This window comes from Sphingomonas sp. Leaf33 (assembly GCF_001421785.1).
Lineage (GTDB): Bacteria > Pseudomonadota > Alphaproteobacteria > Sphingomonadales > Sphingomonadaceae > Sphingomonas.
The window spans coordinates 40,593-96,375 of the sequence record NZ_LMLB01000017.1; the positions used below are offsets into that span (position 1 = coordinate 40,593).

The 55,783-nt window shown below is 65.7% G+C and carries 51 protein-coding genes, 1 tRNA gene and 1 pseudogene (1 of these 53 running past the window's edge); 22 read left to right on the forward strand and 31 right to left on the reverse strand.

Annotated elements, in window-relative coordinates; genetic code table 11:
• Window positions 1-6: 6 nt before the first annotated feature.
• A complete protein-coding gene (gene gspG / locus ASE86_RS13465) occupies window positions 7-507 on the reverse strand; it encodes a type II secretion system major pseudopilin GspG (RefSeq protein ID WP_056428976.1) in 501 nt (166 codons plus the stop codon).
• Window positions 508-517: 10 nt separating this feature from the next.
• Here gspG and gspL point away from each other — a divergent pair, with 10 nt between their 5' ends.
• The 4 genes from gspL to ASE86_RS13485 all read left to right on the forward strand — a co-directional run bounded on the left by gspL (window position 518) and on the right by ASE86_RS13485 (window position 4,980).
• Window positions 518-1,645 (forward strand): type II secretion system protein GspL, encoded by a 1,128-nt coding sequence (gene gspL, locus ASE86_RS13470; RefSeq protein WP_082441930.1) that lies wholly within the window; start codon window positions 518-520, stop codon window positions 1,643-1,645.
• A complete protein-coding gene (gene gspM / locus ASE86_RS13475; RefSeq protein ID WP_056427961.1) occupies window positions 1,642-2,136 on the forward strand; it encodes a type II secretion system protein GspM in 495 nt (164 codons plus the stop codon). Before gspL ends, gspM begins: the two co-directional genes overlap by 4 nt.
• Window positions 2,133-3,611, forward strand: a complete 1,479-nt coding sequence (locus tag ASE86_RS13480; protein ID WP_056427964.1) for a GspE/PulE family protein — start codon at window positions 2,133-2,135, stop codon at window positions 3,609-3,611. The genes gspM and ASE86_RS13480 overlap by 4 nt, the downstream gene beginning before the upstream one ends.
• A gap of 145 nt (window positions 3,612-3,756) precedes the next feature.
• Complete coding sequence (locus ASE86_RS13485) at window positions 3,757-4,980, forward strand: type II secretion system F family protein (RefSeq protein WP_056427967.1); 1,224 nt, start codon at window positions 3,757-3,759, stop codon at window positions 4,978-4,980.
• A 139-nt stretch (window positions 4,981-5,119) separates the two neighbouring features.
• On the opposite strand, the gene ASE86_RS13490 is transcribed toward ASE86_RS13485, so the two are convergent.
• The gene (locus ASE86_RS13490) at window positions 5,120-5,749 is read right to left on the reverse strand and encodes a hypothetical protein (RefSeq protein WP_056427970.1); all 630 of its coding nucleotides are present in this window, start codon (window positions 5,747-5,749) and stop codon (window positions 5,120-5,122) included.
• 86 nt (window positions 5,750-5,835) lie between these two features.
• Between ASE86_RS13490 and ASE86_RS13495 the strand changes: the two genes are divergently transcribed.
• From ASE86_RS13495 to ASE86_RS13515, 5 genes are all read left to right on the forward strand, one after another.
• Complete coding sequence (locus ASE86_RS13495) at window positions 5,836-6,873, forward strand: penicillin-binding protein activator (RefSeq protein ID WP_056428981.1); 1,038 nt, start codon at window positions 5,836-5,838, stop codon at window positions 6,871-6,873.
• Between the two features lie 40 nt (window positions 6,874-6,913).
• Window positions 6,914-7,501: a type II secretion system protein GspJ gene (locus ASE86_RS13500; protein ID WP_082441968.1), complete on the forward strand. Its 588-nt coding sequence runs from the start codon at window positions 6,914-6,916 to the stop codon at window positions 7,499-7,501.
• Window positions 7,501-8,388 (forward strand): general secretion pathway protein GspK, encoded by an 888-nt coding sequence (locus ASE86_RS13505; protein ID WP_056427976.1) that lies wholly within the window; start codon window positions 7,501-7,503, stop codon window positions 8,386-8,388. The genes ASE86_RS13500 and ASE86_RS13505 overlap by 1 nt, the downstream gene beginning before the upstream one ends.
• Window positions 8,389-8,539: 151 nt before the next feature.
• Complete coding sequence (locus ASE86_RS13510) at window positions 8,540-9,922, forward strand: L-serine ammonia-lyase (RefSeq protein ID WP_056427979.1); 1,383 nt, start codon at window positions 8,540-8,542, stop codon at window positions 9,920-9,922.
• 50 nt (window positions 9,923-9,972) lie between these two features.
• Window positions 9,973-10,338 (forward strand): phasin family protein, encoded by a 366-nt coding sequence (locus ASE86_RS13515; RefSeq protein WP_082441931.1) that lies wholly within the window; start codon window positions 9,973-9,975, stop codon window positions 10,336-10,338.
• Window positions 10,339-10,476: 138 nt separating this feature from the next.
• On the opposite strand, the gene ASE86_RS16325 is transcribed toward ASE86_RS13515, so the two are convergent.
• Complete coding sequence (locus ASE86_RS16325; RefSeq protein ID WP_200911554.1) at window positions 10,477-10,614, reverse strand: hypothetical protein; 138 nt, start codon at window positions 10,612-10,614, stop codon at window positions 10,477-10,479.
• Window positions 10,595-11,308 (reverse strand): 2,3-diphosphoglycerate-dependent phosphoglycerate mutase, encoded by a 714-nt coding sequence (gpmA, locus tag ASE86_RS13520; RefSeq protein WP_056427982.1) that lies wholly within the window; start codon window positions 11,306-11,308, stop codon window positions 10,595-10,597. The genes ASE86_RS16325 and gpmA overlap by 20 nt, the downstream gene beginning before the upstream one ends.
• A gap of 128 nt (window positions 11,309-11,436) precedes the next feature.
• Here gpmA and ASE86_RS13525 point away from each other — a divergent pair, with 128 nt between their 5' ends.
• Window positions 11,437-12,156, forward strand: a complete 720-nt coding sequence (locus tag ASE86_RS13525; protein WP_056428989.1) for a dienelactone hydrolase family protein — start codon at window positions 11,437-11,439, stop codon at window positions 12,154-12,156.
• Between the two features lie 45 nt (window positions 12,157-12,201).
• On the opposite strand, the gene ASE86_RS13530 is transcribed toward ASE86_RS13525, so the two are convergent.
• Genes ASE86_RS13530 through ASE86_RS13540 form a run of 3 tightly spaced genes read right to left on the reverse strand, consistent with a single transcriptional unit; the run spans window position 12,202 to window position 14,485 of the window.
• The gene (locus ASE86_RS13530) at window positions 12,202-13,323 is read right to left on the reverse strand and encodes a M14-type cytosolic carboxypeptidase (protein WP_056427985.1); all 1,122 of its coding nucleotides are present in this window, start codon (window positions 13,321-13,323) and stop codon (window positions 12,202-12,204) included.
• Window positions 13,320-13,925: a DUF4136 domain-containing protein gene (locus tag ASE86_RS13535; protein ID WP_056427987.1), complete on the reverse strand. Its 606-nt coding sequence runs from the start codon at window positions 13,923-13,925 to the stop codon at window positions 13,320-13,322. Before ASE86_RS13535 ends, ASE86_RS13530 begins: the two co-directional genes overlap by 4 nt.
• The gene (locus ASE86_RS13540) at window positions 13,922-14,485 is read right to left on the reverse strand and encodes a hypothetical protein (RefSeq protein WP_056427990.1); all 564 of its coding nucleotides are present in this window, start codon (window positions 14,483-14,485) and stop codon (window positions 13,922-13,924) included. Before ASE86_RS13540 ends, ASE86_RS13535 begins: the two co-directional genes overlap by 4 nt.
• Window positions 14,486-14,638: 153 nt before the next feature.
• Here ASE86_RS13540 and ykgO point away from each other — a divergent pair, with 153 nt between their 5' ends.
• Complete coding sequence (ykgO, locus tag ASE86_RS13545) at window positions 14,639-14,764, forward strand: type B 50S ribosomal protein L36 (protein ID WP_055755695.1); 126 nt, start codon at window positions 14,639-14,641, stop codon at window positions 14,762-14,764.
• Between the two features lie 123 nt (window positions 14,765-14,887).
• A complete protein-coding gene (locus ASE86_RS13550; protein WP_056428992.1) occupies window positions 14,888-15,505 on the forward strand; it encodes an HAD family hydrolase in 618 nt (205 codons plus the stop codon).
• Window positions 15,506-15,644: 139 nt separating this feature from the next.
• Here ASE86_RS13550 and ASE86_RS13555 read toward each other — a convergent pair whose 3' ends face one another.
• A complete protein-coding gene (locus ASE86_RS13555) occupies window positions 15,645-16,175 on the reverse strand; it encodes a GNAT family N-acetyltransferase (RefSeq protein ID WP_056427993.1) in 531 nt (176 codons plus the stop codon).
• A 68-nt stretch (window positions 16,176-16,243) separates the two neighbouring features.
• Here ASE86_RS13555 and dxs point away from each other — a divergent pair, with 68 nt between their 5' ends.
• Window positions 16,244-18,166, forward strand: a complete 1,923-nt coding sequence (gene dxs / locus ASE86_RS13560; protein ID WP_056427995.1) for a 1-deoxy-D-xylulose-5-phosphate synthase — start codon at window positions 16,244-16,246, stop codon at window positions 18,164-18,166.
• Here the strand turns inward: dxs and ASE86_RS13565 are convergent.
• From ASE86_RS13565 to ASE86_RS13580, 4 genes and pseudogenes are all read right to left on the reverse strand, one after another.
• A complete protein-coding gene (locus ASE86_RS13565; RefSeq protein ID WP_056427998.1) occupies window positions 18,163-18,447 on the reverse strand; it encodes a type II toxin-antitoxin system RelE family toxin in 285 nt (94 codons plus the stop codon). The genes dxs and ASE86_RS13565 overlap by 4 nt on opposite strands.
• On the reverse strand, window positions 18,437-18,685 hold the full coding sequence (locus ASE86_RS13570; protein ID WP_056428000.1) for a type II toxin-antitoxin system Phd/YefM family antitoxin: 249 nt from the start codon (window positions 18,683-18,685) through the stop codon (window positions 18,437-18,439). Before ASE86_RS13570 ends, ASE86_RS13565 begins: the two co-directional genes overlap by 11 nt.
• A gap of 44 nt (window positions 18,686-18,729) precedes the next feature.
• Window positions 18,730-19,698: an alpha/beta hydrolase gene (locus tag ASE86_RS13575; RefSeq protein ID WP_056428004.1), complete on the reverse strand. Its 969-nt coding sequence runs from the start codon at window positions 19,696-19,698 to the stop codon at window positions 18,730-18,732.
• 21 nt (window positions 19,699-19,719) lie between these two features.
• A pseudogene (locus ASE86_RS13580) lies at window positions 19,720-20,367 on the reverse strand (RBBP9/YdeN family alpha/beta hydrolase).
• Window positions 20,368-20,609: 242 nt separating this feature from the next.
• On the opposite strand from ASE86_RS13580, the gene recN reads away from it, so the two are divergent.
• Window positions 20,610-22,268, forward strand: a complete 1,659-nt coding sequence (recN, locus tag ASE86_RS13585) for a DNA repair protein RecN (RefSeq protein WP_056428006.1) — start codon at window positions 20,610-20,612, stop codon at window positions 22,266-22,268.
• 7 nt (window positions 22,269-22,275) lie between these two features.
• On the opposite strand, the gene ASE86_RS13590 is transcribed toward recN, so the two are convergent.
• Window positions 22,276-22,719: a DUF2059 domain-containing protein gene (locus tag ASE86_RS13590; protein ID WP_056428008.1), complete on the reverse strand. Its 444-nt coding sequence runs from the start codon at window positions 22,717-22,719 to the stop codon at window positions 22,276-22,278.
• Window positions 22,716-24,791, reverse strand: coding sequence for a S9 family peptidase (locus ASE86_RS13595; protein WP_056428010.1), 2,076 nt, complete (start codon window positions 24,789-24,791; stop codon window positions 22,716-22,718). Before ASE86_RS13595 ends, ASE86_RS13590 begins: the two co-directional genes overlap by 4 nt.
• A 216-nt stretch (window positions 24,792-25,007) precedes the next feature.
• Here ASE86_RS13595 and ASE86_RS13600 point away from each other — a divergent pair, with 216 nt between their 5' ends.
• The gene (locus tag ASE86_RS13600; RefSeq protein ID WP_056428011.1) at window positions 25,008-26,822 is read left to right on the forward strand and encodes an aminopeptidase P family protein; all 1,815 of its coding nucleotides are present in this window, start codon (window positions 25,008-25,010) and stop codon (window positions 26,820-26,822) included.
• A gap of 85 nt (window positions 26,823-26,907) precedes the next feature.
• Here ASE86_RS13600 and ASE86_RS13605 read toward each other — a convergent pair whose 3' ends face one another.
• Window positions 26,908-27,087, reverse strand: a complete 180-nt coding sequence (locus tag ASE86_RS13605) for a hypothetical protein (protein ID WP_056428013.1) — start codon at window positions 27,085-27,087, stop codon at window positions 26,908-26,910.
• A 70-nt stretch (window positions 27,088-27,157) separates the two neighbouring features.
• Here ASE86_RS13605 and ASE86_RS13610 point away from each other — a divergent pair.
• Window positions 27,158-27,232, forward strand: a tRNA-Thr gene (locus ASE86_RS13610).
• A 227-nt stretch (window positions 27,233-27,459) separates the two neighbouring features.
• Here ASE86_RS13610 and ASE86_RS13615 read toward each other — a convergent pair.
• From ASE86_RS13615 to ASE86_RS15785, 3 genes are read right to left on the reverse strand one after another with little or no spacing between them, the layout of a single operon-like run.
• Window positions 27,460-29,133: a recombinase family protein gene (locus tag ASE86_RS13615; protein ID WP_235524116.1), complete on the reverse strand. Its 1,674-nt coding sequence runs from the start codon at window positions 29,131-29,133 to the stop codon at window positions 27,460-27,462.
• Complete coding sequence (locus ASE86_RS13620; RefSeq protein WP_056428016.1) at window positions 29,126-29,575, reverse strand: DUF2924 domain-containing protein; 450 nt, start codon at window positions 29,573-29,575, stop codon at window positions 29,126-29,128. The genes ASE86_RS13615 and ASE86_RS13620 overlap by 8 nt, the downstream gene beginning before the upstream one ends.
• 2 nt (window positions 29,576-29,577) lie before the next feature.
• Window positions 29,578-30,093, reverse strand: coding sequence for a DUF3489 domain-containing protein (locus tag ASE86_RS15785; protein ID WP_082441932.1), 516 nt, complete (start codon window positions 30,091-30,093; stop codon window positions 29,578-29,580).
• Between the two features lie 488 nt (window positions 30,094-30,581).
• Here ASE86_RS15785 and ASE86_RS13630 point away from each other — a divergent pair, with 488 nt between their 5' ends.
• The 3 genes from ASE86_RS13630 (at window position 30,582) to ASE86_RS13640 (ending at window position 34,462) form a co-directional block, all read left to right on the forward strand.
• The gene (locus tag ASE86_RS13630; protein WP_056428021.1) at window positions 30,582-30,842 is read left to right on the forward strand and encodes a hypothetical protein; all 261 of its coding nucleotides are present in this window, start codon (window positions 30,582-30,584) and stop codon (window positions 30,840-30,842) included.
• A 285-nt stretch (window positions 30,843-31,127) separates the two neighbouring features.
• Window positions 31,128-32,243, forward strand: a complete 1,116-nt coding sequence (locus tag ASE86_RS13635; RefSeq protein ID WP_056428024.1) for an AAA family ATPase — start codon at window positions 31,128-31,130, stop codon at window positions 32,241-32,243.
• On the forward strand, window positions 32,240-34,462 hold the full coding sequence (locus ASE86_RS13640) for a S8 family peptidase (RefSeq protein WP_200911555.1): 2,223 nt from the start codon (window positions 32,240-32,242) through the stop codon (window positions 34,460-34,462). The genes ASE86_RS13635 and ASE86_RS13640 overlap by 4 nt, the downstream gene beginning before the upstream one ends.
• Before the next feature lie 181 nt (window positions 34,463-34,643).
• Here ASE86_RS13640 and ASE86_RS13645 read toward each other — a convergent pair whose 3' ends face one another.
• The 4 genes from ASE86_RS13645 to ASE86_RS16085 form a co-directional block, all read right to left on the reverse strand.
• Window positions 34,644-36,110: a hypothetical protein gene (locus tag ASE86_RS13645; protein WP_156347183.1), complete on the reverse strand. Its 1,467-nt coding sequence runs from the start codon at window positions 36,108-36,110 to the stop codon at window positions 34,644-34,646.
• A gap of 17 nt (window positions 36,111-36,127) precedes the next feature.
• Complete coding sequence (locus ASE86_RS13650; protein ID WP_056428030.1) at window positions 36,128-37,294, reverse strand: UvrD-helicase domain-containing protein; 1,167 nt, start codon at window positions 37,292-37,294, stop codon at window positions 36,128-36,130.
• 2 nt (window positions 37,295-37,296) lie between these two features.
• Window positions 37,297-38,628 (reverse strand): protein kinase domain-containing protein, encoded by a 1,332-nt coding sequence (locus tag ASE86_RS13655; RefSeq protein ID WP_056428037.1) that lies wholly within the window; start codon window positions 38,626-38,628, stop codon window positions 37,297-37,299.
• 229 nt (window positions 38,629-38,857) lie between these two features.
• Window positions 38,858-39,394 (reverse strand): hypothetical protein, encoded by a 537-nt coding sequence (locus ASE86_RS16085; RefSeq protein ID WP_156347184.1) that lies wholly within the window; start codon window positions 39,392-39,394, stop codon window positions 38,858-38,860.
• Between the two features lie 445 nt (window positions 39,395-39,839).
• On the opposite strand from ASE86_RS16085, the gene ASE86_RS16090 reads away from it, so the two are divergent.
• Window positions 39,840-40,520 carry a hypothetical protein gene (locus tag ASE86_RS16090; RefSeq protein WP_156347185.1) on the forward strand — a complete coding sequence of 227 codons (681 nt, stop codon included), beginning with the start codon at window positions 39,840-39,842 and terminating at the stop codon, window positions 40,518-40,520.
• 228 nt (window positions 40,521-40,748) lie between these two features.
• Here ASE86_RS16090 and ASE86_RS13665 read toward each other — a convergent pair whose 3' ends face one another.
• Together ASE86_RS13665 and ASE86_RS13670 are read right to left on the reverse strand one after the other, a co-directional pair.
• Window positions 40,749-43,700: a VIT domain-containing protein gene (locus ASE86_RS13665; RefSeq protein ID WP_056428043.1), complete on the reverse strand. Its 2,952-nt coding sequence runs from the start codon at window positions 43,698-43,700 to the stop codon at window positions 40,749-40,751.
• A gap of 270 nt (window positions 43,701-43,970) precedes the next feature.
• Window positions 43,971-44,483, reverse strand: coding sequence for a M10 family metallopeptidase C-terminal domain-containing protein (locus ASE86_RS13670; protein ID WP_162233342.1), 513 nt, complete (start codon window positions 44,481-44,483; stop codon window positions 43,971-43,973).
• Window positions 44,484-44,958: 475 nt separating this feature from the next.
• Here ASE86_RS13670 and ASE86_RS13675 point away from each other — a divergent pair, with 475 nt between their 5' ends.
• A complete protein-coding gene (locus tag ASE86_RS13675) occupies window positions 44,959-46,242 on the forward strand; it encodes a cytochrome P450 (protein WP_156347186.1) in 1,284 nt (427 codons plus the stop codon).
• A 455-nt stretch (window positions 46,243-46,697) separates the two neighbouring features.
• Here the strand turns inward: ASE86_RS13675 and ASE86_RS13680 are convergent, their stop codons facing one another.
• The 5 genes from ASE86_RS13680 to ASE86_RS13700 form a co-directional block, all read right to left on the reverse strand.
• Window positions 46,698-47,747, reverse strand: a complete 1,050-nt coding sequence (locus ASE86_RS13680; protein ID WP_156347187.1) for a hypothetical protein — start codon at window positions 47,745-47,747, stop codon at window positions 46,698-46,700.
• 335 nt (window positions 47,748-48,082) lie between these two features.
• The gene (locus ASE86_RS13685) at window positions 48,083-49,771 is read right to left on the reverse strand and encodes a hypothetical protein (protein WP_156347188.1); all 1,689 of its coding nucleotides are present in this window, start codon (window positions 49,769-49,771) and stop codon (window positions 48,083-48,085) included.
• A gap of 536 nt (window positions 49,772-50,307) precedes the next feature.
• On the reverse strand, window positions 50,308-51,099 hold the full coding sequence (locus ASE86_RS13690) for an SDR family NAD(P)-dependent oxidoreductase (protein ID WP_056428062.1): 792 nt from the start codon (window positions 51,097-51,099) through the stop codon (window positions 50,308-50,310).
• Window positions 51,100-51,146: 47 nt separating this feature from the next.
• Complete coding sequence (locus ASE86_RS13695; protein WP_056428065.1) at window positions 51,147-52,001, reverse strand: SDR family oxidoreductase; 855 nt, start codon at window positions 51,999-52,001, stop codon at window positions 51,147-51,149.
• 30 nt (window positions 52,002-52,031) lie between these two features.
• Window positions 52,032-52,832, reverse strand: coding sequence for a DODA-type extradiol aromatic ring-opening family dioxygenase (locus tag ASE86_RS13700; protein ID WP_200911556.1), 801 nt, complete (start codon window positions 52,830-52,832; stop codon window positions 52,032-52,034).
• 147 nt (window positions 52,833-52,979) lie between these two features.
• On the opposite strand from ASE86_RS13700, the gene ASE86_RS13705 reads away from it, so the two are divergent.
• Window positions 52,980-53,867 carry a LysR family transcriptional regulator gene (locus tag ASE86_RS13705; RefSeq protein ID WP_235524117.1) on the forward strand — a complete coding sequence of 296 codons (888 nt, stop codon included), beginning with the start codon at window positions 52,980-52,982 and terminating at the stop codon, window positions 53,865-53,867.
• Window positions 53,868-54,138: 271 nt separating this feature from the next.
• On the opposite strand, the gene ASE86_RS15790 is transcribed toward ASE86_RS13705, so the two are convergent.
• Window positions 54,139-54,573, reverse strand: coding sequence for a lasso peptide biosynthesis B2 protein (locus ASE86_RS15790; protein WP_082441935.1), 435 nt, complete (start codon window positions 54,571-54,573; stop codon window positions 54,139-54,141).
• Between the two features lie 76 nt (window positions 54,574-54,649).
• Window positions 54,650-55,783: the 3' portion of a ShlB/FhaC/HecB family hemolysin secretion/activation protein gene (locus ASE86_RS13710; protein ID WP_056428070.1), read on the reverse strand. Its footprint extends 549 nt past the window's final position; 1,134 of the gene's 1,683 nt are visible here — the last part of the coding sequence; the start codon falls outside the window, past its right edge; the stop codon is at window positions 54,650-54,652.

Below are 55,783 nucleotides of genomic sequence, written 5' to 3' on the forward strand. Positions count from 1 at the left end.
CTCCGCTCACCGACCCGCCACAATATCCGCGTCGAGGCCTTCGCCGCCTTCGGCTCCATCCTTGCCGAGCGATTTCAGCGAAAAGCCGCCCGGTGCCGGTGCCACATAAATGTAGTCGCGACCCCAGGCGTCCTTGGGCGCTTCGCCGACATAGCCCTCGGGGTTCCAGTTGCTCGGGACCGGCGGAGTCGTCGGTTTCTCCGCCAGTGCCTTCAGTCCCTGTGCGGTCGTCGGATAGTCGCCGTTGTCGAGCCGGTACATCTTCAGCGCTGCGCCGATCGTGCGCATATCGGTCGTCGTCGTCGTGACGCGCGCCTGGTCTGGGCGGCTCAGGATGCCGGTGCTGACGATCATCCCGGCGATGACGGCGATGATGACCAGCACGACGATCATCTCGACCAGCGTCACGCCCGCTTCGCCGGCAGGCACGGATACGTCGTTCGCCGGCTTGCGGGCACGGCTCCACGCTGCCACGGTGTCACGAAACTGTCGGAAAAGAATGCGCATTCGCTCGCCCATGATAACCACGCGTGACACCCATGTTACAGTCGAACCGGCCCGGCACGCCAGCCTCGACGCGTCGGGACCCGCTGGCGTCTGGACGCTGACCGGGGAGGCGCTGGTCGCGGCGGACGGCGATGGGCCCGCTACCGTACTCGTGCCGGGCGAGGCGGTGCGGCTGCTCGGCGTCGACCTGCCGCTGCCGACGCGCGCGAAGCGGCTGGCGGCGCTGCCGTTCGCGGTCGAGGATCTGATCGCGGAGCCGATCGACAGCGTGCACCTGGCGCTGGGCATCGAGCTGAGCCCGAGGCGCTTTCTGGTCGGCGTCGTCCGTCACGACCGGATGGCCGAATGGATCGCGCGCATCGAAGCGGAAGGGCTGGGCCATGCCGCGCTGGTTCCGAACGCGCTTGCGCTGCCGCCGCCCGCGACAGGCGAATGGGCGGTCGAACTGGGCGAGACGCGGGCGCTGGTCCGCGCCGGCGACGGCACCGGCTTCGCCATCCCCGCACCGTTGCTGCGCACCGCGTGGGAGGCGGCGGGGAAGCCGCGGACCATCGCGTACGGCACCGCGCTTCCGGCCGACATGGCGGACAGCGCCGATGTGCTGGCACTCGACCCCCTTGCGCGGCGGCTGCTCGCGCCCGCGCTCGATCTGCGGCAGGGCCTTTATGCGGTGCGGCGGACAGGGACGGGATTCTGGCGCAGGATGGCGACGGTCGCCGTTCTCGGCCTGCTCGCGCATGTCGTGATCGCCGCGCTCGACACGGTGGCGCTGCGCGGGATCGCGGATGCGCGGGCGGCGGAAACGCGCGACCTGATCGCGGCGAAAGCGCCGGGCACCACGTTGCCCGAGGATGGGCTGGCCAGTGCGGTCGCCGACCTGTTGCCGCGCCCCGGTGCCGGGGGCGGGGCCAACCCGTTCCTGGGTGCCGCCGCGCGGCTGTCGGGCGCGCTCGCGCCGCTCGGGGCCGACCTGTCGGTGCGGACGATGCGGACCGAGGGCATGTCGCTGATCGTCGATCTCGACAGCACCGACCCCGGCTTTGCCGGCCGCGTCCGCACTGCTCTGTCGAGCGGCGGGATCGACGCTGCGGTCGCGCCGATCGATGGCGGCGTGCGCATCACGAGTCCGCTGGCATGAGGCTGATCCGCATCGTCGAACACCCGACCGTCGAGCGTATGCGCGTATGGTGGATCGGCCTGACCCCGCGCGAACGCGTGCTGGTCGGCGCGCTCGGCGTGTTGCTGACCATCGCGATCCTGGTCTTCGGCGTCGTGAAGCCGATCCAGGCGAGCCGCGCCGAGTCGTTCGCTGATATCCGCACGTACGAGACGCTGATGGCGCGCGTGCACGCCGCGCCTGCGCTTGGTCCCCAGGCGACCGGCCCGCAACAGCGCACCGGCACCGCGGCGGAGATCGTCACCCAGTCCGCCGCCGCCTTCGGTCTGCAGGTGCAGGTGGAGGCGACCCCGACCGGCGTCCGGGCGACCGTTGCGGATGCGCCGTACGATGCGGTGGTCAACTGGATGGCGGACATCGCGCGCACCTCGACGCTCGCCGCTACCCGCGTAGACATTCAGAAGCGGCCGACTCCGGCGCGCGTCTTTGCGCAGATCGAGTATCGCGGATGACCGACACGCTGATCGTTGATACGATCGCCCCGCCTGCGCTGTTGCCCTACGGCTTCGCGCGCAAGGGCGGGGTGCTGCTGCGCGGGGGCGAATGCCTCCACCGCGCGGACGCCGCGCTCGATGCGTTGCTGGAGGTGCAGCGATTGCACCCGGCGGTCGCGTTTGCCGCGGTCAGCGACGAGGTCTTCGACGCCGCCCTGTCGGCCACCTATGGGCAGGGTGCGGCGCAGGCCGCCGAGTTCGAGATGGACGCGACCGATCTCGCCGCGCTTGCCGATTCGGTCGGTCCGATCGACGATCTGCTCGATTCGAACGATGATTCGCCGGTCATTCGCCTCATCAACGCGATCCTGCTGGAGGCGGTGAAGGAAGGCGCGTCGGACGTCCATGTCGAGACGACCGAGAAACGCCTGGTCGTCCGTTTCCGCATCGACGGCGTGTTGCGCAACGTGGTCGAACCGCAACGCGCGCTGGCGCCGCTCCTCGTCAGCCGCATCAAGGTGATGGCGAAGCTGGACATCGCCGAGAAGCGCGTGCCGCAGGACGGCCGCGTGACCCTCAGGATCGGCGGACACGATGTCGATGCGCGCGTGTCGACGATCCCGACCCAGCATGGCGAGCGCGTGGTGATGCGCCTGCTGGAAAAGGGCTCGCTGCGTCTCGATCTCGCCGGCCTGGGCATGAGCGCGCGCGACGTCGACACCGTCCGCCGTTTGCTCGATCGGCCGCACGGGATGCTGCTGGTGACGGGGCCGACGGGCTCGGGCAAGACGACGACGCTCTACGCCGCGCTCAGCCGCCTCAACGACCGCAAGCGCAACGTCATGACGGTCGAGGACCCGATCGAGTATGAACTCGCCGGCGTAGCGCAGACGCAGGTCAACCCGCGCACCGACATGACGTTCGCGCGGGGGCTGCGCGCCATCCTGCGCCAGGACCCCGATGTCATCATGGTCGGCGAGATCCGCGATCACGAGACGGCGGAGGTCGCGGTACGGTCGGCGATGACCGGGCATTTCGTGCTGTCGACGCTCCACACCAACAGCGCGGTCGGATCGATCACGCGGCTGCTTGACATGGGCGTCGAGCGGTATCTGCTGGCCCCCATGCTGGTCGGGCTGGCGGCACAGCGGCTGGTGCGGCGGCTGTGCCCGGATTGCCGCCAGCAGGACGTCGCGACCGACGCCGATGCCGCGATGCTGGGCGGTGGATTGCAGGCGGGTGATCCGGTGTGGCGCGCGGTCGGGTGCGAGGCGTGCCACGGCGATGGCTATCGCGGGCGCGACGGCCTGTACGAAGTGATCGCGGTCGATGCCGAGTTGCAGGGACTGATCCACGACGGCGCCAGCGAAGCGGCACTGGAAAAGGCGGCACGGGCGAAGAATCCGTCGCTGCTCGACGACGGCGTCGTCAAGGTGAAGGCGGGCATGACCACGGTCGAGGAAGTCGCCCGCGTGACGCGGGACGAAGGGTGATGGGGGGCGCACAGATCCTCCCCGGCACGGGGAGGGGGACCATGCGCAGCATGGTGGAGGGGGTCCTCCGCGAGGGATGTCGCCTGTGGCGCGCTCCCTCCACCGCCTTCGCTGGTCCCCCTCCCCGTGCCGGGGAGGATTTTTAGTGCCCGCCTATGCCTATCGCGCAGCCGATCGCTCCGGCGCGACCCGCAAGGGTGTCATCGAAGCCTCCTCAGCGCCCGCCGCCCGCGCGATGTTGCGCGATCAGGCGTTGCTGCCGCTCGCGGTCGAGCCCGCCGGGGTCAGGCCGGCGGCGACGGGCAGCATCAGCCTGCCAAGCTTCCGCCGCGGGGTCAGTTCGAGGCAACTCGCGACGCTCACCCGCCAGCTGGCGACGCTCATCGGTTCCGAAATCCCGGTCGAGGAAGCGCTGCGGCTGGTCGCGCAGCAATCCGAGGCGAAACAGGTCAGCGCGCTGCTGCTCGACGTGCGCGGCAGCATCCTCGACGGGCGCAGCTTTGCCGCGGCGCTGGGCAACCACCCGAAGGCATTCCCCGAATTCTATCGCGCCTCGGTCGCGGCGGGCGAGAATAGCGGGCGGTTGACGCATGTCCTCAGCCACCTCGCCCAATTCGTCGAAACGCGCCAGGCGAACGGACAGAAGCTGCAACTGGCGTTGATCTATCCCGCGCTGCTCGCGACCGTGTCCGTCGGCATCATCGTGCTGCTGATGATCTACATCGTTCCCGACATCGTCCGTGTGTTCGTGTCGCGCGGGGCGGAGTTGCCGTTCCTCACCCGCGCGCTGATCGCGGTGTCGGCGTTCCTGCAGAACTGGGGCCTCGTCCTGCTGCTCGCGCTGGTCGGGGCGGGGCTGGTCGCCGGTCGGTGGCTGCGCGTACCGGCCAACCGCCTGAAGCTCGACCGGACGTTCGCCGAGCGCCGTCCGTTCAAGCGTTTCAGCCGCCAGCACAATGCCGCGCGGTTCGCCGGCAGCCTCGCGACGCTGGTCGAAAGCGCGGTGCCGCTGGTCGAGGCGCTTCAGGCCGCCGCCGCGGTCACGCCCAACCGCTACATCCGTGAGCGTGCACTGACCGTCGCCGCGCGGGTGCGCGAAGGCCTGTCGCTGCGCGCCGCTATGGCGGAAGCCGCGGTCTTCCCGTCGATGCTGACCGCGCTGGTCGCGAGCGGCGAAAGCTCGGGCAAACTCGCCCCCGCGCTCGGCCGCGCGTCGAGCGAACTCGATCGCGAACTGGATGCGCTGGCGGCAACGCTGGTCGCGCTGGTCGAGCCGATGGTGCTGCTGCTGATGGGCGGGATGGTGCTGATGATGGTGCTGGCGATCCTGCTGCCGATCATCAACCTGAACAATCTGGTGTCGCTTTAGAAAATCCTCCCCGGCACGGGGAGGGGGACCAGCCGCAGGCTGGTGGAGGGGGTGGGCCGCAGCCGATTCGCTCGCGGAGGGTCCCCTCCACCACGCCGCTGCGCGTCGCGGTCCCCCTCCCCGCGAGCGGGGAGGACCTTTAGATTTTCCCTTTCAAACTCCCGCCCGGCGGCAGCCCCACGAACGGCAACACCGCCGCGCCTTCGGGCGTCAGCTGGACCTCGACCGTGCCATCCCCGCCGAGCACCATCGTCAGTAACGTCCGCCGCCGCTGCGTCGCGGGCGCAAGTCGAAGCGTCGATCGATTGCCGACATGGTCTGCGGTCAGCACCAGTGCGGGCACCGGCGTGGCGACGCCGCCCGCCTTTGGCCGGCAACTGCCCGGATCGGTCAGCATCTGCCCCGCGATCATCTGCCCATCGCCGCCCAGCTTGGCCCTCGGAAAATCGAGCTGCAGCGTCATATCGCAGACGAACGGCAGGTCGGGCTGGATCGCCTGGAGGAGCGTCCCGTCGCCCGACCCGGTCATCGCATCGACAGTGGTCGCGGCCGGGCCGATCAGCGCGCGACCGCCGAGATTGGTCGCCGCGCCCTTCGCGCTCCAGTCGACGGCGAACGCCAGGCTGACGAGGCTGCGCAAGGGCGCCCAGTTCCACGCCAGCACGCTGCCACCGGCAAGGCCCACCTCGCCGTTCCATACCGTACCCCCGATGCCGGTTCGCCACGCACCGCGATCGACGATCGCACCCGCCGGGATCGTCGCGACCATGGCGACCGCGTAAGCGGCTATCCCGAGCGCGGTGAAGCGGATAAGACGGCGGCGCGCGGCAAGGCGCGGGATATCGGAGGGTATTGGTGAACCGTCGGGACGCTCTGAAGCTTCTGCGATCCGGCCTCGTCGTATCAGCGGCGTCATCGGTAACCCCTTCGTGGGCCGCGAAGAAACTCGACAAGCGGCCCGTCGCGCTGTTGCTGCCGTTGACCGGCGAGCGCAGCGCGCTGGGGCTTAGCATGAGCCGTGCGGCGATGCTTGCCGAAACCGATGCGAAACTGATGTTCGCGCTCGACACTGCGGGCACCGCAGGCGGCGCCAGCGCGGCGGCGGCGCAGGCATTGAAGCGCGGCGCGGCAATGATCCTGGGGCCGCTGACGTCGTGGGAAGCGACCGCCGCCGCGACCGCGGTGGCCGGCCGGGTGCCGGTCATCGCCTTTACCAACAATGCCGCGGCGCAAGCGTCGGGGGCCTATGTCTTCGGCCTTACGCCCACCCAGACGACGACTGCGGTGCTGCGCTACGCCCGTTCGCGCGGGGTGCGGCGGGTGACCGTCGTCGGCGATGGCAGCCAGTGGAGCAACGCCGCGTCCGAAGCCGCTGTGAAGGCGCAGGGCGACCTCGGCCTCGACATCCGCGCCATCGCGGTGACCGCGGGCCAGCCGCTGCCGGCCGCAGGCGAGGCGCCCGATGCGGTGCTGATCCCCGGCAGTGGCGATGCGGTGCTGGCGGCGGCGCGCGGGTTGAAGGACACGGGCGTGCAACTGCTCGGTACCGTGCAGGCGCTCGACAACCGGCCCTCGGCTTTGGCCGCGCTGGAGGGCGCGTGGATCGCCGCGCCCGATCCCGCGGCGTTCGGCAGCTTCTCCGCCGAATATGAGGCGCGTATCGGCGGCTCCGCCGGCGCGATCACGGCGCTGGCGTATGACGCAGCCAAGATCGCGAAGACCTTGCGGAACGCCAACACGCTCAGCCGCGAGGGGCTGCTAGCGGGTGACGGCTTCCCCTGCGTGACCGGCACCGTCCGCTTCCGCGCCGACGGCAGTTGCTCGCGTGATCTTGCGATTCTGCTTGCCGGCACCGACGGATACCGGAGCGTCGCGACCAGCCGGGGGGCGTGAGGTGATTTGCCCCCCGTCATTTCCGCGCAGGCGGGAATCCATCTCCCGCTCGCGCGCGGCGAACGGTCCGGGAGATGGGGCCGCCTCTGCGCGGGGACGACAGGACGCGGGCAACGACGCCGGCTTCACCTTGATCGAGCTGTTGATCTCGCTGCTGTTGTTCGCACTGATCGCGGTGGCGGGCGTCGCGCTGGTCGATAGCGTGCTGGGCGTACAGGGCCGCACGTCGGCCCGGCTCGATCGCTTGAGCGCGCTGCAACGTGCGGTGCTGGTCGTCACCGGCGACCTCGAACAGGTCGCCGGTGGGAATGTCGCAGGCGGCGGCCCTGCGATCAGCTTCCGCCGCGCCGCCCCCGGCGTCGGCGGGGTGCCGATTACGGTCCGCTATGCGCTCGATCGCGGCGTCCTGGTGCGCGATGCGGGCAATGGCGCGCAAGCGTTGCTCGGCGGCGTGTCGGGGGTGCGCTGGCGCTTTGCCGAGCGGGGCAATTGGCTGGAACGCTGGCCGGCGAGCGACCCCAAGGCGTGGCCCGGTGCGATCGAGCTGGAAGTCACGCTGGCCGGCACCCCGTCGGGCACTATCCGCCGCGTCGTCGCACTGCCGGCGCGTGCCAAGGACGTGACGTGATGGCGCGCGACGGCGACTCCGGCATGATTCTGGTCAACGTGCTGATGTTCGTCGCCATCGCGGCGGGCCTCGTCCTCCTGATGATCGAGCGCGAGGAACTGGCGCTCGACCGGTCGCTGCGCGTCCGCGAGGCGGCGCGGGCGGCGGCGGTCGTGAAGGGCGGCGAGCTGTCGGCGATCGCCGCGCTGCGTCGCGACGCGATCGTCGCGCCCGACGTCGACAATGCGGGCGAGCCCTGGGCGACGCTGGCGGAAAATGGCGCCAAGATCGACGGCGGCACGTTCGATCTGGCGATCGCCGATGCGGAGGGGCGGTTCAACGTCAACGCGCTGCGCTCGGGCAGCGCGTCGGCAGTCATCCTGTTCGAACAGATCGCTGCTGCCGCCGGGGTCGACCGCGACACGACGCTGAAGGCGGTCGAGGCGGTCCGGCTGAACGGGCCCTTCACCGACCTGCGGCCCTTGCGCTTCGCCGGCCTGCCGCCCGAATCGCTCTCCAGGCTGGAGGGGCTGGTGACCGCGCTGCCCGGCGACACCGCGATCAACTTGAACGCCGCGACCCCGGAGGTGCTGGCGCTGCTGTTCCGCGACCCCGCCGTCGCCGACCGGCTGTTCCGCACGCGGGCGCGCAAGGGCTACCTCACGCTCGACGACCTCTCGGCGGAGAATGTATCGCTGCCGCCCGGCGCCTCGTTCCGATCGAACACCTTCTGGGTCCGCACCCGCGCGCGGATCGGCGACACGACGCAGCAGGGGGTGACGCTGATCCAGCGGTCGCTGGACGCGGCGGGCGTGCGCCGCACGGTGGCGGTCGAACGCTGGTCGGGCGCGGCGATCCCGCCCGATGCGCCGGCGTTCGGTGAAGCGGACAATCGCGCGGCGGGATAGTAACTTTCGAGACTATTGCTTAGGTTTGCACCCTCATCCGATCGGGCTGAGCCTGTCGAAGCCCTGTCCTTCTTTTGCGCCACAAGCGCTCGCGGCACGAAGAAGGGCAGCCCTTCGACAAGCTCAGGGCGAACGGCGTTAGGTATATCCCATGACCGAACCCAGCCTGTCCGTCCGCGCCAATGTCGACCGCCCGATCAGCGTAGTCGAGCTGTTCACCATCGGCATCGGCCCGTCGAGCTCGCACACCGTGGGGCCGATGCGTGCGGCCAAGGCCTTTGCCGAAAGCGTGGTCGATCGCGCGCCGGTTGGGGTAACCGCGACGCTGCACGGCAGTCTCGCGCTGACCGGCCTTGGTCACGCCAGCGACACCGCGGTGCTGGTCGGCCTGTCGGGCTGGGCGCCCGAGGCGATCGATCCGGACGCGATCGCACCGATGGTGGCCGCCATCCGCGAAGGGCGGGTGCTGAGGCTCGCGTGCAGCCTCGACGTGCCGTTCGACCCGCGGACCGATCTGGTCTTCGATCCCGAGTTCCTGCCCGCGCACCCCAACGGCATGACCTTCGTCGCGCGCTTCGCGGACGGCAGCGCGGAGGTGCGGCGCTACTACTCGATCGGCGGCGGCGCGATCATCGCGGAAGGGGAGGAGGTGTCACGCGCCAACGTGTCGCTGCCCCACCCCTTCTCGTCGGGCGCACAGATGCTGGCGCTGGCGGCGGCGGAGGGCTGTTCGATCGCCGAGCTGGAGCGCGAGAACGAGGCGGCGTGGCGATCGGAATGCGAGACCGACGCCTTCCTCGATCGCGTGCGCGACGCGATGCTGGCCAGCATCCGCCGCGGGATCGCGACCGACGGCATCCTGCCCGGCGGCCTGAAAGTGCCGCGTCGCGCGAAGGCGATCCACGACAAGCTCGCCGATCGCGGACCGCGGAGTGATCCCAGCGCGGTGTTCGACTGGGTCAGCCTGTGGGCGCTGGCCGTGAACGAGGAGAATGCCGGCGGGGGCAGGGTCGTCACCGCGCCGACCAATGGCGCGGCGGGCGTCATCCCGGCGGTGCTCAAATATTACGAGACCTTCGTCCACGGCGCGACACGACGCGGCAGCCGCGACCTGCTGTTGACGGCTAGCGCGATCGGCAGCCTGTACAAGAAGCGCGCGTCGATCTCGGCGGCCGAGATGGGGTGCCAGGGCGAAGTCGGTGTCGCCTGTTCGATGGCCGCCGCGGGGTTGGCCGCGGCATTGGGCGGAACGCCGGCGCAGGTCGAGAATGCCGCGGAGATCGGCATGGAGCATAACCTCGGCCTGACCTGCGACCCGATCGGCGGCCTCGTCCAGATCCCCTGCATCGAACGCAACACTATGGGCGCGATCAAGGCGATCAACGCCGCCTATCTGGCGCTCCACGGCGACGGCAGCCACGTCGTCAGCCTGGATGCGGTGATCGAAACGATGCGCCAGACCGGCGAAGACATGCGGTCGAAGTATAAGGAAACCAGCCAGGGCGGATTGGCGGTGAACGTCGTCGAATGTTGAGCGTTATGGAGAGGCGGCGTCGGGCCGCCAATTTCCATGGGAGCAGTTCAATGAGCGACGATCGTTCGGCCGCGCGCGCGGCCACGGACAAGATGCAGCAGGCCGCGGGTGCCGCGACCGAGAAGATGCAGGCGGCGGGCGAAGCGATGAAGGCGACCGGCGAGCGGATGGCCGACAACGGCGCCAGCGTCGGCACCAAGATGCTCGACCAGGCCGAGGAGAACGTCCGCGAGGCGTTTGCCGCGATGCGTGCCGCGACGCAGGCAAAGGACCTTTCGGAAGTGATGAAGATCCAGGGCGATTACCTGCGCGACCAGAGCAGTCGCGCGATGACCCAGGCGCGCGAGATCGGCGAGCTGATCGTGCAGTTCGGCAAGGACACCGGCGAAACGATGCGCGGCGGTTTCAAGGGCTGATCTAAATCCTCCCCGGTACGGGGAGGGGGACCGGCGAAGCCGGTGGAGGGGGCGGGCCGCGAGCGAGTCGCTTGCGGAAGCCCCCCTCAACCACCGCGTTCCGCGGCGGTCCCCCTCCCCGCCATGCGGGGAGGACCGCTAGTGACTCTTGCCGCCCTTCTTCCCCAGCTCCGCCTGCGCGGCGCTGGATTTGCGCGGGTTGCTCTTGCCCTCCTTGGCCGCCTTCGCGTTCGCGCGCTGCGCCGTCTCGCTGCCGTTACCCTTCTTGTCCGCCATGTGCCGTGCTCCTCTCGGAGAGGTAATAGCGATCGGTGGGCTTCAGTTCCGCATTGAGTTCGTAGACGATCGGCTGGCCGGTCGGAATCTCCAGCCCGGTGATGTCGTCATCCGAGATGTTCGACAAATGCTTTTCCAGCGCGCGCAATGAATTGCCGTGCGCGGCGATCAGCACGCGCTTGCCCGCGGCCAGTTCTGGCGCGATCCGCTCGTTCCAATAGGGCAGGACGCGGGCGATGGTATCCTTCAGGCTCTCGGTCTGCGGGATCGGGATTCCGCGATACCGCTCTTCCTTCGACAGGTCGTAGGCCGACCCTTCCGCCGGCAGCGGCGGGGGCACGTCGAAGCTGCGACGCCAGATCTTGACCTGTTCGTCCCCGTGCAGCGCCGCGGTCTCCGCCTTGTCCAGCCCGGTCAGCCCGCCATAGTGGCGCTCGTTGAGCTTCCACGACTTCTCGGTCGGCAGCCACAACCGGCCCATCGCCTCCAGCGCCAGGTTGAGCGTCTTGATCGCGCGGGTTTGGAAGCTGGTGAAGGTCAGGTCGAAGTCGAGCCCCGCCGCCTTCATCGCCTCGCCCGCCGCCCAGGCCTCGCGCTCGCCCTGCTCGGTCAGCTGGACATCCCACCAGCCGGTGAAGCGGTTTTCCAGGTTCCACGACGACTGGCCGTGACGGATGAGGACGAGCGTGGGCATGTGGAACTTCCTATCTTTCCGTTCGGGCTGAGCCTGTCGAAGCCCTGCCTTTCTTCGTGTGCGCCTGCTGATAGGAAGAAGGACAGCCCTTCGACAAGCTCGGGGCGAACGGAATTTTGGAGGTGCCGGTGACGATCCAGACGAAATCGCATGTCTACGACGGTCCCGGCGGTCCGTTTGCGGGCACGATCGCGTGGGACGATGCCGTCACCGGCCCGCGAGCGGGCGTGATGGTCGTGCCGAACGTGCTCGGGCAAAAGGCGCTGGACGATGACAAGGCGGCCGAACTTGCGGCGCTCGGCTACGTTGGCTTCGTCTGCGATCTCTACGGGGAGGGTAAGCGGACGACGCGCGAATCGCCCGATCCGGCGGTCTACATGAACGCACTGAACGCCGACCGCGCCCTGTTGCGCGATCGACTACACGCGAGTTTGGCGGCGATGCGGGCGCTGCCCCAGGTCGACGCGGCGCGATGCGCGGCGATCGGCTATTGCTTCGGTGGCAAGGCGGTCCTCGACCTGGCGCGCTCGGGCGCCGCGGTGCGCGGCGTGGTGAGCTTCCACGGCATCTTCGACGCGCCCGACTATGCCTGTCCGACGCCGATCGCAGCGCGGGTGCTGGTGTGTCACGGCTGGGACGACCCGCTGGCGCCCCCGGCCAGCGTCGTCGCACTGGGCGAGGAACTGACCGCCGCCGGGGCGCGGTGGGAATTGCAGGCCTATTCGGGAACCGGCCACGCGTTCACCGACCCGACCGCGCCGGATAAACCGGGGTTCGGATACCGGGCGGAGGCCGATCGCCGCAGCTGGGCGGCAGCGGTTGGGTTGCTGAGCGAGGTGCTGACGTAAATTCCACCCCCCTCCCCGAGACAAGCTCGGGGAGGAATTGATGTGTCAGATTTCGTCGATCATGTCGGCGAGCGTTTCGAGGCACGCGACCGCCAGCATCTTCGACCGTTCGCCGTCCCACGCATGGACCGCATCCGGATTCGGATCGTGATCCTTGAACGGCATCTCCAGCGTCATCGCCACCGCGCCAAACCGTTCGGCCAGCTGGTTGGTCGACATGCTGAGGTTAGCCTGGCCCGGCGCCGCCTTGTCATAGCCCTTGGCCGTCTGGAAATCGGGCGTCCGCGCCTCTAGCCGGCGGCCGAAATCGGTGAACTTCGCGCCCAGCGCATCGGTCCACGACGGGATGCCTTCGAAGCCGGCCAGGAAATTCGCCGGGATCGCCTCGTCGCCATGGACATCCATCGCAAAATCGACGCCGCTTTCGTCCATCGCGCCCAAAACGCACAGCACTTCCGGGCTCTTATCGCGGCTGGGCGCGTGCCATTCGCGGTTGAGGTTCACGCCCGCCGCATTGGTTCGCAGGTGGCCACGGAACGACCCATCGGGATTCATGTTCGGCACGAGGTGGATCGTCGCCTTCTCGCGCAGCACCTGTGCGACAGCGTTGTCACTGTCGGTCAGCATCTCGACCGCGCCTTCCATCCACCACTCGGCCATCGGTTCGCCGGGATGCTGGCGTGCGTAGAGCCACACCTGCTTGGCGCCGGTGCCTAGCGTCAGGCAATCGATCGCACGCCCGTCCAGGCTCTGGCCGAGCTCGCGGTGGGTGACGCCCGGGGCCAGCGCGGCCTCCGCCACCAGCGCGTCGTGGCGGTCGAGCGTGTAGGGCTGGAAATAGGCGAACCAGGCGAGTTCGGTGTCGAAATGATGCGTCCACGTCAGCACGCCGTCGTCATATGCCGTGTCGTCCGCGACGACCCAGTCGAGCCGGTCGGTCGATACCCGCGTCTTGTAGCCCGGCCAGCCGAACGGATAGGCCGAGCCCGCGCAATTCTCGATGCGAAAGGTAACCGTCCGCCCCCGCGCGCCAGAGACGCGGAAGTGGAACCACTGATAGAAATCGGAGAGGTGATCGTTGGGGATTTCGAGGCGGACGACGTCCTCCTCCACCCCGACGACACGGATGGCGCCGCTGTCGAAAGCGGCCGAAACGGTGATGGTCATTTCACCGTCGTAGTAATTCCAGACTCGCCGGGGAACCCCTGAAACAACGCGTTGGCCATCCGTCCGGCGACCAGCGTGGGCTGTTCGTCGGGTCCGGACAGGCTCGGCCGCTGCGCGCGGCCTTCCCACACGATCGTGCCGTCGCTGCGTCGCTTGATCTGTACCGCCAGTTCGGTCGAATAGGCTTGCAGCGTCTTGCCGCCGATGCCGGTACTGACCCCGCCGCCCAGACCGACGCCACCACCGCGCCCACCGCCGAAGCTGCCGCCGCCGATGCCGATCGAGAAGCGCGGCGGCGTGCGGACTTCGCCACGCGACGCGCGGTTGAACCCGACGGTCGCGAAATACTGCGACGGCGTTCCGGCAGGTGCCGGCGTGAAACCCAGTCGCGACAGTTCGGCCGCCACGGCATCGGCGTACAGCTGATATTCCGGGCTGATCTGCGCCGCACCGTTGAACGGTTCGACCGCGACCGTTCCCGGTGCGATCGGCTGATTCAGGTGATAGCGCACGACATCCGTCGGGCCGCTGCGGGGACCGGTCGTCGCGCAAGCGGATATCGCGAGGACGACGGGGGCGAGAAGGGCGATGTGCTTTTTCATGGTACGCTGACCAACACGCCCGAAGGGGCCGCAAAGTTCCGTGTGAGTGCGGCGGCGAGCTTTCGCGCGACGGTTGCGGGATCGTCGCCGCTCGTGCCGGTGACGCCATAGGTCACCGCGCGGCCCTCCCACGCGGGCCCCGATTCGCCGCGGCGGGTGATGGTCAGCGCCATCTGCGTCTCGACCATCGTGCCGACGTTCATCTTGCCGCCGCCCAGCGCGATCGACACGCCGGCGCCCATGCCGTTGACGCCACCGGGCATCCCGATGGCGGGCGAGCGGGCGCCCTTGGCCAGCGCCGAGCCCTTCGCCACGCGGGTCAGCGTGTACCGGGCGACATGCCGCGCGTTGCGCGCGGACGGTATGACGGTGAAGCCGGCATCGACCAGCGCGCTCTCGATCGCTTCCGCGGTCGCGCCATCGGCGGCCGCAGCGCCGCGGTCGCGCGGCGGGGCGGGGCGCTCGACGCCGATCGTCCCGCCGGGAGTGAAGGGGGCATCGGCGGCAGCCACGGGCTGCAGGGCGACGATGGCAGTGAATACGGCGCAGATGAAGGGCATGACGGGTCAGGTTCCTTGATAATAGTCGTTGCGCGACGTGACCCACGGGCCGCGGTCACGCCCCGCTTCGTCCTTGACTTCGCCGACCCCCGCTTATAGGCGGGCGCCTCATTTTTCCGAAACCATCAAATCAAAGAAGCGGCACCCGCAGCCATGAAGATCGTCAACTCGCTCAAGTCCCTCAAGGACCGTCACCGGGACAACCGCGTGATCCGTCGCCGTGGCCGCATCTACGTCATCAACAAGACGAATCGCCGCTTCAAGGCGCGTCAGGGCTGAGGCCGCTGGACTAGCGCAGCTAGTCCGCGAAAGCCGAAGCCCGGCCGGCGGCGCCACAGGCGCCGACCGACGACACGGAATTAACTCCCGTGTCGGGCCCCGGCCCCGGGGAGGGTGATCCGAGTGACCGTCACCCCACACGCCGTCATCTTCGACGTCGGCAAGGTCCTCTACGACTGGAGCCCCCGGTTCCTGTACGAGCGCCTCATCCCCCAGGGTGAGGCGCTCGACGCGTTCCTGCGCGATGTCGTGACCGAGGACTGGCATTTCCAGCACGACGCCGGTCGCCCGTTCGCGCAGACGGCGGTTGAGCTCGCGGCGAAATTTCCCGAGCACGCCGCGCTGATCCATCAGTGGGGCCCGCGCTTCCTCGAATCGATCGGGGCGCCGATCGCGGGAATGCACGACCTGGTCGCCGATCTCGATGCGGCGGGGGTGCCACTCTTTGCGATCACCAATTTTTCCGGTGAGTTCTTCCCCGAATTGCGCGCCCGCGACGCGCACCTGTTCGACCGCTTCCGCGACATCGTCGTGTCGGGCGACGAGAAACTGGTGAAGCCGGACCCGGCCATCTACCGCCTGGCGCTCGACCGCTTCGGGCTGAAGGCGGCAGAGGCCGTATTCGTCGACGACAATCCGGTGAATGTGGCGAGCGCAAGCGCGATCGGCATACACGCGATCCTGTTCGAGGATGCGCCCAAGCTGCGGGCGAAACTGCGCGGGCTTGGGTTCGCGGTATGACGCTCTCATCCGTCGTCCCTGCCGATTCCTTCGTCATCCCCGCCAAGGCGGGGATCAATAGTCGCTGAACATCCTGAGACTCACGTCCACTAGCGACTATTTATTCCCGCCTTCGCGGGAATGACGATCGAGAGGCGCGTTACCTCAAACCCTTCCCCATCCGTACCATCGGCACCGGTTCGATCCCGTCCGCCGCCGCCATGACCGCCTCGATCGGCACATAGCCGCACGCCCGGTACAGCGGTTCGCCCGACAGCGTGGCCATCAGTTCGACCCGCGTGAACCCCGCCGCCCGCGCCGCATCCTCGCAGACGGCGAGCATCCGCCGGCCGATCCCGCGTCGGGCACGATCGGGGTCGGTGTACATCGCCCGCACCCGGGCCGGATCGCGCGTGGGATCGAGTAGCCGCGTTTCGCGCGCGACCGCGCTCGCGTCGCCGCCGAACAGCGTCGCGCGACGGCTCCACCCGCCGCAGCCGACGATCCGCCCTGCGTCCTCGATCACGAAATAGGTGCCGTCGGCGATCAGTTGGGTGTCGAGGCCCATGAAATGTCGGCTTGCCGCCACTTGCGCCGGGGTCAGGAACGGTCGCTGCAACGCGTCCGATGCGCGCGCCATCAGGTCGGTGATTGCGGGAATATCGGCGCGGATGGCGACGCGATGCTGCATGGGGCCGTGGCGTACCATCGTCGACGGTAACATTCGACACCGATCATCGGCTGGGATAAGCAGGCCGGATGTCCGATACGCCTGACACGCCGTTGCTCGATACGGTGAACACCCCCGCCGATCTGCGAAAGCTGGCCCCGAAGCAGTTGCGTCAGCTGGCCGACGAACTGCGCACCGAGACGATCTCCGCGGTCGGCCATACCGGCGGGCATCTGGGCTCCGGTCTCGGCGTCGTCGAGCTGACCGTCGCGATCCATTACGTGTTCAACACGCCGGACGACCGCCTGATCTGGGACGTCGGGCACCAATGCTATCCGCACAAAATCCTGACCGGCCGCCGCGACCGCATCCGCACATTGCGGCAGGGCGGGGGCTTGAGCGGCTTCACCAAGCGCAGCGAAAGCGAATACGACCCGTTCGGCGCGGCGCATTCGTCGACCTCGATCTCGGCGGCACTGGGCTTCGCCATCGCCAACAAGCTTACCGATTCGCCCGGCAAGGCGATCGCGGTGATCGGTGACGGGTCGATGTCGGCCGGCATGGCGTACGAAGCGATGAACAATGCCGAGGCGGCGGGCAACCGCCTGGTCGTAATCCTGAACGACAACGACATGTCGATCGCGCCGCCGGTGGGCGGCCTGTCCGCCTACCTCGCGCGGATGGTGTCGAGCAGCGAATATATGGGCCTGCGCAGCCTGGCGTCCAAACTGACCTCGAAGCTGTCGAAGCGCGTGCACAAGACCGCGGCAAAGGTCGAGGAATATGCCCGCGGCATGGCGACCGGCGGGACGTTGTTCGAGGAACTCGGCTTCTACTACGTCGGGCCGATCGATGGCCACAATCTCGAACACCTGATCCCGGTGCTGGAGAATGTCCGCGACGCCAAGGAAGGCCCGGTCCTGATCCACGTCGTGACGAAGAAGGGCAAGGGGTATGCACCGGCCGAGGATTCGGCGGACAAATATCACGGGGTCCAGAAGTTCGACGTCATCACCGGCGCGCAGGCAAAGGCGCCGCCGGGGCCGCCGAGCTACCAGAATGTCTTCGGCGATGCGCTGGTGCGCGAAGCCGCCAGCGACGACCGCATCGTCGCGATCACCGCCGCTATGCCGTCGGGCACCGGCGTCGACCGTTTCGCCAAGGCCTATCCGACCCGCGCGTTCGACGTGGGTATCGCGGAGCAGCACGCGGTGACCTTTGCCGCGGGTCTCGCCGCGCAAGGGATGCGGCCGTTCTGCGCGATCTATTCGACGTTCCTCCAGCGCGCCTACGACCAGGTCGTCCACGACGTGGCGATCCAGAACCTGCCCGTCCGCTTCGCGATCGACCGCGCCGGGCTGGTGGGCGCGGACGGTGCGACGCACGCCGGCAGTTTCGACGTGACGTACCTCGCGACGCTGCCCAATTTCGTCGTGATGTCGCCGGCCGACGAAGCCGAACTGGTCCACATGACCCATACCGCGGTGCTGCACGACAGCGGCCCGATCGCGCTGCGCTACCCGCGCGGCAACGGCACCGGCGTCGCGTTGCCGGAGGTTCCGCAGAGGCTGGAGATCGGCAAGGGCCGCGTGGTGCGCGACGGCAAGACCGTCGCCATCCTGTCGCTCGGCACCCGCCTCAGCGAAGCGCTGAAGGCCGCCGACGCGCTGGAGGCCAAGGGGCTGTCGACCACGGTCGCCGACCTGCGCTTCGCCAAGCCGCTCGACGAGGACCTGATCCGCCGCCTGCTGACGACCCACGAAGTCGCGGTCACGATCGAGGAAGCCGCGATCGGCGGGCTGGGCGCGCACGTCCTGACCTATGCCAGCGACGCCGGGCTGATCGACGCAGGCCTGAAACTGCGCACCATGCGCCTGCCCGACGTGTTCCAGGACCAGGACAAGCCCGAAGTCCAGTATGACGAGGCGAAGCTGAATGCCGCGCACATCGTCGACACGGTGCTGAAGGCGTTGCGCCACAACAGCGAGGGCGTGGCGGAGGCGCGGGCTTAGAGTCGCTTGGCAGCGCTCTTGTAGACGGCGTTGCGGTCGCGTTTGCCGACCGCAACGACGACCACGGTGATCGTGCCGTCATCGACACGGTAGACGAGGCGATATCCCGCTGCGCGCAGCTTGATCTTGTAACAATCAGCCATCCCGGACAACCGAGCCGCCGGAACGTGTGGTGCCTCAAGCCGCTCTGCTAGCTTGTTCTTGAACTGGCTACGGACGTTGGCGCCCAGCTTCTGCCATTCCTTCAGCGCGCTCGGCAGGAATGCGAGCTCATAGGGCATCGAACTTGACCGCCACCGGCGTCTCGTCCGCGCGGTCCCGGACGATCTGTGCAAGCTCGGCATCTTCCAGTCGTTCAACCATCTCAGCCCATGCCTCTACCGGCACCAGATAGGCCGAGGCCTTGTTTCGGTTGAGGATCGCGACCGGAAAGCCGCCCGCTGCGGCGATCGCCGCAGAAGGGTTCTTCTTGAAGTCGCTGATACTGATGCTCGCGCCAGCAAGGATCGGATCTATCATGAAATGAGCCTTTCGATGACCTGTAAATAGGTCATGTCAGCTCGTCAGGCAAGCAACCGCCCCTTCGTCCAAGCCAGGAACAGCTCTGGCCAGAGATGCGCCGGCAGGCCCGCCGTCCGCCGACCCCAGCCGAAGCCGTGGCCGCCCTTTTCGAACAGATGCATCTCCACCGGCACGCCCGCAGCCCGCGCGGCGGCGTGGAGGGCCAGGCTGTTGGCGACCTTGACCGTCGCATCGTCCTCGGCATGGACGATGAAGAGGGGCGGCGTGTCCCTCGTCACTTGGCGGTCGGGCGAATGTTCCAGCACCATCGTGTCGGTCGCGTCCGCGCCGATCAGCTTGGCGCGGGAGCCGGCGTGGGCCAGGTCGGGCTCCATCGACACGACCGGATAGATCGGCGCGGCGATCGTCGGGCGGGCGCTCAGCGCATCTGCGCCGTCGACCGGCGCATAGACGGATCGCCCGAAGCGGGTCGCCAGGTCGGCGCACAGATGGCCGCCGGCAGAAAAGCCCATCGCGCCGACCAGCGCCGGATCGACACCGAACCGTGCCGCCTGCGCCCGGATCAGCCGCATCGCGCGCTGTGCGTCGGCGAGCGGCGCGTTGGCGGGATCGCGCCAGCCCTCTGCCGGCAGGCGATAGGTCAGCACGAAGGCGGTGATGCCCCGCGCGCGCAGCCATTCGGCGAGTTCGCGGCCTTCCTTGTCGACCGCCAGCCGGGTGTAGCCGCCGCCCGGCATCACCAGCATCGCCGCGCCGTTCGGCGTTGCCGGCCGATAGGCCTCGATCCGCGGCTGGCGCACGCCCGAGACCGCGCGGTCGCGCTTGACCGGGTCGGTGCTGCGATCCTCGGCGATGTCGGTGAGCGCCGCGTTGGTCAATCCTGGCCCGTCGCGGTTCGGCCAGAGGTAGATCGTCTCAGGCGCCGGCAGTGCGGGGGGCGTTTGCGCCACCGTCCCAACAGGAACGGCGGCAAGCGAGGCGGCGAGCAGCGTGCGGCGATCGATCGTCATCGCCGCGCAACCTGCCACGGATCAGGCGCCGATGCGAGCCTCCACCGGCACCGCCAGCCGTCGCGTGAGCAGCGCGCGGCCTTCGGTCGGGGAATGCGCCAGGCCGACATCGTCCACCAGTTCGGCGAGCAGCGCCTGCCCCTCCGCCCAGTCGCCGATCCCGCTTGCGGCATTGATGTGGCCCGCGCTGCCGGCATCGACCAGATGACTGCCCCAGCCGCTCGCAAGCGCCTGCGCACGCTCGTAGCGGATCCACGGATCGTCCCGGCTGGCGACGACGATCGACGGGAACGGCAGCGGCGTCGCCGGGGCCGGCGCAAAGCCGGAGAGCTCGGGCGGCCCGTCGTGCCGGTCGACATCCGCCGGTGCGACCAGCAACGCGCCGGCGACCGGCCAGCCGTACGGCTGCGGCGACAGCGTCGGCCACCATGCGATCGCCAGGCAGCCGAGCGAATGGCCGACCAGCACGACCGGCGCCTGTGCGGTGCGGATCGCCTGGTCGAGCTTCGTCACCCAGCTGTTGCGATGCGGCTTGTCCCACAGGCCGAGGTCGGCGCGTACGGTGTCGTCGCGGGCCGCTTCTCACAGGCTCTGCCAATGCGTCGGTCCGGAATTGCCCAGACCCGGTACGGTCAGGATCGTCGGGGACTGGTGTCGAGACTGCGCCATGCTGTCCTCCTCGTAGGAACGGGCAAGTCGGTCGCACGGTGCCGGGAGCTTATGGCGCCGCACGACCGACTCGCTCCCATGAACGCAATCTTATTCCTATCGATCCAGTAGGCAATAGCGGTTGCGCCAGGATGAGCGGCAGATGAGCCGGTCGGATGTCCGAGATCCTCGATGCTCCTGTCCCCACGGGAGCACGGAAGAACCTTTCCCCCCGCCGTACTCCGTGGCAAAGGGCGGAACATATGCTGACCGCGCTCTCCATTCGCGACGTCGTGCTGATCGAGGCGCTCGACCTTGATTTCGCGCCGGGACTGGGCGTGCTCACCGGGGAGACGGGGGCAGGCAAGTCGATCCTGCTCGATTCGCTGGGGCTGGCGCTGGGCGCGCGGGCGGACAGCGGGCTCGTGCGGCACGGCGCCACGCAGGCAAGCGTCGCGGCGAGCTTCGACCTGCCGGCCGACCACCACCTCGCATCGGTTCTCGCGCAGAACGGCCTCGACATGGAGGCGGGCGAGCCGCTCGTCATCCGTCGCGTGGTCAAGGCCGACGGCGGCAGCCGTGCGTTCGTGGGCGGTCAGCCGGTGTCTGCGGCATTGCTGCGCGAACTCGGGGCGTATCTGGTCGAAATCCACGGGCAGCACGACGATCGCGGGTTGCTCGCTCCGGCAGGCCACCGCGCATTGCTCGACGCGTTCGGGCGGATCGATGCAGGCACCTGCGCGATCGCTCACCGTGCGTGGCGTGAGGCGCAAGCCGTCCTGGCCGTCGCGCGCGCCGAGATCGAAGCGGCGGCGCGCGACCGCGACTGGCTGGAACATGCCGTCGCCGAACTCGAGGCACTCGCCCCCGAAGCGGGCGAGGAGGAGACGCTCGCCGACCGCCGCCGGTCCATGCAGCGCGCCGAAAAGATCGCCGACGACCTGCGCGCGGTCGAGGCGTTCCTGACCGACGGCGACGGCGGCCTGTCGAAGCTGCGCCAGGCCGCGCGCGTGCTGGAGCGGATCGCGTCCGACCATGCGGCGCTTGCCGAAGCGCTCGCCGCGGTCGACCGCGCGGTGATCGAAGGCGCCGTCGCCGAGGACAAGCTGGTCGAGGCCGCGCGCGACCTTTCGTTCGATCCGCGCGCGCAGGAGGACGACGAGGCGCGCCTGTTCGAGCTCCGCGGCATGGCGCGCAAGCATCGCGTCCAGCCCGACGACCTGGCCGACCTGGCGGCCGATCTGCGCGGACGGCTCGACCGGCTGGATAGCGGCGAGGCGGGCCTGGGCAAGCTCGAGGCGGATGTCGCGACGAAGGAAGCCGCCTACGCTACGGCCGCCGAGGCACTGTCGATCGCGCGGGCCGCTGCCGCCGAGCGGCTGGACGCAGCCGTCGCGATCGAATTTGCGCCGCTGAAGCTCGACGCCGCGCGGTTCCGCACGCTGGTCGAGCCGTTGCCGCGCGACAGCTGGGGCGCGCACGGCCGCGACCGTGTCGAATTCCTGGTCGCAACCAATCCGGGCGCGCCGTTCGGATCGCTGATGAAGATCGCCAGCGGTGGCGAACTGTCGCGCTTCGTCCTGGCGCTGAAGGTCGCGCTGGCGGAGGAGGGCGGCGCCGAGACGCTGATCTTCGACGAAATCGACCGCGGCGTCGGCGGGGCGGTGGCCAGCGCGATCGGCGATCGCCTGTCGCGCCTTGCCAAGGGTGCGCAGTTGCTGGTGGTCACCCACAGCCCGCAGGTCGCGGCGCGCGGCGACCAGCATCTGCTGATCGCCAAGAGCCATGACGGGACGGTGACGCGCACCGGCGTGCGCGTGCTGGATGCCGACGACCGCCGCGAGGAGATCGCGCGGATGCTGTCGGGGGCGGAGATCACCGCGGAAGCGCGCGCGCAGGCGCAGCGGCTGATCGCGGCGTAACGCAGGCCTACTTTGCCGGACAGCCTTTCCCGGTCGTCGCACAAAAGGCCTTCAGCACGTCGCGCTTGAAGTCCATGCCGCCCATGCTCTGTGCCGCCGCCGCCATCGCATTCGGTTCGGCGGCACGATAGCGCCGCGCGGCGTCGGTGCGGTTGAACGCCAGGATCGTCCGCATGTCGGCCGTCGAAAGCGCGCCGGCATAGGCGACGCCCATCCGCTCGGTCACGCGATCGACCATCGTCCGCCCGGTCTCCGCCGCGACCGCACGAAGCGCAGCCTGATCGGCGAGGCTCAGACCCTTGGTATCGCGGACCAGTTCGTCGGTTTGCTGCTGGACCAGTACCGGCGCGATCTGGCTGAACGTGCCCGACCGCGCGATTTCCGTCCCCAGCCGCGCCGCTTCCGCCGTCGGGGCGGGCGTGGCCTGGAGCAACAGCGCGAGCAGGATCATGCCGCGCCCTCCACCTCGACCACGCCCAGCTGCCACAGCACGAAGGCCATTTCCTCGGCGGCCTCCTTCAGACTCTCCCACCGCCCCGACTTGCCGCCATGCCCCGCACCCATGTTGGTCTTCAGCAGCAGGATATTGTCGTCGGTCTTGGTCGCGCGAAGCTTCGCCGCCCATTTGGCGGGCTCCCAATAGGTCACGCGCGGGTCGTTCAGCCCGCCGCTGATGAACAACGGCGGGTACTCCTGCGCCGTCACGTTGTCGTAAGGGCTATAGCTGCGGATCAGCGCGAACGCGGCCTCGTCCTCGATCGGGTTGCCCCATTCGGGCCACTCGCCCGGCGTCAGCGGCAGCGAGGCGTCGAGCATCGTGTTCAGCACATCGACGAACGGCACATCGGCGACGACCGCGCCCCACAGGTGCGGGTCCGAATTGACCACCGCGCCCATCAGCTCGCCGCCCGCCGACCCGCCGGCGATCGCGATGCCGCCTTCGTGGCTGAAGCCATGCGCGATCAGCCCCTTCGCCACATCGACGAAGTCGTTGAACGTGTTGGTCCGCTTGGTCAGCTTGCCGTCGTGATACCATTGCTGGCCCAGGTCGTCGCCGCCGCGGATGTGCGCGATGGCAAAGGCCATGCCGCGGTCGAGGTAAGACATCCGGCCCGTGGAGAAGCCCGGCGGGATCGCATGACCATAGGCGCCATAGGCGTAGAGATAGAGCTTGCCCGATCCGTCCTTCGGAAAGTCGGCCGGATAGACGACCGAGCATGGTACTTCCACGCCGTCGCGCGCAACGATCTTCAGCCGTTCGGTGCGGTACTTCGACGCGTCGTATCCGCTCGGGATCGTCTGCACCTTGCGTACGGTCAGCGCGCCGTCGCCCATCGCATAGTCATAGACCGTGCCCGGCGTGACCATCGACTGGTAGCTCAGCCGCAGCGTGTCGACGGCGTATTCGGGATTGTCGCCGAGACCCGTGACATAGCTCGCCTCGGGGAACGCGATGCGGCGTTTCGGGCGGCCATCGTAGTAATGGATCTCGATCTGGTCGAGCCCGTCCTCGCGCCCCTCGACCACGAAGAAATCGGCAAAGGTCGCGACGCCGGTCATGTAGAAATGCGCATCCGCCGGGATCAGCTCGGTCCAGGTGCTCGGATCGGTGATCTGCGCGGTGACGAGGCGCCACATCGGGTCGGTGTCGTTGGTGTGGATGAACAGCGTGTCGCCATGGTCGTCGACATCATATTCGCGGCCGGTCTGGCGGGGTGCGACCAGGATCGGCTCGGCGAACACGTCATCGGCGGGCAGCAGGCGGATTTCGCTGGTGACGTGGTCGCCGGTCGAGATGACGATCCACTTGCGCGACGATGTCTCGCCGACGTCGACGCGGTAGCCCTCGTCCGCCTCGCGGAACAGTTCGACATCGTCCTTGGGGTCGGTGCCGAGCCGGTGGAAGCGCGCGTTGTCCGTCCGCCACTGGTCGTTGGCGAGGCCGTAGAGGAAGCCGGTGTCGTCGGCGTTCCAGACGATGTCGCTCAACATGCCGGGGATTTCGTCGGGCAGGTGCTCGCCCGTCGTCAGGTCCTTGACCCGCAGCAGGAAGCGTTCGGATCCGTTGTCGTCATAGGCATAGGCGAGCAGCCGGCCGTCGTTGCTGATCGACAGGCCGCCCAGCCGGAAATACGCCTTGCCCTTCGCCAGCGCGGGTTCGTCGAGATACAGCTGGTCCTCGCCGCCGGCGATCGGGCGCCGCCACCAGCGGCGGTACTCGCCGCCGGTCTCGTGATCGCTCCAGTACAGCCAGTCGCCGTCCTTCTGCGGCACGGTCGCGTCGTCTTCCTTGATGCGGCCGCGCATTTCCTGGAACAGCGTGTCGGTCAACGGGGCAAGCGGCGCCATGATCTGCTCGAAATAGGCGTTCTCGGCCTCCAGATACTCGAGCACCGCGGGATCGGTGACCTTCGGGTAGCCGGCATCGCGCAGCCACGCCCAGTCGTCGGTAATGTCGATATTGTGGTGCGTGGTGGTGCTGGGCTGCCGCTTGGCGACGGGGGGCTTGGGGAGGGGCGTCATGGCGTGAGCGTTAGCGGCGGCGGGGCGGGAAGGCGAGAGGTGGACTATTGCCCTCTCCAAATCCCGTTCGTGCTGAGCTTGTCGAATCACTGTCCTTTTCTCGTGCCGCGGGGCGTGGTGCCCGAAGACGGGCAACCCTTCGACAAGCTCAGGGCGAACGGAATTGAACTACGCACACCCTTTCGCCCGAACCCGCCGGCTGGCATGACTTCGCCCATGACCACCCATCACGACCGCCTCACCGCCTTTCGCGTTCACCTCGCGACCCAGAACCTCGACGGCTTCATCGTGCCCCTGACCGACGAGCACATGTCGGAATACGTCGGCGCCTACGCCCGTCGCCTCGAATGGCTGACCGGCTTCCAAGGGTCGGCCGGCGCGGCGGTCGTGCTGGCCGACCGCGCGGGCATCTTTACCGACGGGCGCTACACGCTTCAGGTCCGCCAGCAGGTGTCGGGCGAGGATTACGAGTATGTCCTTGTCCCCGACACGTCGATCGCCACGTGGCTGGGCGCCAATGCGGCGGCGGGCGCGCGGATCGGCTATGATCCGTGGCTCCACACCCGCGCGTTCGTGAACGAGGTGCGCGCGGCGCTGGCGGAGACAGGGGCGGAGCTGGTCGCGGTCGCGGAGAATCCTGTCGATGCGGTCTGGACCGACCATCCGCGGCCCTCAGACGCGCAGCTGATCGTGCAGGGTGACGATCTGGCGGGCAAGTCGTCGGCGGCCAAGCGCGCCGACATCGCCGACTGGCTGGGAACGCAGGGTGCCGACGCGGCCGTGCTCTCGGCGCTCGATTCGATCGCCTGGACCTTCAACATCCGCGGCACCGACGTCTCGCGCACGCCGGTCGGCCTGGCCTTTGCGCTCGCCCATGCAGATGGCACCGCCGACCTCTATGTCGCGCCGGACAAGGTGACCGATGCCGTCACCCAGCATCTCGGCAACGCCGTGCGCGTCCATCCGCGCGACGGCTTTGCGCCTGCGCTCCAGGCGCTGGCCGGCAAGCGCGTCGCGGTCGATCCCGACCGCGCGGTCGCCGCGATCTTCGAGGCGCTGGGGCAGGGCGGGGCCAGCATCCTGCCCGTCCGCGATCCGACCGTCCTGCCACGCGCGCAGAAGAACCCGGCCGAGATCGCCGGCCATCACGCCGCACAAGCCCGCGACGGCGTGGTCATGGCGAAGTTCCTGCGCTGGATCGAAGCGAAGGCACCCAAGGGCCAGTTGACCGAGATCGACGCGTCCGACCACCTGCAACGGCTGCGGGAGGAGGCAGGCGCGGTCGATCTGTCGTTCGACACCATCTCGGCAACCGGCGCGCACGGCGCCAGCCCGCATTACAAGGCGGACGAACAGTCAAACGCGCGGATCGAGCCCGGCCAGCTCTACCTGATCGATTCGGGCGGGCAGTGGCCCGACGGCACCACCGACATCACTCGCGTCGTGCCTGTTGGCGAGCCGACTGCCGAGATGCGCGACCGCTTCACCCGCGTGCTCCAGGGCCATATCGGAATCGCGACCGCGGTGTTCCCCGAAGGCACGACCGGCGGCCAGCTCGACAGCTTCGCGCGGCGTCCCTTGTGGGCCGCGGGGCTCGATTTCGCGCATGGCACCGGCCACGGCGTCGGCGCCTACCTCTCGGTCCACGAAGGGCCGCAGCGGATCGCCAAACCCAATTATCCCGGCGGCGGTCCGTCCGAACCCTTACGCGCCGGCATGTTCCTGTCCAACGAGCCCGGTTACTACAAGGCCGGCGAATACGGCATCCGGATCGAGAACCTGATCCTGGTCGAACCGCGCGATGTGCCGGGCGGCACCGAACCTGTGCTGGGCTTCGAAACGCTCACCTTTGCACCCATCGAGCGCGACCTGATCGACGTGCGGCTCTTGACGGATGCCGAGCTCTCATGGCTCAATGCCTATCACGCCGAGGTCGTCGAAAAGATCGGCCCGGCGCTGGATGGAGAGGATCGGGCATGGCTTATCGCCAAATGCGCGCCACTCGGGCGTGCACCCTCAGAGAATCGCTGACTCACATCGCCTTCGCGCTCGTCGTCGTGGTGGTCGTGTACCTGATCGCCGGGTTCATCGGCGACGGGGCCGTGTTCGCGACGCGTTATATGTCGGGCTGATCGCCCGGCGACGACGCGGATGGCCGGGACGGCGGGGTATCGCCCGCGCGCGCGGCATCGGCCGTCGATGCCCGCGCCTGCGCCTTGCGCCGGTGCAGGTTAGCCCGGAGCTCGGCCGCCAGCCGCGCCTTGCGTTCGTCCGCCGTCGTCATGCCCGAACGCATAATCCGATACGTAGCGTATTGACAACGCCCGCCCGATCCGCTCTTGAGCCGCCTCCCGTACGGGAAGAGTGCTGCCGTAGCTCAGTGGTAGAGCGCATCCTTGGTAAGGCTGAGGTCGTGAGTTCAATCCTCACCGGCAGCACCAGACAGTCCGCCGCGGTTGGCGGGTAGAGACCGTGTCGCGGTTCCTGCGCGAAAACCGCGCAGTTCTGCGGGGTTTTGAAGCCGCAGGTTTTCGACTGAGGACAGAGACGCGGATTGAGCGCGCTGAAAAGGCCCGACAAATCCGCTTTATCTCTGCAGGGCAGATGGCTGTCCTGAGTTCAGATTAGTGGCATTTTGAAGAGGAAGCGGGCGGTCGTGCCCGAATCGCTAACGGCGAGTTGTTTGGCTAAACCCGAACACCGTGCGCTGGTCGGCCCACGCGAGCGGCATCTCTGCGACGCGTAGCAAGGTCCGGCTTGTTAGGTCGGCAGGCTGTCGACCGTGAACGATGGCGGTGACGATGTCAGGCGTCAAGAATCGTAGGCGAGCGAGCCGGACCAGGTGGCTGCGCTTGGTCGTGCCCGGCTTGCTATCGCCAGCCAGCAGCTGGTCGTAGGCGGCATAGCCGCTGGCGATGAGCTGGATGAGGCGATCATCACGCATCACGGGATTGGCGTCGGGCGCGGCATAGACCAGCCGCAGCTCATGTCCGCGACGCTTTAGCGTCGTCTCCAGAGATAGCTCAATCCGCTGATCGCTCGAAGTACGAACGCCTTCAATGTTGATCAGTGTCGCTAGCTCGCGTGCACCTACGGTGACTGTGATGCGGTCAATGCCGATGACCACAGTGGCATTGACCTGCTGGAGTGCAGCTCGCATCACCGCAGGCTGCTCTAGCCGATCGACCCACTCTGTACATGGCGTTGCCATTCGCGTGCTGGCCGCGGCGTCGCCGTACTCCGCTGCGAGCCCGAGTGGATCGCGTAGCAGGTTGAGAACTGCGCGTTTGACCAGTGCATCGACGTCACCGGCTGGCAGCCGCCAGAGCTCTTCGAGCTGACCAGCGATGGGTCGCGACACATAGTAGAGGTAGCGACGCTCGCCCTTGTTGGCGTGAGCGGATGTCATGGGACGTCCATTGGCATCCTCGATCATGCCGCCGAGTAGAGCGACATGCCCGGTGCGCGGCCGGGGCTCGCTACGATCGAGTAGCGTTTGGGACGTGTCCCACAGACTGCGATCGACAATGGCGTCGTGCTCGCCCGGGTAGATCGTGCCGTGGTGGCTGACGCGACCGGTGTAGAGCACATTGCGAAGCAGGTGGGTCAGGGCTCCAGCCCCATAGGCTTCGCCACCGGTCTTACGACCGTCGCGCATGATGCGCCGTTTCGACGTTACACCGCGAATGGCCAGATCGGCGGCAAGCGCCTGAAGAGTGCCGACGGCGTGATGCCGCTCGTAGATCAGCCGTACCGTGGCTGCTTCAGCGTCGTTGACAACCAGCTTGCGGTCACAGACGTCGTAGCCGAGTGGCACGGGTCCGCCCATCCACATGCCTTTCTTCTTGGATGCGGCGATCTTGTCTCGGATGCGCTCACCGGTCACCTCGCGCTCGAACTGTGCAAACGAGAGCAGGACATTGAGCGTCAGTCGACCCATGCTGGTGGTGGTGTTGAACGCCTGTGTGACACTGACGAACGATGCGCCGCGAGCGTCGAGCACCTCGACGATCTTGGCAAAGTCAGCGAGGCTTCGGGTCAGTCGGTCGACTTTGTAGACGACGATCACGTCGACACGCCCGCTCTCGATATCAGCCAGCAGCCGCTTCAGCCCGGGACGCTCCATGCTGCCGCCCGAGAAGCCACCGTCATCGTAGGTGCCTGGAACGAGCGTCCAGCCTTCGTGCTTCTGGCTGACGATGTAGGCGGCGCATGCCTCTCGCTGAGCATCGAGGCTGTTGAACGCCTGATCGAGTCCTTCCTCTGTCGACTTGCGAGTGTAGATCGCGCAGCGCACTTCGCGGTCGCCGACCAGCGCCGGGCGCGACGGCCGCTTAGCCACGGGCTGCGCCCTGTAGCGGTGGATGCACCGGCTTCCTCAGCCCGAAGAAGCGTGGGCCCGACCACTGCGCGCCGGTAATCTCACGCGCAACGTGGGACATTGACCTGTACCGTCGTTCCTCGAACCACAGGCCATCTTCGGTGACATGTACCGTATGCAGCTTGCCGTTCCACTCGCGCAGCAGGCGTGTCCCGGGCTTGAGGCGGATTTCTGGCTCGACCGGCTTTGCAGATGGGTCGCAACTGAGCTGGATCAGCATCCGCTGCACGGCCGCCGGCAGTCGGCCGTGTGACTGCTCCTGGAGCCGGTACGCCAGTGCCCGGCGGAGCAGCGACGGCGGCAGGTCGGGCGCTGCTTCTCCCTCGACTTCCTGCCACTCGGCACGCAGGTCGGCTGGCGACAGGGTCGCCAGCCGGGTCAGATGATCACCGATCCTGGCCATGATCAGGCGGCTAGGCTGTAGCAGGTGACATCGCCGCGCTTGCCCTTTGCGACGCTGTGTCCCTTCTTGCGAATGCCGCTCAGTGCTGCCCGAGCCGTGTGAGGCAACCAGCTCGTTGCCTCGATCAGCTCAGCCAGCGTGGCACCTTGTTCTCGTCGTAGCAGTGACAGAGCCAGGGTTGCCTTGGTTGTCGGTGCAGGGTGCGAGCCTACGACCGGCGCCTGGCCGTTCTGAGGAACCTGCAACAGTTCCGATCCCTCGGGCTCGATGCCGATGGCCTGTCGGCCTTCATCGGTGAGCGTTGCCCCATAGTGCCGCTCAGCATCGACCCGCCAGATATGGGCCTCCGCGATGACGGGCAATTCGAGAGCAAGGCCCTGCTTGATCAGAGCGCCAACAGCCTTAGTGATTTTGTCTGGATCTGCGGTCAGTGAAGCAGGTGGGGGCAGGAGGCTGCCGTCCGATCGCTGAGCAGCCACGGAGAGCAGGATAGTTTGAATATCATTGAGCTTTGGCATGTTGGGTCCTTCCTCGGGCAAGCGGCGCCAGTGGCGCTCCCACCACCCACAGCCCCGTCAGTCAGGCTGATCGGGGCGGCGACCTCCAGGGCCGCGACTCATCGACGAACACCATGCTCCAAGCGCGACCAATGTCGAATGGAAGGTGCAAGACCGCTCTCATTGGCTGATGCGCTGCAAAGTCGGCCAGGGAACGGACGTCTATCGGGAGGCTGGCGTATGCGGGGTGCACGTCGTGCTGCGCCGTTTACGCTTCGACGGAAGTGACAGCATGGCGGGACGAGTGGGCCGGATCCGAAAACGGCAACCGGATCAAGCGTTGGACTGCAGAGTGTCCCCGCTGTGGACACGCTACCGTCATCGGTAGCGCCAGCGGTCTATTGGACGATCAAGGATACCTCCCGATCATCCACGATTTGACGCGAGCATCTTGAAGGACGGCAATCGCCCAATTGCGAACATTCGCTGATAAGCGCAAACGGGCGCTCATGAAGATGCCGTTCCTGCTTTCGCTACTGCTACCCCGTCAGCGCACAAACCAAGTGAAGGCGCGACAAGCGATCATAGATTGCGGCATCAACCCGGATGAGATCGCGTGGCGCGTAGGTGATGACGGCTCTTTTGCGTTCGGCAGAAAGCATCCTGACGCGGACGGCCTTACTGACGACCAAACCCAGCGCATCCTCGATTGGGCACGTCGCGAGCGTATCAAGCTGGGCTTCATCGGTTGGGAAACCGGGCCTTCCTAACGGCCGCTTTCCACCACATTGCGACGTTCCCGAACGTCCGATTGTGGTGGGTTACGGACTGGCCGCTTACCGGCCAAAGATGGCCCAAGCGGACGTTCGTTCAGCTGGATCGTGGCGGACGCTAAGCGCCTAACGCAGCCCGCTTTTCCTCCATATCGCCCGGGCTAGGGTCAATAATATCACCTAATGACATATAGATAGCCATTCAATGGACGAAAAAGCCCTAGAGGGATTGTAGACTCGTCCACCTTGGTCTAGTTTCTAGGCTTAGAACATGGATGGTACATGCCAAGCAAGCCAGTCTCGATCGAAACGGAATTTACCCACTTGGCAAGGCTGGCGCTGACCGGTCGCGGTCAGGACGTCCAGTTGCTGCTCCACCGCGTCGTGAAGCGCTACCGTGGCACATCGCCTGAACTCGCGAGCACGATTGCCGAGCTTTTGCGTGAGGCGCCCACGCGCGCTTCGCCGCTGCGACGTCAGTCGGAGGTGCCACTCCCCGTAGATGGCGATACTCGGCTGCAGCTGCTGCGGGTTGAAGACCATCCTGTGTTTGATCATGAACCAGTGTTCGGCACACAGATCAGTGCCAAGCTCGCGCAGCTCGTCAATGAGCGGGAAAATCCCGCTGTGTTGATTGAAGCCGGTCTGCATCCGAGTAAGACCGCACTGTTCGTCGGGCCACCGGGTGTGGGCAAGACGCTTGCCGCCCGCTGGCTCGCCAAGACGCTCGGCCGTCCGCTGCTGATTCTTGATCTTGCCGCGGTAATGAGTAGCTATCTTGGCCGGACCGGCGGAAACCTGCGTCACGTGCTGGACTACGCGAAGACGATCGACTGCGTTCTGTTGCTGGATGAACTCGACGCGATCGCTAAGCGACGCGACGATGGCGGTGAGATTGGCGAACTTAAACGCCTTGTTACTGTGCTCATTCAAGAAATCGATGATTGGCCATCGACTGGGCTTCTTGTCGCGGCGACTAATCATCCCGAATTGCTCGATCCCGCCATATGGCGACGCTTCGAAATGTTGCTCGAATTTCCGCTTCCAGACACAACGGCTTTGTCAATCTACATCATCGACTTACTCTCTGGTCGCATTGATAACGCCGCGATCTGGGGGCGCGTGCTGGCACTGTCGCTTAGTGGGCGTTCGTTCAGTGACGTTGAGCGCGAGATCAACGGGTTGCGTCGCGCGGCAGCGCTCGAAGGGCGCAAGCTCGAGGACGTGCTCACTACAGCACTGCGCACAATACCTGAGAGCAAAGCTGAACGGATCGAGCTGGCGTCGCTGCTGGTCGATGAAGGAATCATGTCACAGCGACAGGCAAGTGAACTGACCGGCATCGCGCGCGACACGATCCGTAAGCGCGGCGGAGGTCCAGACAGCGAGAGCGAATGATGGCGAAACGCAATTTCCTGCTTGGGCGCGGCGAGCGCCTCACAACCGATGTGGTGATCCGCAGTGGCGGCGCCGAGAAGATACCACCGTACAGCGTCGGTGAGGCCAAGACCCGGCTTACACCGATGATCCGCGCAGCGGTAACCGAACTCGATACGATCCCCGCAGCCGCGGCGCCTGGCGACAAGGTGGTCGCCACGCTGACGCTCAACCCGGAATATATCGCCAAATCATATTTCCCGGCCGAATTGCTCAAAGCGGTTGGCCTTGAAGCGGTCGGGAGCCGGCCGAAGCTGATAAAACCCGAGAAGAAGAGCCGCGATCGCGAGCCGGAAGATGCCGTAACGACTCAGCTGTTCGTCGCTGGCACGCGGCAGGCATTTCGCAACTGGGCGCAAGGCATCACCGATTGGAACGAAGGCTCACGCGCGGCCGAAGAGTTGGTTACGATCGAAGAAGTCCATGCACCTGCGCCAACCGAAAAGATCAAGGGCACGCTGCCAAGCCACGGCGATATCGTGTTCGAGGTTATCCTTCATGCCGACGAGTTGATGGGCGAGGTCTCGGCGCTTCCCAACTTTGCGCGCTATTTGAAGACGCTCGGGATCGAGCCATCGCTTGACCGCCGCTTTTATGCCGGCGGCCTTTGCTTTCTAGAATTGGAAGCGCCGGCGGCAAAGGCCGAGCAAATTGCAACTTACAGCATCGTGCGCGCCGTTCGCGAAATGCCACGGCTGCGTGTGCTGCGCCCAACTATCCGGTCATCCGCCATCCCAGCACCCCAAATCATCCTGCCGACCGTGGGTCCGATCGACCCCAAGGTGCGCGCTGCGATCTTCGACGGCGGTTTGCCCGCTGGACACGCCATCACTCAGTGGGCTAATCCGGTCGACGCTACCGGCACCGTCGCGCCGCACGACGATTATCTCGCTCACGGTCTTTGGGTGACCTCCGCGTTCCTGTTCGGCCACATCGATCCCAAAGCGTCGCTGCCGATTCCCTACTGCAACGTTGATCATTACCGCGTGCTTGATGCGGCGCCAGGACAGGACCCCCGCGAACTCTACGAGGTGTTGGAGCGCATCCAGACCGTACTGTCCCAGCAGCGCTACCATTTAGTGAACCTGAGCCTAGGACCCATACTGCCAATCGACGACGACGAAGTGCATGCCTGGACGGCGGTGCTCGATGAGCTGCTCGCCGCGCGGGACACGCTCACAACGATCGCGGTCGGCAACACCGGTGAAAGCGACGCTGCTGCCGGTCTCAACCGCATCCAGGTGCCCGCGGACTGCGTCAATGCGCTGGCAATCGGCGCATGCGATACGCCCGACGCTGGCTGGCAGCGCGCCACATACAGTTCGATCGGCCCCGGCCGAAGCCCCGGCTTGGTCAAGCCAGATTTCGTAGCGTTCGGCGGCTCACTGGCGCGGCCGTTCCTGGTCATCGGCGAAGGCGAGCCGCCGACGCTCGAACCGATTGGCGGGACGTCGTTCGCCGCGCCGAGCACGCTGCGCCTTGGGGCGGGGATCAAGGCGCACTTCGGCGATACGCTCGACATGCTCGCGATCCGCGCGCTGCTGGTACACGGCACCGAACCGACCGAACTGCCCAAGCATGAGGTCGGCCGCGGGCGTTGTGCTGCTGACTTGGAAACGTTGGTCTTAGTCAACGATGACACAGTCCGGGTCGTTTATCAGGGCACAATTTCGCCAGCCAAATACATCCGTGCGCCAATTCCCTTGCCGGGCGTGCTGAGCGGCCGCGTCTACGTTACCGCCACCCTCTGCTACACGACCAATGTTGATCCTCATCACCCGGGTAACTACACGCGCGCCGGGCTCGAGGCGACTTTCCGCCCGAACGCATCGCGCTACACCAAGCCCGAACAATCCCAGCCCGACAGCAAGCCGTTTTTCGGCAAAGCGCAGAAGGGACTCACCGAAGAGGAGCTGCGTCGCGACGCTTGGAAATGGGAAAATACGCTGCACGCGCGGGTCGGCTTTCTCGGGGCCAGCCTCGATAATGCCGCCTTCGACATTCACTACAATAGCCGAATGGAAGGGCATAACCACAACCCCGGCCAGGAGCTGCGCTACGCAATGGTCATCACCGTCCAGGCAAGCCGCGAGGTCGACCTCTACGATCGCGTGGTTCGTCGCTACGCGTCGCAGCTTGAACCACTGCGGCCTGTGATCGACATCCCGATCCGACTATAAGATTACGCTATCGCGACTGCTTACCACGCCAAGGCTCGATAGGGCGCCTTATTGCTCTTCCCGCACGCATCTACCCGCCAGTGGCAGCAGCTCGTGCCGATCGATGCTCAAGCGGTGAGCGGCAGGGGTCTAAACGGCGTCCGCTGGTAGGAAGCAGCTAAGCAGCTCCGAGCCTCCACAATCAACGGGGCTCTTTCGCGAGCGGCAATCGTGGTTCTCGGGACGTTTTGGTGCTGCGTTTTGTCCCGCTGGAGCGAGCTGAACCTTCCCTGTTACTGTAACGTACCGCTTCGATCTCCCGATGCAACCGCGGCTCCAACTTGGCCCAGACGAGTTCCGCGATGCTGCCAAGCAGCTCATCGCCGGTTGACCTAACCGCGAGCGGAGGCGCGCTTCGGTCGACGGCGGCAGGACGGCTGATCGGTCGTGCTTCGGCCACCGGTTCGGAAACGGGCACAGTTACGTCCACACCTGGGTAGATGGTGATTGCCAGGTTACGACCTTGCTTGATGCGCAGGTGGACCAGCGGATCGCTAAGGGCCACATCCGCAAGCACTGCGCCTTCATCGAGCGCAAAGTCACAATCGGGCTGATCGTCTATCCGGAAGGGACGTAGGAGCCCGCGAGCGATCAGGCGTCCAAGGCCATCGAAGCTCGCGGTCCAAGTCACATGCTCGCCTACGCCGCCCAAAGTGTAAGCCCAAGCCGCGATCTGCGGATGATCCTGTGCGTGGCTCGTCGCCAAGCTGAGACTCGCGGCGCCCCCAGCCGCGACGGTCGCGATATAGCCCGCCACGAACGCGAGCGCGGTACGCCTGGGCTCAACACGAGGAGCACGGTCAGCGGCGAGCTGATCGACAAGCAGGTCAAACAGATGCAGCCGATCCTCGGCACCCATCGACGGCAATTCGCGGAGCAGGCGCGCTTCTTCAGGCAGCACCGACCCGATCGCCTGAGCGACGCGAGCCTCCTCATGGGCATCCTGGGAGTCTCTGGCGTCCGCCAGTGCGTGCAATGCGGCCACAAGCGGCTGCAGCGCAGGGTCGACTGGGCCGCCATCGCTTGCGGCCGCCAGGATGGACCAGACAGGCTGGAGCGGCTGGCGAAGCCTGGCCAATCGGGTCTCATCGCCACGCGTCAGGCGACGCGCGGCATACAGGCGTTCGCAAATCTCCTCCACCGACGTTCGAGGCCAGAGCGAGCGAGTGCGCGCGACCGCCCAGCTTTGCGTGGCGAAGCAGTGGTAGGTTCTGAGCTTGGCTGCCGGTGCACCTGCGAGCAAGATCGCTTCGGCGACGACCAGACCGGCCCAAGCGGCCTCGAAGCCGCTAAGGTCGGGCGGGCGCGCCACGCTGTCAAGGGCCTCGAAGCGCTGCGGCGTGAGCACATGGCACCACGCCGACAAAGGCGAGAGATCACCTCTCAGCTGCGAAAAACGGCCGAATAGCCGCTGCCGGTCAGCGTCGTGAACGACAAGCGCCACGGGCTTGGCAGATCGCGGCCTGTTCCTGTCCTGTCGCCATAGGACGCCGGTGCAGCCGGGTGTTATCCTAAAATCGTTCTGCCGTCCCGTCCAAGGCACGCCGTTGCCCGCAGTCGCCCCAGCGGCTAGCTCGTTCAGTTCGCCGTCACTGGCGATCGTGAACATCAGGGGATCCTCGGCGCTCACCAGATCGGTCCCGGGCTAGGCGGGCAGGCGCGGGCAAGCTCCTGTGGGAGGGCGGTTTCGTAGTAGATGTCCAGACGCGTCTTCGCCCGAGTTACCACCGTGTAATAATGCTCAGTTGAATGGTAGTGATCTAATTGCTCGCAGAATAGCCAATGCACGGCGCGAAATTCCAACCCCTTGCAGCCCTTCACCGTCAGGATTACGATGGGCTCGTCTTCGAAAGAGGGGTCATATTCCTCGTCCGAGTTACCTGATCGTGCACGAATAATCTTCGATTTACCGCGCAGCTCAGGGACAGACTCGAAATAATCGTGCACTTTATCGCGATCTCGCTGACGTGCTACGATGATGCCAATACGATCACCCTGCTCGATCAAATCGCCATATACGCGCAATTGCTGTCGCACAACATCGACGCACTCCGCCAGCTGCCTGTCCTCGCTGAATGGACCGTGCAGCTCTAGGCGTCCGGGCTTTGGTCCGGCATAGTGGCCGGTCGAGGTAAATGAGCCGCTGCCAGTGCTTTTTAGAATGCGGTCGGCCACGTCGCTGAGTTCGGGGGCGACGCGATAATGAAACTGAAGTGTGTGCTCGTTGCCTGGCGAGAGGTGATGGCGCACGGCAGGGAGGCCGGAGGGGTGATCGTAGATGCGCTGCTTATCGTCACCGACAAAGAACAAGTTGCGGCCCCATTGGCTGAGGAGTGCGACCTCCTCGTCCAGCAAATCCTGTGCCTCGTCGACAAAGATGGCATCGTAACGCTGCAAATGCCCCCTTGCCGCGAAGCCCGCCGCGCCGGCGGCAAGCGTTCGTTTGTAGTCGACTAGGTCGCCCTGTTGCTTCGGCAGGGCCGTCTGGTGCTCCTCGTACAGACTACGGCACCAAGACTCGACAGTGTTAATGAGCGTCGGCGGGAAAATTTCGCGGCCATTGCCGTCGTAGCAGCCCGTCTTCATGAACTCGGTCAACGGACGGGTGAAGGTCAGAACCTGCACGCTTGGCATGCCTTGGGTACGCACAAACTGCGCGCGACGCAGCAGGACGTTGGTCTTGCCGGAGCCTGGAGGGCCGAGCACGAGGTGGTTTTGCCGGAGCGGCAGGTTCTCGATCAGGTCAACTTGATGCAGATCGAGTTGGTCTCGACGCGCCCACCACAACGACATTCCTAGCTCCCGTCCTGACCAGCCGACATGAACCGATCAGCAAGCTCGCCGAGCACCTGCATCACCCCGTCCACCACCAAGCGACCGGCGTCATCTTCCCAAGGAACGGCGGGCAAGTCCACCCCGCGCTCCTGATCGCCCCATGTCAGCGCGACCGATGGCAAAGTTTGTTGGACCCCAGCTGGTGAGCGCCGCAACCGAATGCGAAGGCCAACTGGTTCGGCGCCAGTCTGGCCGCTCTCCCAGCGAAAACTAACCTCGCAGGTCTCGTCGTCCGGCCACTCTACGTCGTGGCTCGGCAATACGTTTAGCGCGCGCAATCGGCTGGTGATCTCATCCCTGACTTTGTCCCCCAAATCAGTCAGTTGCCGTCGGACCTCGGCTGGCGAAGCGTCAGTGCCCCCGGGCGCGCTGACGCCCAGCCCGAGCATGGCCAACGAGCGGCGCTGGCGCACGGCCGTGCTGTTCAGGAAGTCTTCCAGCTTCAACCTCGACCGGCGACGCCAATCCTTGTCGAGCGCGCGGCGCGCTAGGGCGAGCAGGTCGCGATCAACGTCATCGGCCTCGACTCTCGGCTCGACTGTCGCCACCGTCCACGCGAAGCGATAACGATTGTCTTTGGCGGCGTGATAGGCTTGCTCGAACAGCGGCTCGCGCATGATCAGGTCGTGCAGCAGGCCACCCAGCTGGTAAACATCGAGCGCGTGCCACGCTTCAGGCCCTGGCTCTAGCAGCCGGAAGAGATACTCTGGGGGCGAGTAGCGGGCGGTAGCGACCACCGGCAGCCGATCGCCTTGGTCGGTCCCGATGCCGACCGGGTCGTTGATCTCGCGCATGACCGAGAGGTCGAGCACGGTAGCGTGCGCGAAGTCGTCGGTGATGAAGACGTTTGCGCTCTTGAGGTCGCGATGGGTTAGGCCGCGCCCGCGGAGGAAGATGGCCGCTTTAGCGACCTGATCAACAATGCTGCGGATCTTGTCAGCGGGCACATCGGCCAGCCGCTTTTCGAGTTCTTGGCCGGGCGCCCGGTTCATGAGAAGAAAGATCCGGTCCTGAAAGCGACCGCCGTCGTGGACCTCGACCATGCCTGGAAAGCCGTGACGACCGAGCTGCTTCTGCTGCTCGATGCGCAAGTCCTCGATTTCGCCCTTTTCGCCGTGGGAGAACGCGGCGTCATAGATCTTGAGCGCCTTGACGCCTTCAGGCGAGTCCACGCCGTAAACAGGGGCGGTGCCACCCCGGCCGGCCTGATCGGTCACGCTCCAGCCGTCGCCCTGCGCGGCGCACCAGGTGCGAGCAATGGCCAAGCTTTGCTCTTCGACGTTGAGCGCCAATGTGCGTCCTTCACTGGTCGTGAACGCACTTCATAGGCTAGCGTGCTCGCGTTGACGAGCGACCACCGGCTATCGCTTGAGGAAATCTGCAAGTGTTGGTGGCAGACGGATCCGGAATCGCGTGGCGCCGTGCGGCGGTCGAAGGGGGGTGACCGATTGCGCTGATGAGAGAAGGACTGATTTTGGAAGCCGATGCGAGGTTACGGATGGCCGGAACTGAGTCACTGCGTCAATCCAGCCTAGGGGAGCCCTGCTCCAGGCTTTCTTTCTCTTCGAGCTGAATCTTCCTCACCACAGCTCGATTCGCTTTAGTCTGTGATTTCGGTCGCGCTCTGGACAGGCCTGATTTTATGGTCGCCTTCTTAGTCGGTTTCGGCGCTTCCAGGTAAGTCCGGAATTGCACGATTGATTGCTCAAGAAGACCCTGACAGTATTCCCAGCGCTCCTTAGGTTTTCTGGTTGCATGCACATAAGGCGCGGCGACTTCAGGTCTCAGGCGGTGCATGTACTCAAGCGAGAACCGTGCCGCCCTCGTATAGTAATTAAACGACCATTCCCGCATTGCCTTGTCTTGCGCATACGCGATTGCATTATCCTCAATGACGCGCTCAAGAAACCCGAGGCCGTGATCGAAGACCGCCGAACGCTTCCCGGTCTTCTCCGCAAGGAAAACCGCTCGCCATAAGGAAAAAGAGACCGAAATTAATTCTTGAGCTATGAAAGAAAGCTGACGCGTCTTCCAGCGCTTTTCATAGTCCTTCAACAACAGTCGAAGCTGTAGAGAGCATGTCTGATTTCGATGCCGGTTCTCGACTAGCCATTGGAAGTGAGCCGTTCGATCAGACGCCTCAGCCACAGCTTGCACTTTCAATGCCCTCCCTCCGCCGGACCACGTTTAGTTCGCCTAACAGTGGGTTCTGGCCCGATACCTAGCACGCGAGGTAACGCCCATAAAAGGGTGCTCGCCTGTCGCATCATTCAGCCGCGCATAAGGCTGACACCCTGAACGAATGGCACGTTTCGGCGAGCCGTCGGTTGGGCAGGAACGGCGGGCATTGGGTCTCACAGCTCAGGCGGTCAATTAGGCGACACTCCGCTTTGAAACTCTGGCGAACTGAAACCACGCGGTTGGCGACTCGAGAGCGGCGTCGCCCGACCGATCTGCAGGTTGTGACCTGTCCAACGAACCTATACTCCTCTAGTCTGTCGCGGTGCCGCGCTACCAGACCGACCCTGAACGCCGCCGCATCGCCGCTCTAGTCGACGAAGAAGTTGCTCGAGCGCGTGCGGCAGAGTCGGAGGGCGGATGGATCACATACCTGATCCGGGACCCCAGATTCCCAGATAAGCTCGGGAACCCCGCCGGAACACCGATCTATGTCGGTCAGAGCAAAGAGTTTGGGACGCGCGTTCGTTCACGGTTTGACAAATGCGAAAAGACGGGCACGGCTAAAGACAGCGTTGAACGACGTGTGGCGGATCTACTCCACTGCGGCCAAGTTGCGCGATATGAAGTGCTCGAGCGCGCGCCGACACGACTGTCGTCGTTGATTTCAGAGACCAATTGGGCTCGTCGATGCGTACGGCGAGGATACGACATCGCCAATTTGCTGCCGCAGCAGCGACTGCATGCAGGGAGCATCGACCGCCGGGAAATCCCGGCCGAGTGGATTTGGCCTTTCCTTTTGCGCGAAGCGATTGAGGACGAGATCACCCTCGAGCTGCGCTGCGTGAGATGCAAGCTGTTGCTGCCCCTCGATCTCAGTCGTTTTTTTCGCGTTGCCGAGCCGCCCAAATCGCTATTCGAAATTCGCGCAAACGGCATATGGCGGGCCGAACCCTGCACCGGGTGTGACCAGCGTAGCAGTCGATATGTCGCCCTGAAGGTTTGAGACGCGGCCGCAACCGACCGTATGTCGCGCCAACGAGCGTAAGCCTGACGGTCTGCTGATGGCCCAGTTTCGGCCGTAGTATCCTGCCTTAACGAACGTCCACTTCCGGGTCGCCGCCGAGCTGACGTGAGTGGCCGATTGTGGGTCACTACCTCAGCGCTGAGCGGAGGTTGGCTGAAGCCGAGGTCGTGAGACACTCCCGATTGCCGATCTTGTGCCGGATCTGAGCTAGCGTTGGACTCGCAACGTCGCGACCGGTCGTGTCTCATCTTCCTCGTTCCGGTCCCGGCCGCTCTGGAAAGACAAGTCGAGGTCCACCAGCTCCTGCGTTTCGCTGCTGCGCGCGAAATTGCGCTGGAGGCGGATCAGCACATGGCCTGGGCCGTTGGGATTAATTCGGTCGGCATCATAGCCGTTGATGCGAACGCGGTACGCGCCGGCGGGCGCGCGGTGGACGGCATATTCTTCCGGCCCGTAGCCGTCGGTCATGTCGTTCGAGATCTGCCCGCCCGCGCTGCTCAACTTGTTCGAATACATGACACGCTCGCCGTTTGGTTCGTCGATCCACAGGTCGATGTCGGCGTCGTCGTCGGTCCATTCGATGACGATGCGCGCATCGGTGTCGGTGAGCCCGACGAGTCGCGGATCGAGCGTCCAGCGCCCGCCCGCCGCCTCGATCGGCGGAATGAGGGCATTCGCCTCCATCAGCGCGATCACCTCGATCCCGTCGAAATCGCTCGACGCGGGATTGAGCGCCGCCTCGACGAGGAGCTGGAACGCGCGTTCAAGGTCGGCACGACCGGTCCGGCCCGCAGCCCGCCCGCGGGCCGCCACGGCTAGGGCGAGGTCGCGACCGGGCTGGGGCCGGAACTCGGCATTGGCGGCGGCGAGCTGTTCGGCAAGCTCGACCGCACGGTTGAAGGAACGGTCGCGCTCGAGGCGGAAGGCGACGATTTGGCGGGTTTCGTCGTCGCTCGTCGGCAGCTCCAGCGCGGACAGGAGCAGGAGCGAGGCGGTGGCCGCATCACCCTTGAGCCGGAACCACTCGCCGGTGTCGAGATAGAACGTCGGCACGGAACCATATTGGCGTTCCTGCTCGGTCAGAACGGCGAGGCGCCTGCCCGGGCCGGCAACGTCGAGCGCGGCGATATAGGGACGCTTGGTGATCAGGTCCGCCATGTCGATCTTGATTTGAGCCCGGGGCGGCTCCTGCGCGGTCGGCAACGGGTTGCTCCGGACCGTGCCTGTAACGACCACGTCGCCGGAGACGCCCTCCTGGACCCCGGCATCCGGGGCAGGCGCCGCTACGATCGGCGGCGGCATTACGGCCCGCGGCTGGACCGGCTCGGGCGTGGGTGACGGCGGAGGTGGTGGCGGAGGAGGCGGAGCCGAGACGGGCATGGGCAACTGCTCTTCATCGCGCGTGCGCTTCGCCTGCGCGCGCGTGATCGGCACAAATCGCCTGCTCCACCAGGCGCGGCGCTCGCGCCATCGGTCGATCACGAAGGCAAGCCGCTCCTGCCGGGCGTCGCGATGCTCCTTGTCCCAGTTTTGCTTAGCTTCGCGATATTGCGCCAGCCACTCAGCCCCGAAGCCTTTCGGCGGGGTCAGCTCGGCGCGCAGATATTGGTCGGGGCGCTCCAGCACCAAGAACGACATGCCGGGGCCGGCGACTTGGTAGCGGCGCGCGGTGTCCGCCATCGCCGCGTGCCGAGCGGGGTCGTCGGCAAGTTCCGCCACGAGGCCAGCCGCCCAGAGCGCTCCCGGCGCCTCGGCCTCAATCGGCGCGCCAGCCGGCGCGTAGTGCCGCTCGCCGCCATCGCTCAAGCGCACGGTGACGCCGCCTGCGGGCATCGGGCCGACCAGCAGCCACTGGCCCGGGCCGGCCGGCAGCGCGCGCGTGTCGAGCCGCCGCCCGGCCGCATCGCGGACCGACACGGGCGCTGTCGCGCGGGCGGCGAGGGCGGCAACCGCCTGCGCTTCGCCACCCACGGCGAGGCCGACGACAGCGCCGCCGGTGCGCTGCGCCAAGCGGCCAAGCCGCGCACCGTCCGCGCCGGGCGCGGCCGTGAGCGCCATGAGCCGGCAAGCGGGCGCGAAGGCCGTACCGCGGTCGATCGTGACCGCTCCGTCGAACACCAGCACGCACTGTGTCGCGGCAGGCAGCGGCAGCGCATCAAGTCCGGCGAGCGACGTGCCGCCGCGATAGGTGACGCGGGCGAGCGCCGTCCTGAGCGCCGCGGCATCACCGAGCGTCGCGACCTGCGGGCGGTCGCTGGCGAAGGTGACGAGGTCGATCGCGGCCGGCGCGGTCCGCTCGGCGAGGCGCGCCAGAACTTCGGCCTCCAGATCGGTGCGGTCGGCGCGGTGCGAGAGCGAGCGATCCCAGTAGACGCGCAGGCGACCGCCGCGCAACGGTGGCTCCGGGTCGCCCGCCGCTCCTCCGCCGATCACGAAGAAAGCCTCGCCGTTCGAATGTCGCGCAACGATCATCGGCCCGATCAATGTGCCGCCAGTGACCGTCAGCCCTTCGCGCACCACCGCCGTGCCGAGCGTCGCCTCGCCGCGCCAGCCGTCTTCGATTTGGAACAGACCGATGGGTTGGCCGGCGAAGCGGACGGCGGGCGCGGCGGCATAGCCGTCGGCAGTGACGGCTACCGTAACTCGTCCGACTGCCGCATCGCGGGCGAGCGGGAGGACGAGGCCGATCGCCGGGTCGAACGCCGCGACGAAGGTGAGGCGGAATCGGCGGGGGTGGGCGGCGTCGATCGGGAAGATCCGCGTCGTGAACCGGTTTCCGGCGATTTCTGCCAGGCCCGGATCGATGCCCGCACGGACCTCGTCCTCATAGACGTTACGTGCCTTCGGCGCTTCAAGCAGCTGGCCGGGGATCATCTTGCCCCCCACGTCGAGCGCGTAGCCGGTGACCGCCGCATCGGCCGGAAGCGTGAGCGCGAGGTTGGCCTCGTAACTGTCCGTATCGTCCGAGCCGATCAGCATCTCAACCGTGACGTCGGCGGTGCGGCCGATCAGGTGCGCGCGAACGTCGAGGGCAGCGATGCGCAAATGGACCGCCGGACGGTCGTCGCGCCGGACGCCGCGTTCCGCCTCGGTCAGCGTCGGGTTGTTCTGCGCCCAGGCTGCAGGGGATAGCGTGAGGATGGCGAACGCCAGCATCATTATATGCAACATCCGCCTCTCCCGTTCGCCCATCAACTAGACTGGCAAGCTTCGCGACCCACCGCAACCGAACGTGTGATCAGCGCCGATAACGGCTTACAGTGAAACCTGAATAAACGTCCGATCTCGGGACGTGGCTGAGGGCGCTAAATGACTGCAGTTAGGTCCCTTCCGACGAGGCCGCAAGTGAACACGCGAATAACGCTCAGGTCGATTGGATGGCGGCTCGAACGTTGGGCCGCTGCTCCGGGTAGTAGCGGCCCTTCCTGTTTACAAAATGACATCGCCCAAGCCAATCAGCGGATGGTTGTCAAATGCGATCCGCATGTCAGCACGCGCGTCGCCGTCAAAGTCGAGCGCAAGCCAAGTGTTATCTCCGGCCTGATAAACTCGGCCCTCGCCGGCACGGCCGGTAAACTCTTGATATCCGCGCCAGATAACTGCCTGGTCGCCGGCCCGGTTTGCGTTGGCATCGATCTGGGAGAGATCGATCTTGTCGACGTCGTGTTGAAAATCCATGACGTAGTCGATAACGTCAGCCCGCCGATCGAATATGAAGCGGTCGAACCCGTTGCCGCCGTACAGCTTGTCGGCACCGGCGCCGCCATTCAGAATGTCGTCACCATTCCCGCCGTACAGCACGTCATTTCCGCCGTTGCCGAGTAGCTGATCGTTTCCGCCGCGCCCGTAGGCTACGTCGTTCCCACCGTTCATATCCATCAGGTCCGGGCTCGCGCTCCCTTCCCGTCGATCATCACCGTTCGTTCCAATGATAATAGGCACGCCGTCCCTCCTCGTCGTTGCTAGGGAGCAACGGCAGGTGCGAGCAATGTGTTCCATCGCGTCACTCGCTCCGGCTGGCGGCGGTAACGCTTGACCTACAACATGATGACAGTCGGCATGACCCTCCGTCAGGATTGCGAGACGCTGCCAATAACTGTTCAGTCAAATCTATAATCCACCGCTGGCATGCGTGTCGCCGTTTTCTGGCTCATAGGATTAGACGTGGCGTGGGGTGCGATCCGCGCGCGACCGGGTGCCCCAGTGCCACCTTTTCGGACAGTAGATAACCACACGATCCTTGCCGTTCACGCGGCAATCAGACGCTTGCAATCGGTCGTACTCCGAGATGAACCGACGTCTGTTTCTGGGCATACCCTGAGGCACCAAAACCGTCCGTAATTAGGTCAGCGCTGACACCTCGTCGTTATTGCCGTCCGGGCTCGCTGCATTGCCCGATCACCGTCAGATTTACGAGATGGACCGACTCCTCCCGCGATACATCTTCCGGTCCGATCAACCTAGCCTGTGGGCGATGGCAAGGCGTGGCGTCAGTGACATTGCCAGCGTGGTGCCGGATGCGATTCTGCATGAGCCGGCAGTTCAGCTCCCCGGCTCCGGTGCACCGCTGATCGTGGCCGATCCGGGGCTGGTCCGCGAAGTACTCAACGATCGTCACGGACGTTTCACGCGTGACCGGCTCATGCGTCGCCTTTTTCGACGTTCGTGGGGCGACGGAATTGCGGGGGCTGAAGGCGCTCCGTGGCAGCGCCAGCGACGGGCAGCTGCGTCGGCGTTTCGTCCTGCGGCTGTCGAGCAGCAAGGCGCCGCGTTCGCCGCAATCGCCGAGCGGGCAGTCTCTTCTTGGCCCGTCGGCGAACGCATCGACCTGACGCAGCAAGCTGCCCGCATCGTCGCCGAAGTCGTCTTCTCGGTGTTGGTCGATGGCGCCGGTCTCGTCGATCCAGCGACAGTCGCTTCCGATATGCCGGCGTACATTCGGCGCATCGCGGGATTTGGACTGAAGGATGTCGCGCGCCTGCCTGAGAGCGTGCACGATCGACTAAGCGGCATCGATCGCGATCCCGCGGTCCGCAGGATTAAGGCGGCGGCGCGCATCCTGGCGAGCAACCGTAGAGCCGATAGCCGGGACATGATTGCGCTGCTGCGCGACGTTGGTCCGATCGAAGACAATATCCGGGGCCTGCTGCCGGCCGCCATGGACACGACCGTCGTCGGGCTGAGCTGGACGCTATACATCCTCGCGGCGCAACCCGAATGGCAGGCAAGGGTCGCAGCGGAAGCGCGTGCGAACGACGGCTGCTGGACGCTGGATCAAATTCCGATCACGCTCCGCGTGGTCAAGGAGGCTCTCAGGCTCTACCCGCCCGCGCCATTCCTGGTACGAAGCGCGGCAGCGAGCGGCACGCTTGGCGGTTTTCCGATACGCAAAGGCCAGCCCATCTCGCTGAGCATCTATGCCATGCACCGACATCATAGATCCTGGCCCGACCCCGACCATTTCGATCCTGATCGCTTCCTTCCCGAAGCTGGTAGCACGCCAGCTTGGATGCCCTTCGGTGTTGGCCCAAGAAGCTGCATCGCTGCGCAATTTGCACTGGCAGAAATTGCGGTGATTGCTGCTCGGTTGCTGGCTGATCTGAAGTTGCACACTTTGGAACCCGCGCCCGAGCTCACACTCAGCGTGGCTTGTCGATCTGCCACCGGCCTGCACATCATCGCGAAACGAAGAGAGCAATAACAACCGCGGGCATTGAATCCGCTGTTACCGCTCGCCACCCGCTCATGGTCGTTGCGCAGCCTCACTGCCCCAGCTCGGAGCGGCCAGCTAACTACAATGAATGGACGTCCGCTTCTGGGACGGTGCTAACTGCATTTGAAAGACCGGAACTGGGTCAGGCTACGGGGGGAATTCGACAGCAGCTCACGACCAACACAGGTCGTTCAAATGGGCCACCTCGAAAGTCGGCTTATGACAGAAGCTGCCACCCAACGCTGCGAAGCGGACCGTCGGAAAGGCGCCCCAATTACGGACGTTCGACGCTGCGGTGTCGATACCGAAAGCGGTCATTTGTTGCCATTACAACGGATGCCGGCTGCCCTTCGCTCGTCCGCAGCTTCCGCTGCCTGATGGACGGTGACGACCATCATGCAGCGGAGATAGGAACCCTGTAACGGACCCTCCAGTACCCGCAGTCAACAGCCCGTCGTCCCGTCTGGCCAGACGATCTCGAATCCTTTGCCCTTGGGCCAGGCCAGTCCGAACCCGTTGTCGAACGCGAGGCTCAGATCATCGGCCCGGTCGACCTTGTCCTCGACCACGATCAGCTGCGGGCCGGTCCAGCCCTCGCGCTGCCGATAGTCAAGCAATTGCCCGATCGCGGCGCGGATCGCGTAGCGCAAGCTTGCCGGGTCGGTCGGCTTTACCTCAACCATGACCGCTGGGTTGCCGCCGGCAATATAGCGCAGATCGTCCAGCCCGCAGGTCGGGAAGGTCGCGCTGGGGTGATTGGCCATGACGTGCGCGGCAAACTTCTTCTGCAGCTTGTCATGACGCGGATGAACGGTGATCTCATAGCCCTTGATATAGCGCTCATAGGCGTTGCCGGCGGCTGCCCCGGCCCGCTTCTTGCGGCCCGCCCTACGATTGCGCTCGTGCGTGGTGATCGGAGGCACCGGATTACCCGCGATCATCGCCTTAATCACCGTCACGAACCGCGCCGCATCCCTGTTGCTTGTGTCGTGGGCATACCACCAGCTTGCCTGGCCACTCCAACCAGCGCCACGGCCGAGATCGTGTCTCCGGTCATTCGGTTCGAGGAGATACACATCGTCCCGGTGCGCGCGGACTCGGAACGAAGTAATGTCATCTCGCTCATGCTGGTCAGAGGGAAAGTCGTCGCCGAACTGTTGACGGTTGCGGTAGAGCCGAGCGTTGCGCCACCAGCCGACTACGGTTCGTGGATCGTGGCCACGTTTTGGCGCGGTCCACACGACGTCTAGCCCGTCAACATACTCCTCGGACCGACCGGCGCCTAGGCGCTCGATCCGTACCTTTCGATCGATCTTGCCCTTGATCGTCTCGAAATGGCCGTAGACGAACCCGTCTTCGCAGGGGACGAAATTGCATTCCTCGCCGCAATACCCCTCAGATACCGGGAAGCCGCCGCCGCCGAGCGGCGGATCCTTCTTGGTCCGGCCGGCATAATGATTCATCCAGGCGATATTACAGAACAAAACCGTCACGGCATGTCTCCTTCGCCGTAGTCGTGGCATGGGATCGGGCGCGAGGCGAACAGGTTACCGGCCAAACCTTCATCGATCCGGTACTAGTCGGCGGCAGGATTGCGTCCCCAAAATCTCGATCATTCCCGACCCGTTAGAACTGATCCCGAGAGCTACCATTCGCTCATGCATCAAACAAATGATTTGGTGCGGAATATTGCGGTCCATCGCATTAATACGATGCGGAGGGACTCAGAGCTTTCTCGCCGATTGTCTCGAGGTCTTAGCCCCTGAAATAAGGACCATGTCGTTTTGGCATCAGCTAGGCGATGATTGCGATCAGGGCGGCTCTCCGTTCACTTTGGGGCAAGTGTTGCCACCATCGGGGCGGGCGGGGCTTCGCGGATTGCTGAAAAGTTCCATGGCGGCACCGCGATCTCGGCGCTACCGGGGCTTGCCCCCTCGCGGGTGCCGGAAAAGGTTCCGGCCACGCTACAGATCACCCGGCCGTCGGCTGGCACGAAGTCGAAAGAGCCGGGTTTGTATTCCAGCGTGAGCTTAACGCTCCGCATGCCCGTCATGCCGTTCAGATCGATGGCCTTGATGGAGGGCTGAAAGGGGGCGGCTCCCTCACAGGTGACCGTCAGATTCGAGGCACTGGCGTTGATCGTGGCTAGGCGAGCATTGTCTTTCTCGACCAGCCGGTAGCTGGCGGATTGCGTGTGGGCTGTGCCGGCATCGGTGGCCGCCAAGTTGATCCGGGCGAAGTCGGGACCATCGAGTTTCAGCAGTGCGCGGCGATCGGCGAGCTGGATGGCGGTGCTCTGCACGGTGAGAGTCGCCGCGCCTGCGTCCGTTCCCGCGATCGAAGTAGCCTTGAGACGCAGTTCGTGGGCAATCTTCGGATTGCCGGTAAGTTGGAGACGCCATTCGAACAGGCAACCCTCAAGCGAATCATCCTCGTCGATGCGCTGTTCGCGTAAACTAAAGTCACCCTCTACCGTCATCGCCCAATAGGCCCGATTGCACAGCGCTGCCGGGATGTGGGGCATCACCGCGCGAAAATAAAAAGGATCGGCATCGACTGTTTGGGGATTGTCGAGCCGGGCGGTGCGCAGCTCGAGCGTCTGGACAAGCCGGCCCGCCAGCACATCTGGCTTGGGCAGGTCGATGAGTGCCGGGTCAGCGAGGATCGCGGTCTCCACGTCTTGGCTGGCGCTAACTAGCCGTGAATTGGCGTCGAGATCGGTCTTAAGCTTGCCGACCACCGGTCCGAACCCAAACCCGCCGCTTGCCTGCGCCCCCATCAGTGCATCCTGCTGGGTGTTGCGGGCCGTGTAGATCGAGATCGCCTTAATCTCCGCCGCAATCCTAAGATCTCGCGCGGCCAAAGCCGGCCTTTCGCGGTAAAGCAGCCACAAATGCGCTAGGTAGGCCGCTTTGGGCGTGTCCGCAGACAGAGCAATACCAGCATAATCTACACCGCCGAGCGCGATCGCATACGGCGAAAGCGCGTGCCCGCCAAAGACATAAATCGACGTCGCCGACTTACTGGTAACCGCAGCGGTGGTCGCGGCCTTGAAGATCGCGGCATTGGCATCGATGCTGCCTGCCGCCGTCACCAGTGTCACGCAGTTGTGTTCAAGCTGCTCGGAATCGTGAAAGGGGACGGTGTTGATGCCCTGGCGCTTGCCCCAGAAAGCTGGCAGGCGATCGGAGGTCGCGGTCCAAACGGCTCCGGACTTACTGTAGATCACCCCCCAGCGCCGATCGAGCGATTCATCGTCCAGGTAATCGACCTCGCTAGTCAGCCGGTCCTTGATCGGATCGAAGCCGAGAATATCGGCGGGAATGGCCGTCCGCTCGTCCTTATCCGCGACCTTCTGTTTGCGCAGCTTGTTGCGGCTGAACGTCTGGCCAAGGCAGCGCTGGGCAACCTTGGTGAAGGCTCCGTCGAGTTTGTTGAACAGCGTCCCCTTCTTCGTTTCGGCCTGCCCAGGAGCGGCCAGTCCCAGCGCGAGCACACTCGCTGCCAGCCATGTCACTGCACATCCCTTATCCATGACTTATGCTCCCCCTATTCGCCGCGCCCCCGCACAACATCCGGACCATATCGCATCTCTCCGGACAGGTAATGTTGTATTTCTGCTACCATCCTTGTGATTGTAGAGGTCTGGCAAAGGCAGCCGCAATGCGACCCCGCTCGGACGAGAGCGGAACGTCAGCAGATGACAAGAGCGGACATTCAGCCCCCGGCTCGTGAACCGCGGATAAATCCTAACATAAGCCATTCCCGGGTGACCGGCTCGCCTCGCTCAAGCGGTCAATCCCTTTGCATGAACAAGCGGCAGGTTTAGGGCACAGAAAATGTGTGCGTGAACGACTGGAAATGGGTCTACTCGCTGCGGCCGAGCAACCAATCGCGAGGAGATCGATCTTTGCCGGCGGCTTCGCAATTCTCGATCTTCGCCTGCCAACAGCGGGAAAGCGGCCCCTGCGGGCGTCCCTCACGTCGATGGGCGCCGCCGAAATCCCGTCACCGGTTGGCTATCGGCACAGGGCCGGCTGGGCCAGCCGTGGGTCAGGCGATCGTATCAACCACACCGCCATCGACGCGGAGCGCCGCACCGGTGGTCGCGGACGCCTGTGGAGAGGCGATGTAGACGCACAGATTGGCGACTTCCTCGACCGTGGCAGCGCGCTGGATGATCGAGGACGATCGATGTGCTTTGACGAAATCGGCCCCGGCCTCTTCCAGCGATTTGCCCGAGGCGACTTCGTCCGCCAGCATCTCGGCCACACCCTCCGACAACGTCGGACCGGGAAGGATGGCGTTCACCGTTACGCCGGTGCCCGCCATGCGCTTGGCTAGGCCACGCGATAGGGCAAGGTCGGCGGTCTTGGTCACGCCATAGTGGATCATGTCCGCCGGGATGTTCAGGCCGGATTCCGAGGACAGGAACAGCACGCGACCCCAGCCCTTGTCGCGCATCCCCGGCAGATAGGCCCGGGACAGGCGCACGCCCGACAGCACATTGACCCGGAAGAAGCGTTCCCACTCCGCGTCCGGCGTTGAGAAGAAGTCCTGCGGGCCGAAGATGCCGGCATTGTTGACCAGAATGTCGACGGCCGGAAGCGCGGATACGATGGCATCGCATCCGGCTTCCGTTCCGACGTCTCCGGCCACACCGCGCACATCGGCACCCGCGACCTCACGCTTCAGCTTGGCTACTGCCTCCTGAGTGCGGTTAGTGTCGCGCCCGTTCAGGGCGACGATCGCCCCGGCTGCCGCCAGCCCCTTCGCGATCGCAAAGCCGATCCCGGCCGTCGAACCGGTCACGAGCGCCGTCTTGCCGGAAAGGTCGATGTTCATGCGGTGTCTCCAGGGATGGTCTTTATCGGTCGGGGTTGTCCGTAACGTCAGGCCTGCGCGGCAAGTTGCGCCCGCACAGCGTCGGCCAGCGGCGTCGTCGGACGTCCGATCAGCTTCGAGAGTTGGTGGCCGTCATCGAACAGCGCGCCCTTCGAGGCATCGACGTCCCATGCCGCAAGTCCCTCGGCGAAGCCCTGGGGCAGGCCGACCTGCTTCAGGATCGCAGCGTGATCGGCCTGCGGCAGATCGCGGTACGGGATGTCGCGGCCGGTCTGGCGCGAGATCTCGGCGGCAAGGTCAGCAAGCGTCACCGCGTCGTCACCAGCCAGCTCATACGTCTTGCCCTCATGGCCCTCGCTGGTCAGCACGACGGCTGCGGCCTCGGCATAATCGGCGCGGGTCGCAAGCGACAGGCGTCCCTCGCCAGCGCTGCCGACGAACGCGCCATTCTCCAGAGCTGCCGGGATCGAGGCGGTGTAATTCTCGGTGTACCAGCCATTACGCAGGAGGGTCGTCGCTATACCGGACGAAGCCAGCAACGCCTCGGTCGCACGGTGCTCTTCGCCCAGGCTGATCGGCGAGCGGTCGGCGTGGAGCAGGCCGGTATAGACAATACGCTTGATGCCTACCTTCTTGGCGGCCTCGATGACGTTGCGGTGCTGCGGCTCGCGCTGCCCGACTTCGCTCGACGAGATCAGGAGCAGCGTGTCCACACCGGCCAGCGCCGGAGCGAGCGTCTCGGGCTTCGCGTAGTCGAAAGCGCGTGCCTCGACGCCCAGATCGTCGGCCTTCTCGGGCGAGCGCACCAGCGCCACGATCGGCTCGCCGGTCGACTTGCGCTTCAGGCTTTCGATGACGAGGCGGCCGAGCTGGCCGGTCGCTCCGGTGACGGCGATGGTCATGACAATTCTCCTTCGATGACGCGTTGAGAGTCAGTTGAATCGGAAGCCGGAGATGGCGGTCGACAGGACTTCCTCGGCATAGACCCGGGCGCCTTCGCCCTCAGTTGCACCGGCCGCGACCATTAGGGGCAGCAGATGCTCCTCCTTGGCGGGGGGATGGGCGAACCGCGCCGAGGGCGCATCGGCCCAATGCGCCAGACGCTCGGCCCGCTGCGGACCGCCCAGCTCCATGCTTTCGGCCAGCCACTGGTCGAACGCCTGCGAGCCGGGCGTCGAGCGCGGATCGCCATAGGCGCGCATGTTGTGAAAGCTCATGCCAGAGCCCAGGATCAGCACGCCCTCCTCACGCAGCGGCGCGAGGGCGCGGCCCGCAGCGACATGGAGCGCCGGATCCAGCCCACGCTCGACAGACATCTCGATCAGCGGAATATCCGCATCCGGAAAAGCCACCTTGAGGGGGACGAACACGCCGTGATCTAGGCCCCGCTTTGCGTCGACAGAGGAAGGGATGCCCGCATCCTTGAGCAGGGCCGCGGCATGGGCGGCGAGCGCGGGTGCGCCCGGCACGTCGTAGCGCAGCTGATAGGTATGGGGCGGGAAGTTGTAATAGTCGTAGATCAGCTCGGGCCGTTCGGCGCCGGTGAAGGCAAAGCCGTCCGTCTCCCAATGTCCCGAGACGACAAGGATAGCCTTGGGCTTCTCGGCAAGCGAGTTCGGCAGGCTGCGCAGGAATGCTTCCATACCGGTCCACACGCCGCGCGGATCGTCCATGAAGAAGCAGGGGCCGCCGCCATGCGGGATGAAGTAGGTGGGCTGGACGCTCATGGTCATACACTCCGGTACAGGCGCCACGGAGGCGGCCTGGATCATCGATCTGTTGGCCGGAATATGTGCCCGCTATCGCGCAATGATAATCGCTCGCGTAGAAGGATCACCTTCAACCACGGGTAGGAAGTCATGGCGGATCGGTTGACAGGTATGGACGTGTTCGTGCGGGCGATCAGACTTGGTGGCATCTCTGCTGCCGCTCGCGACCTGCACATGTCACCTGCGATGGCGGCCAAGCATCTGGACGCCCTCGAGGCGCGGCTCGGTACCATGCTGATCCAGCGCTCGACGCGTCGGCTGTCGCTGACTGAGGCTGGCGCTGACTATTTCGAAAAGGCGGAACGTATCCTGATGGAGATCGGAGAAGCCGAGGCGGAGGCATCCTCGCGTTCGATCACCGCGCAGGGGCTGCTGCGCGTCAGTGCACCCGCCACCTTCGGCGTCCTGCACCTTGCCTCACTCGTCCCGGCATTCTCCGCGCGTCATTCCGAGGTGACAATCGAATTGGGGTTCAACGATCGCTACGTCGACCTGCTGGAAGAGCGATGGGATGTCGCGGTCAGGATCGGGCGCCTTGCGGACAGTGCGCTCGTCGCCCGCAAGCTCGTCGCGATGCGCGTCGTGCTGTGCGCGGCGCCCTCCTACTTGGCGCGGCGCGGAACGCCCACCCGCCTAGCCGATCTCGGCGATCACGATTGTCTCGGTCACACCAATGCGTCGCTGGCAGGAACGACATCATGGGCGTTCGGCAAAGACGGAACGATCAAGGTGCCGATCTCAGGATCGATGTGTTCCGACAATGGCGAGGCCCTCGTTCGCGCCGCCATCGCGGGCCAAGGGCTGGTCTATGGGCCACGCTTCATTGCGACGGAGGCGCTGCGAGCCGGTCAGCTTGTCGAGCTTGAACTCGACGAGCCGCCCATGACGCTGGGCGCGGCCTATGCCATCACGCATCCGACCAGGCGGCCCGCCGCCAAGACGCGGGCGTGGATCGATTTCCTAGCGCAAACACTGCCGGCTTTTGGCGCGGATTGGTGAAATGCCATGGCGGGAGATGGCGTCGAATGTGCTGAAACACCATCGTTTGCGGGCGGCCGACGAACAGCGCCGGCCGGCTAAATCGCTTCCTGTCATGCGCTAGCACAATTAGGTCGACGAGGTGGGCTATTCGCCTGAACGAACGACTGCTTTTGGAAAGCCTTTAAACCACGCCGAGTGGCCGCAATTGGGTCTGATTCGCTGAGCAATGAAGTCCCGCCTGATCGATCCGAAGGCGACTCTCCAACTGCTTTCCAAAGAAGCGCGTCGATCACCCCGTTGACGACGTCTTCCACGCCATGATTTTATAATAGTCCCGAGCGGATTGCTCGCCCATCACGACGCGGGCATCTACTTCAATCCAGGCATGGTGTGTCGGCCTGTGTCCGTCGTTACTTGGCGGGACTATTCCTAAGCGCGGGCAAGAATCGACGCCGCGACGCGTGAGCATCCAGTGCGTCGCCATGGCGCGTGGCAGGCAGTGATAGCGCCGTCGGCGATCGGCCTGACGAACAGCGCGCGTCACGGTTTCGATTCCGGCAGTGTCGATGAGCGCCATGCGATGTTCCCGGGCATCATCGCCAAGCTGAACTTTCCAGCGCCGCCAGAAACTTGAACCGCTAACCGCGACCAGCAAACGTGCGGCAGCGAGCATGATAGCCGCTTCGGCGACACGGGCAGCGCGGCTCACACCTTCGACAGACATCGTTGAGGCCTCTCCATGCTGGCTGCTAGCAGGAGGGGTCGACCGTTAATCGACGCTGCTCGGGATCGATAAAGGATCACAACGTCACCGAGAGCGACAGCGCGAGCCGATCGACACCATTCAACCGGTCAAGCCGGGAGAAGCCATGGCCGTATTCCGCACTTGCGTTGATCCGACCGCTGGCGAAGCTCGCTCGTGCACCTACGCCGGGATTGAACAGCGTATACGATCCAGCTTCGACTGCCGTCGGACGACTGAACCAGCCTTGGCCGACTGCGCCGAAGACGTAGGGGGAAACCCGCAGCCAGCCGGTGGGGCGGGGTGCGCGGGTGACCTCGGCGCGCAGCGTAGCGCTGCCGTCGACCGCAGTGACGCCGCCGATGTAGGACGACAGTGCGTCTGACCCTTCCAGCTGTGCCTGCTCGGATCGGAACAGCGCCTGCCCGAACGGGAGCTGCGCACGCGCGGTCGCCGACAGGGCTAGGCGTGGCGACATCGGGCGAAGCAGTCGTGCCGTCACCGCAAGCTTCGTAAAGCCACCGACCGCGCCCTGGCGCGAAACCGGGGCAGCGTCATCGGCGCGGCGACCCAGCCCCTCGCTAAGCTGCGCCACCAGCGATGCCGCGCCGCCGTTGCCGATCGCGGAGTTCCACGCAACTTGCGCACGCGCGACGGAGAAATCGTCGATGCTGATCGCGGTGGCGAAGTCGATCGCCGTATTGGCTTCGCGTATCCGCTCGACCGTCAGTCCTGCGGTCAGCGCGCCCCGACGCGATCGCGACAGGACGTACCCGCCGCGCAGGGTCAGCCGGCGCAGCGTGCCCCGGATGCGCGGCACGCCCGGCACCGGTTCGGGCTGGGTGCGCGAGAAGGTCGCTTCCGGGTTGAGGGTCAGTCGCGCATCGCCGATCCCGATGATGCCGCCGCCGCTGAGCACGCGGACCGGCGCGTCGGCGCGAAACGCGCGCGGCAGGTCGTAGCCGGTGACCGCGAAGCCGTAGATCTGCTCGCCCAAGCCCAGCAGCGAATTGAGCGAGATTTGCCCGGTCAGTGCCACCCGCCCGAGCGACGGGTTCAGACTGTTGTCGGCGCTAAGGCTGCCGGTCACGGGCCGGTAGCGGCCGGTCAGGATCAGCTGCGTGCCGCCCTCGGTCTCGCCGCGTGCAAGCGTCGAAGCGATCGTCAGGCCGGGGACGTCGCCCGCGATCAG

What these genes read in the sequence shown, in the direction of transcription:
- gspL (WP_082441930.1), top strand. Translation starts at nt 518, where the DNA reads ATGATAACCACGCGTGACACCCATGTTACAGTCGAACCGGCCCGGCAC.
- ASE86_RS13630 (WP_056428021.1), top strand. Translation starts at nt 30,582, where the DNA reads ATGAAGATGCCGTTCCTGCTTTCGCTACTGCTACCCCGTCAGCGCACA.
- ASE86_RS13635 (WP_056428024.1), top strand. Translation starts at nt 31,128, where the DNA reads ATGCCAAGCAAGCCAGTCTCGATCGAAACGGAATTTACCCACTTGGCA.
- gspG (WP_056428976.1), bottom strand. Translation starts at nt 507, where the DNA reads ATGCGCATTCTTTTCCGACAGTTTCGTGACACCGTGGCAGCGTGGAGC.
- ASE86_RS15790 (WP_082441935.1), bottom strand. Translation starts at nt 54,573, where the DNA reads ATGTCTGTCGAAGGTGTGAGCCGCGCTGCCCGTGTCGCCGAAGCGGCT.
- ASE86_RS13665 (WP_056428043.1), bottom strand. Translation starts at nt 43,700, where the DNA reads ATGATGCTGGCGTTCGCCATCCTCACGCTATCCCCTGCAGCCTGGGCG.
- ASE86_RS13650 (WP_056428030.1), bottom strand. Translation starts at nt 37,294, where the DNA reads ATGTCGTTGTGGTGGGCGCGTCGAGACCAACTCGATCTGCATCAAGTT.
- gpmA (WP_056427982.1), bottom strand. Translation starts at nt 11,308, where the DNA reads ATGCCCACGCTCGTCCTCATCCGTCACGGCCAGTCGTCGTGGAACCTG.
- ASE86_RS13535 (WP_056427987.1), bottom strand. Translation starts at nt 13,925, where the DNA reads ATGAAAAAGCACATCGCCCTTCTCGCCCCCGTCGTCCTCGCGATATCC.
- ASE86_RS13700 (WP_200911556.1), bottom strand. Translation starts at nt 52,832, where the DNA reads ATGACCATGAGCGTCCAGCCCACCTACTTCATCCCGCATGGCGGCGGC.
- ykgO (WP_055755695.1), top strand. Translation starts at nt 14,639, where the DNA reads ATGAAGATCGTCAACTCGCTCAAGTCCCTCAAGGACCGTCACCGGGAC.
- ASE86_RS13675 (WP_156347186.1), top strand. Translation starts at nt 44,959, where the DNA reads ATGGACCGACTCCTCCCGCGATACATCTTCCGGTCCGATCAACCTAGC.
- ASE86_RS13575 (WP_056428004.1), bottom strand. Translation starts at nt 19,698, where the DNA reads ATGACGATCGATCGCCGCACGCTGCTCGCCGCCTCGCTTGCCGCCGTT.
- gspM (WP_056427961.1), top strand. Translation starts at nt 1,642, where the DNA reads ATGAGGCTGATCCGCATCGTCGAACACCCGACCGTCGAGCGTATGCGC.
- ASE86_RS13690 (WP_056428062.1), bottom strand. Translation starts at nt 51,099, where the DNA reads ATGAACATCGACCTTTCCGGCAAGACGGCGCTCGTGACCGGTTCGACG.
- ASE86_RS13515 (WP_082441931.1), top strand. Translation starts at nt 9,973, where the DNA reads ATGAGCGACGATCGTTCGGCCGCGCGCGCGGCCACGGACAAGATGCAG.
- ASE86_RS13600 (WP_056428011.1), top strand. Translation starts at nt 25,008, where the DNA reads ATGACCACCCATCACGACCGCCTCACCGCCTTTCGCGTTCACCTCGCG.
- ASE86_RS13705 (WP_235524117.1), top strand. Translation starts at nt 52,980, where the DNA reads ATGGACGTGTTCGTGCGGGCGATCAGACTTGGTGGCATCTCTGCTGCC.
- ASE86_RS13620 (WP_056428016.1), bottom strand. Translation starts at nt 29,575, where the DNA reads ATGGCCAGGATCGGTGATCATCTGACCCGGCTGGCGACCCTGTCGCCA.
- ASE86_RS13530 (WP_056427985.1), bottom strand. Translation starts at nt 13,323, where the DNA reads ATGACCATCACCGTTTCGGCCGCTTTCGACAGCGGCGCCATCCGTGTC.
- ASE86_RS13605 (WP_056428013.1), bottom strand. Translation starts at nt 27,087, where the DNA reads ATGCGTTCGGGCATGACGACGGCGGACGAACGCAAGGCGCGGCTGGCG.
- ASE86_RS13510 (WP_056427979.1), top strand. Translation starts at nt 8,540, where the DNA reads ATGACCGAACCCAGCCTGTCCGTCCGCGCCAATGTCGACCGCCCGATC.
- ASE86_RS13490 (WP_056427970.1), bottom strand. Translation starts at nt 5,749, where the DNA reads ATGGTCGCGACGATCCCGGCGGGTGCGATCGTCGATCGCGGTGCGTGG.
- ASE86_RS13590 (WP_056428008.1), bottom strand. Translation starts at nt 22,719, where the DNA reads ATGATCCTGCTCGCGCTGTTGCTCCAGGCCACGCCCGCCCCGACGGCG.
- ASE86_RS13540 (WP_056427990.1), bottom strand. Translation starts at nt 14,485, where the DNA reads ATGCCCTTCATCTGCGCCGTATTCACTGCCATCGTCGCCCTGCAGCCC.
- ASE86_RS13555 (WP_056427993.1), bottom strand. Translation starts at nt 16,175, where the DNA reads ATGCAGCATCGCGTCGCCATCCGCGCCGATATTCCCGCAATCACCGAC.
- ASE86_RS13565 (WP_056427998.1), bottom strand. Translation starts at nt 18,447, where the DNA reads ATGCCCTATGAGCTCGCATTCCTGCCGAGCGCGCTGAAGGAATGGCAG.
- recN (WP_056428006.1), top strand. Translation starts at nt 20,610, where the DNA reads ATGCTGACCGCGCTCTCCATTCGCGACGTCGTGCTGATCGAGGCGCTC.
- ASE86_RS13595 (WP_056428010.1), bottom strand. Translation starts at nt 24,791, where the DNA reads ATGACGCCCCTCCCCAAGCCCCCCGTCGCCAAGCGGCAGCCCAGCACC.
- ASE86_RS13640 (WP_200911555.1), top strand. Translation starts at nt 32,240, where the DNA reads ATGATGGCGAAACGCAATTTCCTGCTTGGGCGCGGCGAGCGCCTCACA.
- ASE86_RS15785 (WP_082441932.1), bottom strand. Translation starts at nt 30,093, where the DNA reads ATGCCAAAGCTCAATGATATTCAAACTATCCTGCTCTCCGTGGCTGCT.
- ASE86_RS13695 (WP_056428065.1), bottom strand. Translation starts at nt 52,001, where the DNA reads ATGACCATCGCCGTCACCGGAGCGACCGGCCAGCTCGGCCGCCTCGTC.
- ASE86_RS13645 (WP_156347183.1), bottom strand. Translation starts at nt 36,110, where the DNA reads ATGTTCACGATCGCCAGTGACGGCGAACTGAACGAGCTAGCCGCTGGG.
- ASE86_RS16325 (WP_200911554.1), bottom strand. Translation starts at nt 10,614, where the DNA reads ATGGCGGACAAGAAGGGTAACGGCAGCGAGACGGCGCAGCGCGCGAAC.
- ASE86_RS13505 (WP_056427976.1), top strand. Translation starts at nt 7,501, where the DNA reads ATGGCGCGCGACGGCGACTCCGGCATGATTCTGGTCAACGTGCTGATG.
- ASE86_RS13480 (WP_056427964.1), top strand. Translation starts at nt 2,133, where the DNA reads ATGACCGACACGCTGATCGTTGATACGATCGCCCCGCCTGCGCTGTTG.
- ASE86_RS13570 (WP_056428000.1), bottom strand. Translation starts at nt 18,685, where the DNA reads ATGATAGATCCGATCCTTGCTGGCGCGAGCATCAGTATCAGCGACTTC.
- dxs (WP_056427995.1), top strand. Translation starts at nt 16,244, where the DNA reads ATGTCCGATACGCCTGACACGCCGTTGCTCGATACGGTGAACACCCCC.